Here is a 42,447-nt window from a genome sequence, read left to right on the forward strand (position 1 = left end):
GGCGTATTCGAAATCGGAAAAGCTCATCTGGCTCATAGGCGGCTCGGATCAGGTGGTCAGGCGTATTTCAGCACATTTGAAAACTTGTTCGGAGATTCCCTAAACGCGCGATTGCGTCGGCCCCATGGGTGGTTGTTTGGGTGTCTGTCTGAAGAACTTCGGTATCGTTCTGAATCGACTTAGATAGACTGATCTGCTCTTGGGTAAATTGAGCGATACCTGCGTTGAGCACATCGATCTGACGAACGGATTTAGCGATGACTTCAAGGGTATGAGTAGCCTCAACGGAACGCTCAATACTCGCTTCAGCTTTTTCCCCGTTGAGCGTCATGACGTTCAAAACACCATTTGCACTGAGTTGCAAACGCTGAATGATCGTTTGAATTTCTGCCGTTGAAATGGCTGTTTTTTGGGCCAAATTGCGCACCTCATCAGCCACCACGGCAAATCCACGACCCTGCTCGCCAGCCCGGGCAGCTTCGATAGCGGCGTTGAGCGCCAGCAAATTTGTTTGTTCAGCAATGCTGCGTATCACTGTTAGTACCGAGCCTACCTGCTGCGTCTCCTCTTCCAGCTGCTGCATCGCTTGCACCGATCCCAAAACACTACCGCCCAAGTCACTGATGCTGGAAGACAAATTATCTATATTCTGCCGTGCAGTTTCTGCTTGTTTGGAGGCAGCGGCCGCCACTTCTGAGGCTTGCTGAGAGCGGTGAGCCACTTCCTGAATGCTTTGCGTCATTGCAGAAATGTCGCGGCTGATAGAGTCGGTGTGGCCTTCTTGCGAGCGTGCGTTTTCTTCAGTGTCCTGGGTCAGGTGATACAAGTCTTTGGACATTTGCTCCAACGGACCGGCAGCATCAATGATTTGCCGCATGGTGACCTGCAACTTATCGAGGAAACTGTTGAAAAGCTTGATCATCACTCCTATTTCGTCGTGTGTTTCGACGTTGACGCGGCGAGTGAGGTCGCCGTCTCCGCTGGCAATAGATCGAAGGGATGTGATCACGCCATGAACGTTGCTCATGACTCGGTGAATCACCATTGCCGAACCAATGCTTACCAATAAAGCCAGGATTATGCTCAGACCATACCCCACTCGAGTGGTCGTAACGTTCTCGGTACGAGTTTTCGATAGGTTGGTATGGAAATCCTCATAGGCGTGGCTACGAAATAAATCCCCTGCTTTTTCCGCTTGATCCAAATCGCTTGCCATACGGTCCAGGCTTGGGCGCAGATCCTCAAAAGCTGCACCTTTTAACAATAGCTCGGTGGCCGAAAATGCATTTTCGGTATAGCGTTTTACGGCGGCAATCCATGCGATCAGTTCTTCATTTCGCGGAGGTTGCTCTTGGGTTAAATTTTGCAGTGCTCGCTGCTTAACACCAATCTCCGCCAGAACTTTTTGCGCATCGTTAAAGGTTCCCATTTCTCCAGCGGAGACCGCGTTATTAAGAAGGCCAGGCACGCGGGAAAATTGGAAAATCACCGCATCGGCATTTTCAAGAGTCGGATAGCTTCGTTCTTCCAGGGTCACGAGCCGGACATCATTATTATCAAGCTGGAGGGCCGTATAGGCTACGAACAGCAGCAAGCCAATAAGCGCCGCAGCTGGCGGCAAAGAGAGCTTAAACATTAACGATATATTTTTGAGCATTAATACAGTTCCCCTTCAGGACGCATCGCAGAGCAGAAGAACAATCAACTTATGTGATTGTTATTAACGCAAGATGGAAAATATGCACGCGTGCGCACCTACACCGCGGCAACACATGGGTGCCCCTTTATCGAGCACCAACAAATATTTTAATATCTCGCAAGCGACGCAGCGATGAGGCCCAGTATTCTGAATCAATACGCCACCGGCTACAGGCTATGGTATTTTTTATTGAGGTTATACACTCCATCCATCGTCTTGGCTCAATGGAGTACTCATCAACAAAAATAAACCCTCGACTCTTCGGCCGCTCTCAATCAAAACCAATAACACCCTTGGTAACCGAGACCAACAATATATATTTAAATGCAGGCACCGAAAACTATGCTTTTAAGCATGGCGACGCTATGTGCTTGGACATTCGGTCGCACGTAGTCATCCAAATGATGGCATACGACAAGGATTATCAGCTTTGATTGCCATCGGCAGCCATAGCTTGACATGCTCCTGTCGATAGCCCTGCATACGAATAAACGATACGGTACTCCATCGAACTATTGTGAACTTGGAAAAACGGCCACTACTTATGCTTTCTTATCAAGAAAACTGAAGCTCATTACTTGCTGCGCCACCAGTGCCAGCAAGTTGGCAGCCGAACCATCGGAACAACTCCCATCATCACTGAATCGAGACTCTAAGGTGTTAAAACCAGCGCCAAATGGTGTCGGCCAACCACGCAGAGCGTGAACGATGGTGCGCAGAGAAGCCAGGGTAGCGCCAGTTGCTTGCCAACCATACGCCGTCACAATCAGTCCTACCGGTCGGCCATGTAGATACGGACGTGTATCCTTAGACGTCTCTTCAAGCAGGTCGAGCGCGTTTTTCACCAAACCTGATACGCCGCCGTGGTAAGCAGGGCTAGCAATAATTAGTCCATCAGCACTACGTACAGCCTCGATCAACTCTCTTTCTGCGTCGCTACGTTCCGAAGCTGGGTCATACATGGAAAGGGAGGCAAGGAAAGGACCGTCAAAAAGTATCGTCCGCGCGCCCTGCTCCTCAGCTGCCTTTAATGCCATGCGCAACGCTCGCTCTGTCGACGAGCCTGGTCGGGTTGTACCGCCAATGCCAATTATCAATTGGGGCGACGCTTCACACATATAGCTATCCCCCGTCTTGGCCGCGTTAGCAGGATCCACATACAGGTTTTGTGTTGCCTCTCTAATTATTTTTTGCATTGTCATCATCCGCTTAGTTAAGATGTAGATATTTATTCAGAAATAGAATCACTCAAACCCGCTCCCCGCGTCAGGAGTAGCGTTACAAATGCTAATTTCATATGAGACAGGCCACTACAAGCAACAGCCACAAGCTCATCGACATTTCATAAGAGTCGTGAACACACGCCCGCAATTCCATTAAGCGCACTGACTGCCAATAAGCATATTTAATTCGCCTACAACAATCCCGCTCGTGACCATTGTTGCGCATACTGCTGAGGCACTTTTAAAATAAACTCAACAGCTTAGCGCTTCAGTCACTAGCAGGAAGCATTGCGATCATGTTTTCTGTTTGTAGTAGGTGTCTTTCTTGACGATAAGCCCGTCTTCAAACTCCCATAGATCGCAGCCGACTATATCGATGTTAGCGCCCCCCGGAGCAGTGCCACGAACACGCCACTCACTGAGTGCTTTGTTGCCAATAATCCAGTTTTTTCCTTCAGTCCACTGAATATCGGGAGAGTCTGCGAACCGTTTGGCGAGTGCAGCTCTGATCGTATCGCGACCACGCAAAGTCGTCCCGACATCCTATTCATTCACTCCTGGTGAAAAACTACGCATGAGAGTTCTGTTGCCTGGTGGCTATTTATTCCAAGCAGGAAACTTATTTTCTCAACAGGAATGCAAGCCTCTTGCCAACTCGGCAATGCGCGCAAAAAAAGGCTGATAAAGGGGAATTTCCGCTCTGCATATGTGAAAATCGTTTTCACTAGGGGAATAATCCTGTCGCAGATAGAGCAGCCATAAATCAAATCGCACATTCCTGGTGCGAATTTAATTTTATTGAACGGAAACCGTGCATACCCGATGAATACGCCCGTAGAACAACAACCGAAGTTGAAGCTTGAGCAATATCTGGGTATCCAAATCAAGCGTCAGCGGCAAGCGCAGGAATTGAAGCTGTCCGATGTTGCGCGCATCGCAGGAATCAGCCAGGGCATGTTGAGTAAAATCGAGAATGCTCAGGTCTCCACCAGTCTGGATAACCTGAGCCGCTTGTGCGACGTGCTTGGCATGCCCATGTCCAAGCTGTTCAGCCAGTACGACCAGCAAGGCAGTAGCGCCCTGCTTGTCAAGCATGACGAAGGACTGGAAGTAGTGCGACGCGGCACCGAGAAGGGCCACACCTACCACCTGCTCAACCACACCCGCGGGCCGAAGAAGAGTTTCGAGGCATACATGGTGACCATGGACGACGCCAGCGAAGAATTTCCGACCTTCTCTCACCCGGGCACGGAGTTCCTGCATCTGCTGGAAGGCGAACTGGTGTATCGCCACGGCAATCAGCTGTATCACATGGAAGCGGGCGACAGCCTGACCTTCGACGGCGACATCCCTCATGGGCCGGAAGAACTGGTGCAGGTGCCGATACGGTTGTTGTCGATCATGAATTACGGCGGTTCAGCGGAATAAAACCTTTCATCGCTACACACCCCATCCCCGGGCAGTCCTGCTTACCGACGATCGCGCCTTCATAATCGCTGTCGCTGGCAAGCCGGCTTGCTACAGCTCAGCGCCGCGCTCCCACAGAGCATAGCCAGTCAATAATTCCCACCAGTTAAAAATGTTTCCAGAAACCTCTGGACGGGTCATTTCCTTTCGCCTATAAAACAGTCTTTGAGAATATTTAATTCCTGATAGGAAATTTTATTCATCCACGAATTACCTGTTCACCCCTGAATTTCTCGCGCTGATCGTTAGCCATTTGCTGAACTGCCGCCATCTTCCAGAGGACATGCCATGCAACACGAAAAGAACCATTTCATTCTCAAGATCAGCTGTCCGGCGACCTCCGGCATCGTTGCGGCGGTCACCTCGTACCTGGCGGGCAACAGCTGCTACATCGGTGAAATGGCGCAGTTCGACGACGAATTCAGCGGCAAATTCTTCATGCGCGCGGTGTTCCGTTTCAACGACGGTCACGCCGGCGACATCGCCCAGCTCAAGGCCGGTTTCGAAGACGTGGCCAAGGCGTTCGATATGCAGTGGGAACTGCACGACACCCGCGCGCCCATGCGTGTGCTGCTCATGGTGAGCAAGTTCGATCACTGCCTCACCGACCTGCTCTACCGCTACCACAAGGGCGAGATGGACATGACCATCACCGCCATCGTTTCCAACCACCTCGACCTGCGCCCCATGGCCGAGCGCGAAGGCATTCGTTTCATCTACCTGCCGGTGACCAAGGACACCAAGGCCCAGCAGGAAGCAGCGCTGATGAGAGTGGTCGACGAGACCGACACCAATCTGGTGGTCCTCGCCCGCTACATGCAGATCCTCTCCGATGACCTCTGCAAGCAACTGTCAGGCCGGGCCATCAACATTCACCACTCGTTCCTCCCTGGTTTCAAAGGTGCCAAGCCTTACCACCAGGCTTACGAGCGCGGCGTGAAGCTGATCGGCGCCACCGCCCATTACGTCACCAGCGACTTGGACGAAGGCCCGATCATCGAACAGGAAGTGCAGCGCGTGGATCACGTGTATCTGCCGGATGATCTCGTCGCCACCGGTCGTGACACCGAAACCGTTGCCTTGTCGAAGGCGGTGAAATACCACCTGGAGCACCGGGTTTTCCTCAATAAGGACAGAACGGTGATCTTCCGGTGAGCACTTCCAAAATAATCGATGGCAAAGCCGCAGCCGCCCGCGTACTCGCCCACGTCAAAGCCGACGTGCAAAACCTGAAACTCGAAGGCATCGAGCCTGCGCTGGCAGTGATTCTGGTGGGTCAGGACCCGGCCAGTCAGGTCTACGTGCGCAACAAGATCCTGCGCGCTGAAGAGGCCGGGATCCGCTCGCTGGAGTACCGCCTGAGCACAGACACCTCCCAAGCGCAGCTGCTCAAGCTGATCGCCGAACTGAACGCAGACGACGGCGTCAACGGCATCCTCCTGCAGTTGCCGCTGCCTGCACACATCGAAGAAACCCGTGTCCTGCAGGCCATCGCGCCGGGCAAGGACGTCGACGGTTTTCACAGCGAAAACGTCGGCGGCCTGAGCCAGGGGCGCGATGTGCTGACGCCCTGCACGCCCAGCGGCTGCATGCGGTTGCTCGAAGACGCCTGCGGTGACCTGAGCGGCAAGCACGCAGTGGTCATCGGCCGCTCGAACATCGTCGGCAAACCCATGGCAGCCCTGCTGCTCAAGGCCCATTGCTCGGTGACCGTGGTGCATTCACGCAGTGTCGACGCCAAGGCTCTGTGTCGTCAGGCCGACATCGTCGTCGCCGCCGTCGGCCGTCCACGGATGATCGACGCCAGCTGGCTCAAGCCAGGTGCAGTGGTCATCGACGTCGGCATCAACCGTATTGAAGAAGACGGCCGCAGCCGCCTGGTGGGTGACGTCGATTTCGACAGCGCCCTGCCCCAGGTTTCGGCGATCACCCCGGTGCCGGGTGGCGTCGGGCCGATGACAATCGCCTTCCTGATGAAAAACACCGTGACCGCTGCCGTTCAGCAGTCCCAATTGCACAGCAGCCCCTTGGAGGCCGTATGCCTTTCAATCTCCTGAAATACGGGCTCAGCTCGGAATACCCGGTCGAGGTCGATCTGCCTGCGCCGAAAGAACTCAAATCCTCCTACGACGTGGTGATCATCGGTGGCGGCGGCCATGGCCTGGCCACCGCGTACTACCTGTCGAAATACCACGGCATCACCAACATCGCGGTGCTGGAAAAAGGCTATCTGGGTGGCGGCAACACGGCGCGAAACACCGCCGTGATCCGCTCCAATTACCTGACCAGCGAAGGCGTGCGTTTCTACGCCGAATCGGTGCGCATGTTCGAAGGCCTCTCCAACGAGTTCGACTTCAACATCATGTATTCGCACCGGGGCCAGCTGACCCTGGCCCACACCGACGCCACTGTGCGTTCGTTTCGTCAGCGCGCCGAGGTCAACAAACACTTCGGAGGTCGCACCGAGATGATCGACCGCCAGCAGATTCGCGAACTGGTGCCGTCGCTCAACCTTGATCCGGGGCACATCCCCGTACTTGCCGGCCTGTGGCACATCGACGGCGCCACGGCGCGGCACGATGCCGTGGCCTGGGGTTACGCCAAGCAGGCGGCCAAGCGTGGCGTGGAGATTCATCAGCTCACTGAAGTTCAGGAACTGGTCATCGAAAACGGCACCATCACGGCGGTTAAAACCAATCGCGGCACCATCAAGTGCGGCTGCGCGGTTCAGGCCGTCGCAGGCATGAGCTCGCAGCTGATGAAGAAGGCCGGGATTCGCTCGCCGATCCAGACCTTCCCGCTGCAAGCCATGGTCACCCAGCCGTTCAAGCCGTTCCTCGACCCGCTGGTGAGTTCGTCCGCCCTGCACTGCTACGTGCAACAGACCAGCCGTGGCGAAGTGGTGTTCGGCGGCGGCTCCGATCCCTACCCGCTGTTCAACACCCGCTCGACACTCGATCTGAAAGAAAGCCTGCTGGCCCACGCCATCGAAATGTTCCCGTTCCTGGCCAACGCCAAGCTGATGCGCCAGTGGGCCGGGATCACCGACATGACCCCGGATTACAGCCCGATCATGGGCCTGTCGCCGGTGAAGAATTACTACCTGGACGCTGGCTGGGGCACTTGGGGTTTCAAGGCCACGCCGATCTGCGGCAAGACTATGGCTGAGCTTGTATCCAGCGGCGGCAAGGTGCCGGAACTGATTAGACCGTTCGGTCTGGAGCGGTTTTCGACCTTCCAGCAAGTCAACGAAATGGGCGCGACAGCGGCCAGTCACTGACCGCCATTGAGTAAGGAGAGAGAGATGAAAATCATGACTTGCCCGCTCAACGGGCCGCGCAATATCAGCGAATTCACCTACGGCGGCGAGTTCAAGCAGATGCCCGATCCTCAGACCTGCAGCGACGCCGAGTGGGCCGATTACGTGTTCAACAGCGAAGACGTTCTGGGTGTGGTTCGCGAATGGTGGATTCACAACCCGTCCAGCTATTGGTTCCTGGCCGAGCGTCACACCGGCAGCGACGAAATCCTGCTCACCTTCGATCCCAAAGAGCTGTTCAGCCAGCGCGTCGAGTTCGTCGTCGCTGCCAAGGAGACCGCCCGATGAGCCGCCTTCCCGCCCCCATGGGTCTGTTAATCGACCGCAGTCAGCCGCTGGATTTCAGTTTCGATGGCAAGCCGTATCAGGGCTTTGCCGGCGACAGCATCGCCAGCGCCCTGCTTGCCAACGGCCGCTTTCTGCTGTCTCGCTCGTTCAAATACCACCGACCACGCGGCCCCCTGACCATGGCCGGGCAAGACGCCAACACGTTGGTGCAGTTGCCCAGCGAGCCCAACGTGCTGGCCGACAGTCACTTGTTGGAAAGCGGCGTGCAGGTCACCGGGCAGAACTTCAACGGCTCGCTGGACAACGACAAGGACGCTTACCTCGGCAAGTTCTCCAAGTTCATGCCGGTGGGCTTTTATTACCGCTCGTTCTACAAGCCGAAGGGCGCGTGGAAACTCTGGGAGCCGATCATTCGCAAGAAGGCCGGCCTGGGCGTGCTCGATCTGAAATTCCAGCCCGAGTATTACGACAAAGCCTATTTGTTCGCTGATCTGGCCGTGATCGGCGCAGGCCCTGCCGGTCTTCAGGCCGCACTGACTGCCGCCAACGCTGGCGCCAAAGTGCTGCTGATTGAGCAACAGCCGGTCCTCGGCGGCTCGCTGACTTACGCCCGCTTCGATCTCGAAGGCACTCGCGCCGAGACCGTGCGCCGTGAACTGGTCAGCGCCGTCGAAGGCCACGCCAACATTCGCGTGTTGAAAAAATCCACTTGCAACGCCTGGTTCACTGACAACTACCTGCCGGTGATTCAGGGCAAGCGCATGTACAAAGTGCGCGCCACGCAATGCCTGATCGCCAGTGGTTCGTTCGACCAGCCGGTGATTTTTCGTAACAACGATTTGCCTGGCGTGATGCTGACCAGTGCCGCGCAACGCCTGATGAAGCTCTACGCAGTCAAGCCGGGCAAGCGCGCTGTGGTGCTGACGGGCAACGATGACGGTTATCTGGCCGCGCTGGACCTGCACGATCAGGGCGTAGAAGTGGCTGCGCTGGTGGACATGCGCAGGAACCCCGCCGACCGCGCACTGCTGCTGGCGCTGGAAAAGCGCGGCATCACCTGCCATCTCGGCAGCACGGTTTTTGAGGCGCTGCACGAAAAAAGCATGCATCACGTCAGCGGCGCCGACATCCGCACGATCACCGGGCAAGGTCAGGTCGCCGGCAGCGGGTTGGTTGTCGATTGCGATCTGCTGTGCATGTCCGGCGGCTACATGCCGGTCTATCAGCTGCTGTGTCAGGCCGGTGGTAAGCTGGCCTACGACGACCAACTGGCGGAGTTCAACCTCAGCGGTCTGCCGAAAAACCTCAGCGTTGCGGGCTCGGCCCACGGCTATCACGCGCTGGACAACGTGCTGGCCGACGCCATTCATGCCGCTGCCGATATCGTCATGGCGCTTGATCTGGATCTGGCCGCCAAGCCGCTGGCGATGCGCCCTGAAGCGCAGGTCAACTTCCCGTGGCCGATCTTCCCGCACCCCAAAGGCAAGGATTTCGTCGATTTCGATGAAGACCTGCAAGTGCGCGACATCATCAACGCCACCAAAATCGGCTACCGCGACGTGCAACTGGTCAAGCGCTACTCCACTGTAGGAATGGGCCCATCCCAGGGGCGTCATTCGGCATTGCCGACAGCGCGACTGGTTGCTGCTTCGACCCAGCGCAGCATCAGCGAAACCGGCGTCACCACAGCTCGTCCGCCCTTTGAGGCCGAGAAGCTGGCCCACGTCGCAGGGCGTGCGTTTGACCCCTACCGGCAGACGCCAATGCACAAACGGCATGTGGAGGCTGGCGCGAAAATGATGCCCGCCGGCATCTGGCAGCGTCCGGCTTATTACGGCAAGACCACCGAGCGTGAGGCATGCATGCAGGCCGAAGCGCTGCGCGTGCGCAACAAGGTCGGCATCATCGACGTATCGACCTTGGGCGGTCTGGACGTGCGCGGTCCGGACGCCGCCGAATTGCTCAACCGCATGTATACCTTCGCCTTCCTCAAGCAGCCGATTGGTCGCTCCCGTTATGCGCTGATGACCAACGAGCACGGCGTGGTCATTGACGATGGCGTGTGCGCACGCTTCGGCGAGCACCATTTTTACGTCACCGCCACCACCAGCGGCGTTGATCGCATCTATCAGCAAATGCTCAAGTGGAACGCACAGTGGCGCCTGAATGTGGACATCGCCAACGTCACGGCGGCGATTTCGGCGGTCAACGTGGCAGGACCGGATTCACGCAAAGTGCTGGAAAAGGTCTGCCAGGATCTGGATCTTTCGGCTGAAGGTTTTCCTTATCTGGGTGTGCGTCAGGGCACTGTGGCGGGGATCAAGGCGCGCTTGCTGCGGGTCGGTTTCGTCGGCGAACTGGGCTATGAAATCCACGTTCCCGCTCGTCACGCATTGAAGCTGTGGGACGCATTGATGGAAGCCGGCAAAGCCTTCGATATCCGCCCGTTCGGCGTCGAAACCCAACGCCTGCTGCGTCTGGAGAAGGGCCACGTGATCATCAGTCAGGACACCGACGGCATGACCCATCCGGGCGAGATCGACATGGGTTGGGCGGTGAGCCGTACCAAGCCGTTCTTCGTAGGCCGCCGCTCGGTGGACATCCTCGAAGCCCAGCCGCAGAAACGCAAACTGGTGGGTTTCACGCTGCCCAAGGCCAGTCCGCAACCGCTGGAAGGCCATCTGGTGCTCAGCGGTCGGGACATCAGCGGCAACGTGACGTCCTGCGAGTACTCGCAATCCCTGGACAAGATCATCGGTCTGGCCTACGCCGCGTTCGATCAAAGCCAGCCAGGGCAGCAGATTTCGATTCGTGTCGAGGACGGCGTGATAGTCCAGGCCACCGTGGTGAAACTGCCTTTCTTCGATCCTGAAAACCAGCGCCAGGAGCTCTGACATGTCGAGCCTCAACACAGAAAGCTACATCGAACCCGCTCCACTTCAGCTCGGCGCTCTACAACAATGTGTGCTGGTCGACCTGACCGAAGTGCCGAGGGTTGGCTTTCGCGGTCAGCAGAGCGCCGATTACTTGCAGGCCCGGGGCTTCAGCCTGCCGGATGCGCCGAACCGGGCGATCACTCAGGCCGATGGCAGCTATGTGGCGCGTCTGTCACAGACTGAATACCTGATCCTCGGCAGTCTTCAGGACCGTGGCGAACGCATCGCCGATGAGGAAGCGCGCTGGGAGCTGGATCACAGCGCCAACTATCTGCTGCCCCGGGAGGACAGCCATGCCTGGCTTCACTTGAGCGGCGTGTCCATCGCCGAGGTCATGGCCAAGCTCTGCGGCGTCGACCTGCGTCCTGCCGCGTTCCCGCCAGGCGCCGTTGCGCAGACCTCTGCAGCGCGCATCAACGTGATCGTGATCAACCTTGGATCGATAGGGCAGCCGGCGTTCCAGATCCTCTTCGACCGCGCGTCGCTTGCGTACTTCAAAGGCGCTGTACTGGATGCCATGGCCGAATTCGATGGGCAGGAGCTGAAGATAGAGACACTTCAGTGAGCTCTATCCCTGCAGCAACTCCGTTTGCCGGCAGTGGCGATTTCAATGATGTGACCGCCTGCAAACCATGGAGCCACAGATAGTAGAAAGGTCGTTATCAAGGAGTATCCATGAACATAGCGGAAGTGTCCGCCAAGGAAGCCGACTACAGCGTCCCCGCCCTCGCCCGCGGGCTCAGCGTACTGGGCATGTTCAACGCCCACACACGCAACCTGAGCCTGCAGGATATCGCCGAGCGTCTGGGCGTTAGTAACTCGGCGGTTTACCGCATTCTGTTCACGTTAACCAGCATGGGTTACCTGAACAAGCAGAACACCCAGTACGAACTCGGCGCACGGGTAATAAGCGATGGCTTCAGTTATCTGGCCAGTCGCGACCTAGTCGAAGTAGCGATGCCGCACCTGAACGAACTGCGTGATCGCACCTCTTTGTCCTGCCACCTGAGCATTCGCGAGCAGACCGATAGCCTGTACCTGTATCGGGCGTTTGCCGCGCAAAGGCTTTCCGTAAACATCCCAGTGGGTACGCGCATCGCCTGTCATTGCACGGCCATGGGCCGCATGCTCCTTACCTCATTGAGTGAAATAGAGCTAGGGCAGTTATACCAGCTTGTCCGGCTGGACGATTATCCAGCACCCGCACCGCGTACGTTGCTTGAACTACAAAATTTGATTAGCGAAGACCGAGACAGGGGCTGGGTATTGCACCGATCCGATTACTCAACCGCAATTGCCGCGCCGATCAGAGATCATAACGGACACGTCGTGGCCGCCATCAATCTTTCCGGCCCTGATGCTGTGATGGATTCTGAGGACGTTAAAGAGCAATTTCGAGCATTACTACTGGCAAGCAGTGTGAGCATTAGTAACGAACTAGGTTATTCCAATCCATTGGGCTAGATGAAAATAGCTACTGTTTGGCGCCCCGTTAATACCTGCGCTCCACTCTCATCCCAGACATCTAAGCTTTGAAAAGAGTAACCGTTACCGGCTTTTAGGCTAAATGTACGTATCAAAAACCAATCACCTACAGTTGAAGGGTTTGGTAAATCGAACGCCCAAGAAACAGTGCTAAACAACGCGGGCGTATCAAAACAAGCACTAACACCCGGCGGCACGCAGTCAGCGAGTGCAATCAACGCGACAGTGGCGTCGACGCCTTCGGCGTCAACATGTCTAGCCCAGACAATTAACTCTGGTATCGCTGCACCTGAAAACGGTAACGCACCGCCTGCCGGACGAAATTCAAAATTGTGAGCGCAAGGAGGAGCATTATGGTCCAACACTAAAACTGGGTAGATATGCGGACCGCCTACATCAGGCATTCGCGTAAAATCGTGGATAATCTTACTCACTCGGGGGCGAGCAAACTGCATGACCATATGTAGAATATGTCTATCTTCAGAAACAGTGTCTGCCGCCATTGAGATCAGCGACTTCCCCTCATACAAGTGTTTCGCGCTGAACGTCTGAGATGCAGAGCAAGGACTCAAAAAGGACACATGCGCAGATACCAGTGCGGGCAGCTGCGCTGGAGCCTCTAACATCGCTATGTGCAATGAAAGCGCGGCGGACAAGCCACCATAAACCGTTCGTCCTTGAAGCCAGTCTGATGGGGGAGGAAACGGTTCGGTTGCTTTAAACTGCTGAAAAATCTGGGTTAACGAACTCATTGCATTCCCCGATCAGATATATTGGGAATTTGAAGGATTGACCTTCAAAATTTACAAAGACCATCAAGCCTAAAGCGTTAAGCTTATTAGGACTCTGAGAGATTGCTGTGGCTATGTGACCGGTTGATTACACGAGCAAACAAGAGTGCAGTTGGACGACAGGCGGTATTTACTGCGGTATGTTAGGCTTACCATCGGCGTGCAATCCACGGCGACGGAAGCTGGCCATTATGATGATCGCGATCGGATTTCAGAAAAGTACAAAAACTACCTGGCACACCTCACCGAACATAAAAGTTATCTAATTTTTTTACAATCGGCGCTGACCCAGTTCAGGCCAGCACCATACTATCTATACAATCCCCTTATTACGAGCTCCCTCGCCCCCTCACTTAATCACGACAGGGTTCACCGGAGCCCCGCTTCCGTCTACAACTTTTAAAAGTGCTGCTGTATACAAAAACGTCCATTGCACATCACGCGCATAATCTCCAGCGAATGCATCCAGCGCGATGATCTCGCTGAATGTCACGCCTAGGTTTCGCATAAGTGCATTATGCAGAGGTAATTGGACGCCGCTCACCGGATCGACAGTAACTTCGCTGGCTATTGTATCGGTTACAAGGTTAGGAATTTCCATTTCATGAAACCAATGGACCAGCTCTGGGCTGAAGCTGAGGCCAGGTTCTAAAAAATCTTCATAAAACTCTTCCGCTGAAACTTTATAAAACCTACCAATCCATCCAGTCCGGATAAGAAAAATATCGTGCTTCTGGATCTCAACCCCCTGAGCCTTGGCGGCAGCTATGAGATCAATATGGTTGAATATTTCACCTCGGTCCATATTCCTTGACGCGGAGTCTGCCCATATCGATCAAAATACCACGGCCAACATCAACTGCCGAGCGAGCGGAAATTGTTCGAACAGTTCTCCGTTTGCCGAGCTGTGGTGCGTGAAGCGCTGTCGCAACTCAAATTTGAAGACCTGATTACAATGCAACGGGGCAAAGGTGCCTTTGTCGCCAAGCGTGGAGAGCGGCACGCTTTTAGGCTGAGCGAGGTCTCGTTGGGCGAAGAAAACTCGCTCCTGCACATCTTGGAGTTTTTGATCACCCATCGACGTAGCCGCCACTCGTCTAGCGGCAACACGTCACACCGTCGAGGACCTCAAAGGATTCGCCAAGCCCTGATTGGGATGGAATATGCGATTGTCAATGATCGCCTGGGCGACGAGTAGGACTATGCGTGTCACCAGGCCATCTTTGCAGCGCCCCCCCACTTTAAAGCGCTGAATGAGTATCTGGATCATAGTGTCCGTCGTCTTATACGCGAGGCACGAAGCAACAATGCCACAAACTACCATGAGCTTGTCGAGGACGTACAAAACGAACGCCATGCAATTTTTTGGCGATTCAAGCTCGATACTCAGCGAAGGTAGGCGAGCCGGCAGAGCGGCATCTGCGTAATGCAGGTAAACGAATGAACATGTACATCGAAGAATGGCACTTGAGTCTTCTGTTCACCCCATCCTCTATCGGGCGGCTTGACACCCGAGCGCAAGACGAAGGCCAGCGCTTATAATCGAAGCAGATATACACACTGGAGCGCAACGAACGCCAACTAGGCGGCGCAAGCAGCTGATCAATACCACACCATACAGCCTCTCTCGCGCCCGTTACCTCATACCTCCGATAGAGGGCCGGGCATTTATTGCAAGGGTCTGCCCAACGGAGACAAAAACTGCGTTGCTTCTACGGAAAATCTAGCAGCAAGTGTCAACGCGTGTGAACTTCGACTGTAATTGCCGAAAAACTCTTTTATTCCACCTGAGTCTGCCCACAGCAGCATCGCCTTCTGCTGGCCGGTCACCCCATCCACTGCTTCCAACTCAACAGCTAAAGCGCCGTTGAGTAATGGACCAATAGCGAGGGAGGTGAGCGTGTTCAGCACCGGAGAGGCTTCCGTGATACGCGTAATGCGTACTTTGACATGTAGGATAGGTTCAGTAACCCCCTCCCCGCCTGACAGGTAGAACTGTTTCTGCATTTCACTATTGAGCTTGTCCTGCAACACACCGAGAACTTCTGCGCCTACGTCAGGGGAAATTTCTTCTGATACGGCTGGAGAAATCAGAACCGGCTCAATTATCGCAAACCTATATCGGCCAAAGTCCCCAGGTTGGGGAGGGATCGACATGACATTTTCCCCGCTTGACACCAACCCCTGATAGGACTGCGCCTGATCAGACCTAACTGGGGTATGCGATGCACACCCACTTATGCTGCCAATGACGACCGCTAACACAACACTAAACCGCAACTGACAGGCTGCCATCGAAGGGCGGCTTGGCGGCACAAAAATTGTCCTATTAAAAAACTTCATTCCAGACACCAGCATAATCTTCGCTTCCTTTTGCACGCATGGGAGTGCCCATGCTAGGGCTAACTTTGATTAGTCAATAACGTCAGTGACGGCCTTTCATGATGAAGTCAACTATATTAAACTCAGAAATTTTCTGAGCAGTTGAACATAGAAGAGTCATCCGACAAGAATAGTTAAATCAAGTGGACGATGACGCGGAAGAACATCAGATCAAATTACGCCCTTACTTTCCAATATCAAAAAGAAAACTCAAAAATGATTGCCGCCGATGCCTATCGCTAAAAAGCGTGACTATAAAAAAGTGAAAATGATTCAATTCCGTCATTCGGCTCTTTGATACCTGCGTTTGAGTAATGAATAACCCGGGCACCCACTCGCTGTGTGTCCCCTATCTTCAATCCTGCGCCTAACCGGTCCTCGAAATTGAAAGCGGATCCAAGCTCTCTGTCACCGGCACTGCCGCCGGAAAAAACCGCAACTCCCACGCCCAACTCTATGAAGGGCTTAACATATGAAGCGCCAAACTCGTAGACAAAAACGGGAGCAAAAGAGAGCGAATGTCGCGCGCCGGCTTTTTTGCCAGACTCCCAATAGGTATACCCGTAGTCCCAATACCCCGTCAGCTTACCCGTCGAGCTTTGGAACCACGACTTATCCCAAGCCATCCCCACGCCTGCTCGAGCGGTTAGGCCACCCTGACTGGTCGATCCAATGGCAGAAGAAAACTCAATCGCTTGAGCGCCAAAAGATAAGGGTAAGAGTGCAAGAGCACCCAAGATGATTTTTTTCATATAAATACCTGCTCGTAATCAACATTATGAGTGAGCGTTGCGAAAGGCCCAACTGTTAGAAAATAGGAATGACTCTAACAAGCGGCCTTAGGGGAGCAATCCCGCTCCATGACACTCCCCACGAGATGAACTAACAGCTTTTGCAGATCAATCAGCTGGCGTGCTGCGCTCCGAGTTCGATTAACAACACTCCGCCGACGATGAAGATAATCCCTAACCCCATTAGCTTCGTCAGTGGATCCTTGAAAAGTAGCTTTGCAACAATTGCCGTCAGCGCCACGCCGCTTGCAGACCAGACTCCGTAGGCCACCCCAATACTCACCCCCTCAGCGAGGGTTAAGCTCAGCAACGAAAAGGCAATCAGATAGGATGCCGCGACGGGCAAAATCCAGATTTTGCGGCGAAAACCATCCGAAGCACGCATGGACAGTGTTCCGCAGACTTCAAACAAAATCGCGCCGATCAAATAGACCCAACTCATCGTGTCTGCTCCATTTTCCCATGCGCCGCACCTGCGCCTATTTCGACCAACCATACGCCCGCAATGATGCAAGCGATCCCCAGGCCCATGATCCAACTCAGGGAATCATCGAAAATAACGTGTGCCATTACCGCTGTAAGCGCAACGCCACAAGCCGCCCAAATGCCGTAGGCCACTCCAATAGCCATGCCCTTACGTAGAACCATCGATAGCGATACGAAGGCGCCCACGTACCCGCAGACGACGACAACGAACCATTGAGGGTTATCCATAGCGGCTCGAAGTGAGAGCGTCGCCACGACTTCGAGCCCTATGGCTGCGAAAAGCCAAATCCACTTTTTCATTAGGTTTCCTCTTAAGTGCCTAAGTATTAGTCTGCCCCAGCCAGAGCTGCTAGAGAGGCATTGATTTGACAACCAGCATTCGAGTCCGCCATCCAATGCGTCGCCGTACCCACGATACGACTGCCGAGTTCTTTAACTATTCGTTGGTGAGCCAGCACTAAGGCCTCTATTCCAGTACCGGCGCCCCGACGAATCACCGAGCCGCAGGTCAGGCTTCGATGAGCACCATCAATGCCAGTGCGTCTTAGGCTCCAGGCGGCCTCAACCAATGAGTAACGACCCGGGACCGACTCAAAACGGCGTACGTCAACCTGGAGAGAAACATGGGGCAAGCCAGGCTCGCGCGCAAGCCCTGCCCCGTCGACGCGGCCCATTTGCAGCCTTAACTCATGACTTAACGCCACTCTCACCTCATCTGCCAAGGGCGCGGCCCAGTGCTCCGTTTCAAGTATCCGCATACTGCTCTCACCTTGACGAACAACGATCTGAGGCTGATCAACCTGAACGGGTACATTGACCGTCGTAAGTGAATATTGAAATGGCACGGCGGCGTTGGCGTTGGCGGAATCTGTAGCAGGAAGCAAGGTGTAATAGCGAGTGGGCGCAGAACTGCAAGCGGCCAATACCAGAAACGCCGCGAACCAACAGAAACGTATGTTCACTTGGAAGACTCCGCCGGTTGAGCTGATGAGGCAGACGTACTCGAACGAAAGCTATCGGGTTCGCCTTCCTTTACTCTGCCGCGAATCAGCGCTTCGGGGTGTCGGCTCAAAAGATCACTGAGTACGCGCACTGATCGAGCGGAACGCTGGACTTCATCCATGACTTGGCCAAATTGCTGGCGCTGTGGTGAGTCTTCAGCAAAACTTTCATTGACTACCGACAGTGTCTTTTGAGTCTGCCCCAAAGCATCCCGCATTTGCGGAAGGACTTGCCCGTTAACTTGCTGCAACGTCTTACGCATTTCGACCAAGTTGGCATTGAGGTTATCCGCAATACGTTCGACCGGAATTTTGCTCAATTTTTCCACAATCCGCTGCACCTGATCCTGCAACTTGTCTAAACTCCCGGGGATCGTAGGCATTTCCATAGGTCTGGCCGCAAGGTTAAAAGGTACAGGTTGGGCATGAGGGACGAAATCAAAAGAGACATAAAGCTGCCCCGTCAGCAAGTTTGCCGTTTTGACCTGAGCGCGCAGCCCCTCTTTGACAAAGATCGATATCAGCTGGGCTGATTTTTTACCATCTTCATCATGACCAGCATCATAGGCTGTCAGTATTTGTTCATAGGCCTGGCCCAAGCGCTGGGGATAAATGACCGCACCGACCACGACTGCAAAGTTATTAGTCGAACGGTTGAAGTCCAAATCGGTTGACACCACCTTGCCGATATTTACCCCTAGAAACTCCACCGGGGCATTGATCGCCAAGCCGCGCATTGACTGATCAAAATGCATACGAATGAAAAACGGTTCACCATCAGGCGGTGCCAAAGCTGTCGCCTGATCTTTAAAGAGTGGAAACGCGCCGCGCTCGTCTGCTGCCTTCGCATCATTCCCATAGGGCGGCTCCATAAACGCAATGCCGCCCGACACGATCGAGGCGACTGACTGAGTATTAACCTTCAGCCCATCCGCTCCAAAGCTGACGTCCACACCGCTGGCGTTCCAGAAACGAGTGCCTGTGGTGATAAAGGCATCATTCGGAGCAGTCACGAAAATTTCGATTTCTACGCCCTTACCGTCGGCGGATAACTGATATGAAACGACCTGTCCAACTTCGATGCGACGGTAATAGACAGGCGAACCAACATCCAATGAGCCAAGGTCATCTGCACTCAATGTATAGCGCTTGCCTTTCTGTCCATAGGTAATTGGCGGTGGACTTTCCAAACCCTTAAAAACGATTCTAGTGTCATGGGACTCGCCAGGGTCAGCTCCGATGAAGGCGCCAGACAAAAGCGTATCCACGCCTGAAATACCTTGCGCGCCGATTCGAGGGCGAACCACCCAAAAACGTGAATCCTGAGCCGTAAACGCCTTGGCGGCTTGGTCTAACTGAATAGTTGCCACCGCGTGGTCACGATCGTCGCTCAAGGTAATGTCGGAGACTTGCCCAATTACAACATTTTTGTATTTGACCTGTGTTTTTCCAGCAACCAAGCCTTCAGCACTGAGAAAGGTCACTTTTATTTCAGGCCCCTTTGACAGGATGCTGTGCGCCGCCATCGATAAGCCAATTAATGCCGCCACTATGGGTAGTAACCAAACCAACGAGACCCCCTTACTTCGATCCTTTACACCCGGCGCTTCAGGCTTTCGTTGAGTTTTGACATTAAATTGATCAGACATCTTCAACCTCAGCATCCCAGATAAGACGGGGATCGAAACTCATAGAGGCCATCATGGTGAAGACCACGACAAGGCCGAAAAAAACAATCCCAATTCGTGGCTCGATATTGCTCAGCATTTGAAACTGCACCAGTGCGGCAAGCAAAGCGACGACCAGCACGTCAAGCATCGACCAGTAGCCAATGCGCTCTACGACGCGATAGAGACGAGCGCGCTCCAAGGTGCGCCATCGGCTACGTCGTTGGGTGCTCATGAGTAACACGAACATAATCAGAAACTTCATACAGGGCACTACAACGCTGGCTATAAAAATGAGCGCCGCGATGTCCCATGCCCCGCCCTTCCAAAGTTCGAGCACACCACTCATGATCGTACTCTCGCGGCCATTACCGACAATATCGGTGCGCATCACCGGCAACAAATTGGCGGGCACATAACATAGCAAGCCCGTTATAAGAAGTGACCAGGTTCTAACAAGGCTATTGGGTTTGCGTCTATGCAATGTCGCGCCACAGCGCGAACAAATTAATGCATCACTGGAACTTGCCTTCTTACAGGTGTGACAGAGAACCAGTTGCAACTCTGAAGCAATTGGCGGACGTTGAATCGTCATACGTCCTTTGCCTCATCCCATAGCCGTTGCATACTTTTGCTGGTGACAATGATGCTCACAATACAGAGTAATACTAATGCAACCAGACCCATACCTGGGCGCACATCTAACAGCCCGCTTAGTTTAATGATGGCGACCAAAATACCGAGCAGACATACTTCCAGCATGCTCCAGGGCTTCAACTTCACTAAAAGCCGCATACACCCCTTAAACCCCGGTGCACGCCTACCCTGGTAGGCAAATCCAAGTAACCAGCACAAGAGACCAATTTGCAGCCCTGGGGCTAGTATGATGCATACACCTGCTACGAAGGCAATTGGCGTAATATCTCCTCGTGCAAGCGCCCATACGGATGACCACAATGTTGCTTGATTACCCGCACCCTGAAAACTTATATCGATTACGGGAAAAACATTAGCAAATACGAACAAAAGCGCGCTGGCTATCGAGATTGCAAACAACTGCTCAATCGTCAGCGCTGAACCTTGCTGGAGCACACCATCGCAACGCGTGCAAATGGATGTCTGACCTGGCTTCAGCGGCAAGGATTCGAAGACTGAATCGCAGTGCTCACAGATAATCCAGTCATCACACTGATGCATAAGAGTGTTCCTAAACGTTGTTCCGGCAGTCAGTTCGATTAATACGCAAGCGCAGAAAGCGGACTTAGACATGCTCACTGACTTGAATAAAAAGTGCACACCAACATAAACCACGCCGGCACACCATTAAGCATTCGGAACAAGGCTACACGCTGTTTTTCAATAAACGATTTGGAAAATATCAAGATTTGATCAAGATGCTATTCGGACGTTAATCGGATCCTGATTTCGTCGCTTCGAGTACGCTTTGCCGGCCAAGGACCGAGAATCCTGCTACCCACCTTCAGCGCTGTCAGGACGCACTCGAGAGCCGCGCTTATACTCGTCACAGCCTCAATAATTCACCGAGCAGGAAGGTTAGGCAATCTCAAGCATGCTATTGGCACATTGCTGTTGCTTGATTAATCGCTGATCCAAGCAGTGAGCAAGCGACATGCTCTTCCTCCTGAATCAGCCATAGGGAATTGACATGCGAATGGCTAGCCCACCCCCTTCACGGTTGTATGCGCTGATAGAACCGCCGTGAGCGTCACAAATAGCGGAAGCAATTGACAAGCCCAACCCAGTCCCTCCCAAAGGACGGGCGCGAGAACTTTCCGCTCGCCAGAAACGGTCGAATATACGCGTCAACTGGTCATCCTCCACCCCAGGTCCCCGATCGGCAACAATCAGGTGAAGCGCACTTTCACATTGACTGACCTTTATTTCTAAGCACTGACCCTGTGCGGCGTAGCGGATCAAATTATCGATCAAAATGGAAAGGACTTGGCCAAGCCGATCTCTGTCAGCCAGCAACATTAACTCAGGCCCAACATCGACCTGGGTGATGACATTAGCCACAGCAAGTTGAGGTGATGCCCACTCAAGTCGCTCCGACACCAGCGAACTCACCGAAAATAGACTTTTCTCCATCGCTAGCTGACCCGCGCGGGCTAGAGACAATAGATGCAGGTCACCCACCAGCCGATTCAACTGATCAAGTTGGCCCTTGACAAGCATCAACTGTTGCGGATCACTGGGAAAGACCTCATCCAGCATGCCTTGCACACGCCCTGCCGCTGCATTAAGAGGTGTCCTTAACTCGTGGGCAAGTACGGCACTGGATACCCGGATCTCACGCTCGTATTGCTCGAGCTTGGCAGTCATTCTATTGAAGTCTTTCGCCAGTTTTATAATCTCGGCAGGGGCACCTGGGACGCTCGGCGCACGTACCGAAAAATCGCCCTGCGCTACCCTTCGAGCGGCACGGGCCACATCTGAAAACTGCCGAGACAGAGGGCGAGAGGCTAATAACCCGCCTAAAATAACCACGGGAATTGAGATCATGATGAATGAGGCAAGCCACAGCCAATCACGGCTCGCGATACCGGGGAGAAAGTCACGTACATCGTAATAACGTTGGAATAGCTCCCATAAGCGAGCCTCATTGTGATGCGGATCTGCGCGAAGCTCCTCGAGTTCGGGTCGTATCGTCGCGGGGATCTGCTGGGTCGTGCTGTAATCCCAAATTGCAAATCGTAGCCACATTCCAAAGGCGATACTGAAGATGACACCTAGTGCGAGCGCACTCATCCGCAAGCAGACCCAGTACCAGAGTGTCGAGCGATGTTTACGCGAAAACGGTAATTTCACTGCGCCCCCCGGAACCGGTAGCCGACGGCCCGCACGGTAACCAAAACATTGGCGACACCATTGGTCTCCAGCTTGCGACGAAGATTATGGATATGCGCGTCGATGACTCGATCTAAAGCTCCGCTCTCTGGTAAGCACGCCTCCAACAGTTCACCACGGGTAAATGCTTTGAAGGGAGCTCTCAGCAACGTCGCCAATATATTAAATTCCGTAGGCGTAAGGTCCAACACAACACTGCCCTGCTCCGGACCTTCAACATGCGCGGTAAATGTTTGAAGATCCACCAACAGCGCACCATCGCGTAGTTGATCTTTTGATATAAGACGACTGGAGTCTGTTCGGCGCAGCACAGCGACCACTCTGGCGATAACTTCTTTCGGGTTGTAAGGCTTGACTATGTAGTCATCCGCCCCATAGCGAAGTGCACCTAACTTATCAGGCTCATCACCGATTGCGGTCACCATAATGACCGGCGTGTCACCCAAACGGCGAATAGCGGAAAGAACTTCCGTGCCGCTCAACTTGGGCAGCATGACATCCAGCAACACCAGATCCGGTTTCCAGCGTGAGTGCATTTCAACACCCCGAAGACCGTCCTCAGCAATAGCCACTTCAAAACCGTCTCGGCGAAGGTAGGCCTCAAGCGTACTTGCACTCAAGGCGTCATCCTCAACCACCAGTATTCTTTTACCTACCATACGAGCCTCTTAATAAAACCTTGATAATTTCCGCAACGATTCTTGAAAGTCTGCTGCCACCATCTCACTCCAAGATAACAGCGAATGGTTGAGTTGATGGCTACTTTCTTACCAACAGAGAATCAGACCGGTTTCTTCCGACGCAGTGTGATACTGGTATTCGGGGTGCTGCTCCCTGTAGTCATCAGTCTATCTGCTTGTTCACTGGCACCAACGTACCAGCGACCTGAAGCACCGATTCCAGCACGATTTGACAGCTCGACTGTTCCCACTTCGAAGGTTCCGGAAGGACGATCGGAGCCGCTCTCTCCCCAGGAACACCTTTTTCTTACGGCGTTTTCGACAAGCGATGATCTTGTCCCGCTCGTCGAACGTGCTTTGGCTAACAATCGTGACTTTAAAGTCGCAACGCTCCAGGTCGAACAAGCACGCGCGCTAAATCGAATTGATCGTGCACAGCAGTTACCCAGCGTGAACGCCTCAGTCCAACGCTTCCGGCAGAAATTCAATGATCCCAGCCTCGACGCTCGCTACGGACAGAAATTGAGTGCTGCGACCATTGGTACATCGGATTTCGAGCTGGATTTCTTTGGCAGGGTTCGCAGTCTTTCCGACGCATCCAGGCATCGGTATCTGGCCAGTGCTCAAGGACAACGCGCGTTTCGCGGTGCTCTGATTTCAGAAGTTCTACGTGCCTATGTCATTGACCGCGCAGCAGCGGCTCAAGCGCAACAACTGCAAAACGCATATCTCGATACGCTGACCCTGCTCAATCTGGCCAAACGCCAACAAGACGTTGGGACATTATCTGAAGATGAAGTGAACCTGCAACGCAGCGACACCGAACACTCACACACAACCATGCAGCAGGCTCAAACCGACGCGGCTGCCGCACGAAATGCGCTGCAGTTGCTGACTGGCTACGCCGGCGCGTCCCCTGCGGGCAAGGTCGAAGAATTGGCCAACCCGAATGAGTCGCTCGACTGGTTGAATTCTTTGCCCTCTGAGGTACTGCTTGAACGTCCCGACATCCTTCAGGCAGAGGAGCAGCTACGGGCCTCCAATGCTGACATCGGCGCAGCCAGAGCCGCGTTCTTTCCATCAGTTACGTTGAGTACCTCATTGGGTACTGCCAGCGATGGTCTGGGAAACCTATTCGATGCAGGTGGCCGCGTTTGGACCTTCATTCCTCAAATCACGCTGCCCATTTTCAATCATGGCCGTAACAGCGCCAATCTCGATCTGGCACAGCTACGTAAACAGGCGGCTGTGGCCGACTACGAAAGAACCGTGCAATCAGCGTTCCGAGAAGTATCCGATGTGCTCACAGCCCGCAACGCGCTGATTGAACGAGTGCGCAGCGAGCGTGGACTGGGGATCATAGAGGATGAACGTGTTCGGCGAGCGACTGCGCGCTTCGACGCAGGATGGGAGGACCAACCGCGGCTGTTGTCGGCACGCCTGCGGCTCCACCGAACCCGCATCGACGGTATTTTCGCGCAACGGGACTTAGCCCTCAATCGTATCGCCCTTTTCCACGCCTTCTATGGCGTAAGCATGAACGCTCCAGCAACGTTAGGAAAAAAATCATGAAAAAACTTTCTGCATACGCATTACGACGCTCTGTTGCCCAAGTGTTCTACGGTTCGGTGATGTCCTTGCCGCTGGCTCTTCAGGCGCAGGCTGAAACAGCTGCAATCACCGACAGCATCTTTGGGGGCGAAACTCAAGCCAGCGTCGGTGTCGGTGTTGCTGGTGGGCCCCGCTACATGGGCTCAAAGGATTACCGGAGTGTACCGGTTCCGGTTCTCTCGCTAAGCCGTGGCATTTTTTTTGTTGATACCTATCGAGGGCTAGGCTTGCAATGGCAGTCGCCTTCCGGCTTCTACATCAGTCAGTCATTTTTCTACGACGCTGGCAGGGATGATCGCAATAGCGACTTCAGACCTGGGGCTAACCGACTCTCAGGCATGGGCGAGGTCGACAGCACAGCCACCAGTATTCTGTATCTAAGTCAGCAATTGACGCCGTGGCTCTCGGTCAATGGCGAAGCTGAATTTGCGCTGGATGGCGGAGAAAGGGGCACACGCTATCGCGCCGGGCTCGAAGCGACGGTATTGAACCAGTCAAGAGACATCATTGTGCTTGGGCTTGACGTCCGAGCTGCTGATCATCGCTACAACCAGGCCTACTTCGGCGTAACTGGTCAGCAATCTCAGCAATCGAGGTTTACCTCATTTACCCCTGGAGGCGGCCTGAATCAGTACTCTCTGAACGCGAACTGGACTCATAAATTTGACGAAAACTGGTCAACGTATGTGCTGGTAACCGCATCGGAATTGGGCGGAAAAGTTGAGGACAGCCCTCTGATCGAACGCAAAGGCGCACTGAGCGCCGTTACCTCCATCAGTTATACGTTCTGACCCCGCTAGACGGCGGTCGCTTAACTATCAAACATCGGGAATACATGTCGTGATCCATGCCCCTCGCGCGCCTTTTGTACCGTTACTAATGATGTTAAGTCTAATTGCGGGATGCGGCAGTTCAACGCCGCCCCCACAAACCCCACCCCGTTCGGTGAAGGTTGAAACCGTACGTGATAGCCAGGGCAATCGCCTTCCTATCACGGGCAGGATTCGGATTGAACAACGCGCTGATCTGAGCTTTGAAGGTTCAGGCCGTATAGCCTCCATTGCCGTGGATGTCGGCGATACGGTTCGGCGCGGACAAACACTTGCACGGCTTGATCCAGAGCCTGCACAACTCAAACTACAACAGGCGCGTGCGGACGTGAGCGCCGCCAACGCGCAAAAAGCCGAACGAGAGCTGAATTTCCGCCAGCAACAAGCATTGTTTGATGATCGGGTGATCTCACCCGCGACCCTCGCCGCTGCTCGCGCAGCCTACCTGAGTGCCAAAGAGCAGTTGGACAGCGCAAAGGCTACAGAAGCGCTGGCCAGTCGAGCCGTGCGCACCAGCGCCATTGTGTCGCCATTTAATGGACGCATCGTCGCTCGTTCAGTTCAACCTTTCGTAGATGTGACAGCAGGACAAAGCGTGCTTCAGATTGAGGGCGCCGAGAAGGCTGAAGTCGTCGGCATGCTTCCTGCGGCGTTGGTCACTACACTCAAGCCAGGAGATGTCGCATCGGCCTATACAAACGCAAACCCTGCGCACGCCATCTCCATCCGATTGGAAAGCCTGTCCAGCCGCCTGGAGAATGGCGCGCTGGTTCAAGCCATATTCCGTCCAGTCGAACCAAGCAGCGAACTGCGCAGCGGCGAGACGGTGCTAATTACGTTGCCAATAACGCAAGCGCGTGCGCCTTCTGTGCCGGTGACAGCACTTATCCCGCAAACAAATAGCAAACAAGCAAGTGTCTTTGTGTACGACGCAGGCACTGGCAAGGTCAGCCGTCGCGAGATCACCCCCGAAACGGTGGAAAACGGTCGAATACTCGTACATGACGGCATTGCCGTCGGCGAAACCGTCGTGGTCGCAGGCGCTGCATTCCTGGTTGATGGTCAGGCGGTACGTCTGTATCAACCCGCCACACACATTGGCCGAGACAAAGCCTTATGAACCTGACTCGAAGCGCACTCGGCGCGAGCCGGCTGACCTTATTTACCGCACTGCTAATTTTGATAGGCGGGGTATTGACGTTTCTGCGGTTTCCCTCCCAAGAAGAGCCAACGATCACCATTCGTGACGCGCTCGTTGCAATTTATTTTCCGGGTATGCCGGCAGAGCGCATAGAAAATTTGCTCGCCAGACCGACCGAAGAAAAGTTACGTGAACTGGCGGGCATCAAAAAGATCATCACAACCGTGCGCCCCGGAAGCGCGATGATTCAGATCACTGCCTACGACCAGGTCAAAGACCTTAGTGCGCTATGGCAGCGTGTACGCGCTAAGGCGAACGAGGCAGCTGCAGGGTACCCGCAGGGCAGCCTGGGGCCGTTTGTTGATGATGATTTCGGCCGCGTGGCCGTGGCGTCCGTCGCAGTTACCGCGCCCGGCTTCAGCATGAGCGAAATACGCGAGCAACTTAAAAATACTCGTGAGCAGCTCTACGCATTGCCAGGCGTTGAACGTGTCTCTATATACGGCTTGCAAGAAGAACGCATCTACCTGGAATTTGACCGCCAGCGCCTGGCTGGCCTCGGGCTGAGTCCCAATGCTGTACTGGAGCAACTGCGTACTCAAAACGTTGTGACGCCTGGAGGACTGCCCTCTGTTTCCGGATCAGCTTTCACCGTGATGACTACCGGTGAGATGCGAACTCAGGACGACCTGCGTCGCTTTCTGATCTCCGCACCGAGGGGCAATGACACAACAGTTGTGGCGTTGGGTGAATTGGCAGACGTTCGTTTGATGCCAGCCGATCCGCCGGAAACGGCGGCAATTTATGAGGGGCAACCGGCCGTCGTACTTGCCGTTTCGATGGCATCCGGCCAGAACATCGCAGCTTTCGGCCTCCAATTACGCCAACGATTGAACGAAATCGCCAAACAACTACCGGCCGGTTTTTCCCAACACGTCGTGACCTTCCAGGCCGACGTGGTTCAGCGTGAAATGGGCAAGATGAATAGCGTGATGGCCGAGACGGTCATTATCGTGATGGCTGTGGTGATGTTGTTTCTGGGCTGGCGCACCGGGCTTGTGGTGGGGGCAATCGTGCCGCTAACCATTCTCGGGTCATTAATTGTCATGAGCGCGCTGAAGGTCGAACTGCAAACGGTGTCCATCGCAGCGATCATCATCGCCCTGGGACTTCTGGTGGATAATGGCATTGTGATTGCCGAAGACATCGAACGACGTCTTCAGGCCGGAGAGGAACGTCGCTCTGCTTGCATAGAGGCAGGGCGTACGCTAGCGATTCCCCTATTGACTTCATCTTTGGTTATTGTGTTGGCGTTTTCACCTTTTTTCCTAGGGCAGACCAGCACAAATGAGTACTTGAGATCACTTCCGATAGTGCTCGCTGTAACGCTGCTGGGGTCGTGGGTATTGAGCCTGACGGTGACACCCTTGTTATGCCTTTACTTTGCCAAAGCTCACGCCCCAGCAGACAATAATCAGGCAGCCTACGATTCAAAACTGTATCGGGGCTATCGACGCGTTATCCAAGCGCTTATGCTCCATAAACTGATGTTCATTGCCGTGATGCTGGTTATGCTGACTGGAGCCGTTGCGGTACTCGCGTCCCTCCCCTACAGTTTTTTGCCTGAATCAGATCGGCTGCAATTTCAGATGCCATTGACGCTAGAACCGGGTACCGATTCTCGTCAGACACTGCAGACCGTCAAGGACATCAGCAACTGGCTAGCGAATGACCAGGAAAATCCAGAAATTGTCGACAGCATCGGCTACGTCTCAGACGGTGGCCCACGCATCGTACTGGGATTAAATCCACCGCTGCCTGCGACGAACGCCGGCTACTTCACCATCAGTGTGCGCCAAGGCAGCGACATGGATGCGGTGATCGCTCGTGTGCGCAACCATATGCTTGAGGCGTACCCGCAAGTGCGTGCTGAGCCAAAACGATTTTCGCTGGGCACCACCGAGTCTGGAAAAGCGGTCTATCGTATCAGCGGACCGGACGAGACCGTATTACGTGCAGCGGCCGACCATATAGCTAAGGCTTTGCATGGTCTGCCAGGCACGGTCAACGTGCAGGACGATTGGGATGCTCGAATCTCACGTTACGAAGTGGTGGTTGACCAGGTGCGCGCCCGACGCGCTGGCGTGACTAGCGCCGATGTCGCTCAAGCGTTACAGACTCGATACTCAGGCGCACAGGTGTCTCAGATCCATGACGATGACACGACAGTGCCTATCATGCTGCGTGGGTCGATGACTGAGCGTGACCAAGCTGAAGACGTGGGTAGCACATTGATCTACCCGCAAGCGAACGGCTCGCCGGTTCCGCTGGCGGCTGTAGCGCAGGTGACACTCAGTTCGGAGCCCTCTGCGATTCAGCGTCGGAACTTAAACCGGACCATTACCATCTCAGGCCGTAATCCCGAACTGACGGCGGCGACCCTAGTCGCGCAGATTGCACCTAAGGTGGCAGAGTTTAAACTTCCACCTGGGTATCATATGGAAATCGGCGGGGAGATGGAGGAGTCCGCTGAGGCCAATGAGTCGTTAGTGCAATATATGCCAGTTGCCGTATTGTCGATGTTGTTACTGTTCGTCTGGCAATTCAACTCGTTCCGAAAACTGCTGATCATCGTTGCCAGTATCCCATTTGTACTGATTGGCGCCGCGCTGGCATTGGTGGTGACCGGCTATCCGTTTGGATTTATGGCCACATTTGGATTGCTGTCCTTGGCAGGGATCATTGTGAATAACGCGGTGCTGCTGCTTGAGCGAATCGAGGTGGGTGTCGCCGAAGGCCAATCCCGTCACGATGCTGTCCTGACGGCAGCAGTAGAACGGCTAAGGCCTATCTTGATGACCAAACTGACCTGCATTGTCGGACTGATCCCGTTGATGATGTTTGCCGGCCCTTTGTGGACAGGCATGGCGATCACGCTAATTGGTGGTTTGGCACTCGGCACCTTAGTTACATTAGGGTTGATCCCAGTGTTGTATGACCTGCTTTTCGCGGGCGCCATCGGGGAGCGGATCACCAACAAGGAGAAAGAACAGCACGTTTAGACATGGAAGCGTCCGACTGAGGACGCCTTCCCGGCGCTGGGCGATACCGGGCGTCGGTCGCAACCATTTTTCGATGTGACCGATGTCTCGCCGACGGGCCCAGCCTTGAGCGAGAGTACGGATGATTACCATTGGAAGTAATGCTCCGACGAAACGCCGGCGCTATTGCAACCGATCGGACGCTCTTCACGCCACTTCAGCGCAGATTGAACTGCATGAGCGGCGCTAGACGAGCTTTCCCCTCTGTCGTAGCGTTGCGTTCCATTGGGCAAAGACTGTGAAGGGAGAAATCACATGAGCACCACAAGAAAATTCGTGATGGTTTTGTCTGCCGTGGGCATTTAGGGCGGATGCGCCGTAACAACTCTGACACTCTCGCTCGCAAACCCATGAGCACGCTTGAGCAGGATCGGCAATTGGTCACCATGGGGATTTTTCGGCCATCTGTTTTGGAAACTGATGCCGAATTGGAGAAGATTTCGCCTAACAGTCCTAGAGCCCTACAACCGCTGAGACAAAAGCTTGCGGCCACTCAGCTACAGCAGAATAGACTTCAAGCAGAGGAAGCCTTACACCCGCCAGCTACAGCCACTTCGCAACCGGAAGACCAACAACAGCGCATGTGTTCTTTGAATAATAGGGCCGCCGTATATTTAGTGCCTTGCTAAAGCATTCTGCGCACAGTTCCTGCGAACGCGGGTTAGAGTGACTCACGCTGGTACGCCCTGCTAAGGCCCGAAGCCTGACCAAGTAAGTGTAGAGCTTAAACAGCTACAGTGTGTCCTACAACTCCCCACATCGCTCCAGGGCTGGATCAGGCCGATGCCGATCAATTCGCGGAGTCGAGATACTGAGTGTGGATTACCCGCTGCATTCGGATCCGATGCACGTTGACTTGTCTATCTCCGACCTGATGGCGGGCCTCTGCGACAAAAAGGCCTATCCAGCGAGACCTAGGATGTTCACCTTGCTCAGAACGATGAGCTCAAAACCGGGCGCTAATCACAGATTAATCAATATCTATTGCCTTTAGGCGATCTATTACGTTGATCAACTGCTCCACCTCGACCATAAGCTTCACGGCATCATGGGGATGGCCTGAGCGTTTAAGATTGAACGCTAGCTCAGCAAGCCGCTCGGCATACAATTCAAGCTTGCTGAGGATAAGCGAGCGCTCGAACGTGGACGTTTGGGCCATCACAGCACCTTTTTTATTATCATGGCCTCTCAAATTAGGCCGAGCCCATTAATAAACGGTCGAGTTATTGTGAATTTTTCGTTAAGACGTCAATTTTTATAAAAAAAATACTGTTCTCGCCAAAAAACACTCCAACCAATTGATTCATAATGATATATCAAAAATAGACCGAAGCAGCCGTACTAATAACTGTTGCGGCGGCATGGCGAATGGCTGCGCTGGAGCAACAGCTCTCAGGCTCAGAGAGCTGTGGATAGCCTCCACGCTATTCGAATATAGATTTCGCCTAATGAGACTGGGGTACATGCTTAAGGTCCCAGTCCGTGTCAAGCAACTAAGTGCAGACATAACGGCCAGCGATCAGTAGTCCAAGTCTTATCTGCCAAAGGGTCGCATTTGAATATCACTACAGATTGATCGACCACTCATCATCTAAGTCTCTGAATATCCGGCCATTGATAAGAAATTGATAGACTCTTCATACAATCTTGATAAATAGATGACAAGCTAGAGGCACAAGTAGTAAAAAACCGTTTTAGCGGCCACTTGCCTAATAAATAGGAGTAATCCTATTTATTAGGCAAGTGGCCGTCCGCCATAGACATTTTCTCCTTTGGGGCTATGGCGTTTTTCTCCTGCAGTTGTCGCCTTAGGCCTGGGCTGCCAAGCCCTGTCGGCAACTTTAGTGCTGGATCGTAGATTTCATGACCTAGCTAGCACCTATCAGAAGAAGGATCTTCACCTAACCCCCATTGAACGCCAGTACCGTCTACGGGCCACTCACTAGCCATGCTAGGCAGTACATCAAGCGAGCGGGTTCGTTTAAGTCAGTTGTTAGCAGGAAGCGCGTATCTTCTAAAACGAATGTGAGACCTAACGATGCATACCCGTCTACCATCCAAAAAAAAGGCCTTGGGCACGGAGATAAAGCGATGTCAGAAACGCATAGTGGTGATAGTGATACGCAGCTGCAGATCACGGCTGCGCTCTAAGCTACATAGATGGCGAGGTCCGCATTATCGTCAGTTTTCCGTTCCAGGCAGGTAGCAACGGGAAGGAGGTCGATTTATGTATGAGTCCCTACAAGTCATCGCCGCCATCGCGGCCGCCAACCAGTTTTTTGATGACTTGTGCCAGTTGGTGGACGATAGAGAAGAGCTGCCCCTTTTACGACCTCAGGTCGAAGCATATCGCTGGAAGGCCCTCAATCATGCGGGAGCGGTGAACACATATCATCAAATGCGAGGGTTCCTGTGTGGTCTGATGGTCTCCGAAATATTGGACGTTGAACAAGGCCGGCACCTGCATCAGCGCCTCGAAAATAGTTATGACGGTGGATGGAGTTGATGAGGGCTCCAGCCAGCAGGAGAGACAGCTGAGAGGTAAAAATAGTTGCGATATCGTGTCCATCCTTAGTTTTGTTTTGCGATGTCCTAACCGTCCTGTGAGGGGAACGGCTCGGCATTCTTAGAATAGCCACCCCTCACATACCGCCTGAAAAAACGCATCAGGACGACAGAAATTGTGACTTATCAGGGAATATAGGACAGCAACCGCATGGAAGCCTAGATCAAATGTTGGATCTTTAGACGTTACCTAGCGGGTCTGCCCTTTGATAACAGGGCTACCTCTATGTACGATCTCAATAGCTTCCGCTCGATTGAAAAGCTGTTCTATAGTCCCATCGAAGCAGCAATACGCTGGTGCGATCTTATTGCTCATGAGGCTCAGATTCTGGAGTCAACATGGGACAGCCCAGGGCAAATTATCCACGGTTTTCCACAATGGCCATGCTTGCACATCAACACAGAAAAAATTCTGGATGCCATTCGAAACCACGAACTACCTTACGGAGCTCTGGGAACTACGGTTGCACCAGGTACTCCCGTCGATATTAAATTACTGACTGTCAGGCATTCGGATTTAAAGCGGTGGATGTTTCACTACCATCCAGATCAGCGCCCCACCTTCCTTTTCAGCCCAGTTGCCGCCGATCAGGTTGCGATCCATTACAGCACCTACTTGATATTACAAGCAGATCGGGACGCCTTACAGGTGCAGTTAAAGGCAACCGAGAAACACCTCCAAACGCTGATCGATGAGCTCAAAGCAGCTGGGCTGGAGCGCGAGAATCTGCGCGTGCTTGCCGAAAACAAAGAGCAGGTCAGTAACCAAAGCAAAGCGAGCTACCTGAATGTAATTGGAGCGCTGGTAAATACCATACTGGGATCGTCCTCAACAGGAAGAAAGCACTCTATATTCGATAGCCAGGCTTCCATCGTCGACTCCATAACCGCGTATTACGACGGAGTACCAGGGCTGAGCAAGCGATCGTTGGATGAGAAATTTGCGGCCGCAAAACGTAGTCTCGCCCAAGCCAAAAGATGAGGGTTGCACCGCAATCACCGACGTTGCATTGCAATGACCGGCAGTGTTTTTTGGTATTGAATCCAGGTCACTTCCCACCCAACGCCATCTGGCTCTAGGAGTGACCACCATGTCCCATCAATCCTCCCCCACCGTTGCTGCGACGCCAAAACAAATCGAACGTCATATCATGCGGCGCGACGAGGTAGAGCGTAAAACCGGTTTCAAGCGTGCCCACATCTACAACTTGATGAAGGAAGGTAAATTTCCTCAGGCTAGACGCATTGGCATGCGTGCGGTCGGCTGGGACTCGCTGGAGATTGAGCAGTGGGTCGTTGAACGCTTAGATAAACTGGCCTGATGCCATGCGTGTGATTTCGGTGGTCTCCACCAAAGGTGGGGTAGGCAAAACCACAATAGCCGCCAACCTTGGCGGTCTATTGGCAGATGCGGGTCTGCGTGTTCTGCTACTCGATCTGGATAGCCAACCCACCCTCTCCAGCTATTACGCCTTGAGTCAGAAGGCTGATGTGGGTGCGTACGAGTTCATCGCATTCAACTTAACAACCCCTGCGCAGTTCATTTCCAAGACAGTGATTACAGGACTTGACCTGATCCTATCCAACGATGACCAAGGCCGACTTGGCTCACTGTTAATACACGCCCCGGATGGACGGCTGCGGCTGCGCAATCTGTTAAGTATATTGCGCCCCCATTATGACCTGCTGTTGATCGACACGCAGGGTGCACGCAGCGTCCTGCTGGAGGTGGCCCTATTAGCCTCCGATCTCGCCCTTTCCCCTATCACTCCGGAAATGCTCGCGGCCCGCGAACTGCGCCGCGGTACCTTGAAGCTGCTCAGTGAGCTCGAACCGTTTAGTCACCTGGGCATTTCGCCGCCACCCTTGCGGCTATTGCTTAACCAAGTGAACGCCAATCGGGTAGACAGCCGGATGATCATCAATGGCCTGCGTGAAAGCTTCGCTAAGGTGACCAACATCTCAGTTCTAGACACCGTAGTTCCAGACCGAGTGGCTTATCTCAATGCCGCCTCCCTTGGTCTACCAGCCCACCGTATCGAGACTCGCCAGTCACGTGAACGACGCTCGTCCTCAGCATTGGAAACCATGCAAGCGCTGGCTATTGAGTTGTTTCCGGAATGGCGCGAAGCGATTTCTAGGTTGAGTAGATACGCAGAGGTTCGATAAGGCGAATTCCGAAGACGGTATTTTGTTTGTTCAACCTTGAGGCCAACAGCGTTTGGCGAGGAGTCTTTGGATGTTGGATCAGTTTCCCATCATCGTTCAGCCATCCATTCGGCAAGATCATCCACCTAGTGAAGAGTACTGCACTGTGGTCTTTCGCCTGCAGCGTGGGCGCTCGGCCATGGGTTGGTTTCTCGCGAAACTGTCTCGGTATTTCGAAGGTTCGGGAACAGCCGAGATCGTTAAGTTTGAGGTCGGTGACCATTTGCGTAACCGGCGTTAACTGAGGCTGTTCAAATGAAGAAGCTCAGTCAGGAGGAGATCACCGACAAACTGCACCAGGACCATTTTCCTCGGGGTCCAGAACTGGAGCGACTATCCGATCCAGTCATCGACACCCCTATGCTGGTCACGCTGGAGCAGTTGCGGCCCTACGAGCACAACCCACGCTTCATCCGCAATCCGCTTTATGACGATATAAAAGCCTCGATCCGTGAACGCGGGCTGGATCAACCACCGCCGATTACCCGCCGCCCGGGTGAAACCTATTTCATCATCCGCAACGGCGGTAATACGCGATTGGCGATTCTCGGCGAGCTGTGGCAGGAAACCCGCGACGAGCGCTTCTTTCGCATTCATTGCCTGTTCCGGCCCTGGAGCAATGAAGTCACCACCCTACTCGGCCATCTGGCCGAAAGCGATCTGCACGGCCAACTCACTTTCATCGAACGTGCTCTGGCAGTAGCCAAACTCAAAACCATGCTCGAATCAGATGGAGCAACGCTCTCGCAACGCGAGCTGGCGCGACGTCTTGCCGCTGGGGGCTACCCCATTTCACAGTCACACATCAGCCGGATGCTCGACACCCTCGAATACCTACTGCCCGCCATCCCACATACCCTGTATGCCGGATTGGGTAAACCCAAAATTGAACGCGTGATCGCTCTGCGTAGCCAGGCTGAACAAACCTGGAATCGTTATCCGACTGACGCCATTGCGTTCCCCGAGTTTTGGCTCGACACCCTGGGCCAATTTGATGCCGACCCCGAGTCCTTTGATCTTGAGCGAGTCCAAGATGAACTGCTCGAACGCATGAGCCGCTTACTCGGACAGTCCCTAAATCGTAAATCGCTGGTCGGTTGCCTCTTTGCCGTCGGCTTGATGGGTGGACTCTCGTCCGTGGCGCTGGCAGTCGAAGATAGTAGTGTTCATTCACCTGCTACTCCTGCGGAAGCAACGAGCAAGCCTGCAACTGCGACAAACGAATCAAAGCCCGATCACGGATCAATGGATCACAGCAAGATGAGCCATGAGTCGATGGATCATGACCAAAAAACCAAAAAGGCAGATTGAGATCATGACCAGTAAGTTTTTATGCCCAACGTTGATAGCACTGGCAGTCTCTACCAGTCCTGCTTTCTTTGTCGTGGTTCACGCCGCTGAAGAGATGGATCACTCCAAGATGGACCACGGCTCAATGGGAGCTATGGACCATAGCAAGATGGCGGCAATGGATCACAGCAAGATGAATATGGATGACGGGCAAATGGACGGAATGGAAAGTATGGATGGAGGGGCGACTGCGACCAGTCGAACCCCAGTCCCCGTACTTACCGACGCCGACCGTGCAGCCGCCTTTCCAGATGTCGCTGGTCATGGTGTCCACGACAAAAAACTCAACTCCTTCATGCTACTGGATAAATTTGAGTACCAGGATGCTGACAACGGTAGTGCATTGGCCTGGGATGCAAAAGGATGGATCGGCGGTGACGTTGATCGACTGTGGTTGCGCTCGGAAGGCGAACGTACCAATGGCGTGACGGAGAGCGCTGAATTATCCGCGCTCTGGGGGCACTCCATCGGACCATGGTGGGACGTCGTCACCGGTGTACGACAAGATTTCAAACCAGGGTCTCCTCAAACCTGGGCCGCACTTGGCATTCAGGGCATGGCCCTCTATAACTTCGAGGCCGAAGCGACTGCCTACATCGGTGAGAACGGTCAAACCGCTGCTCGATTGGAAGGCGACTATGACATTCTGCTGACCAATCGCCTGATCTTGCAGCCGACGGCCGAAGCCAATTTTTACGGAAAAAATGATCCTCAGCGCGGCATTGGGTCTGGATTGGCAAACACCGAAGTAGGGCTCCGATTGCGTTATGAGATTGTTCGCCAATTTGCCCCTTACATCGGGGTTAGCTGGAGCCGCTCCTACGGCAATACGGCAGACCTGGCCAGCGATGAAGGGGAGGATGCGAACGAGGCGCGATTTGTCGCCGGTATTCGGATGTGGTTTTAAGAGCCTGACATGAAAAGAACATTGAAAACATTGACTGCTGCCGGGGTGGTTGCCGCAATAACAGGTGCCGGCGTGGTTTATTTTGGTGTGATCAATGTTGGGGCGGATGAACCACATTCCGATCCCGTTTTAGCCCTACTTTCCACCGCTCGGGACCGCTCGATCGAAGTGCGCTCACGCGACATTAAAGTCCCCGACCTGAGCGAAGAAGCTCTCATCCGCGCAGGTGCTGGCAACTACAACTCTATGTGCATCGGTTGCCATCTGGCTCCGGGTATTGCAGGAACCGAGTTAAGCAATAGCCTTTACCCTGCACCTCCAAATCTTTCAAAACTGGGCGTTGATGGAAACCCTGCCGCAGCTTTCTGGATCATCAAGCATGGAATCAAATCCACAGGCATGCCCGCTTGGGGTAAAAGCATGGCCGATCCCTACATATGGGGAATGGTCGCTTTTCTCCAGCAATTGCCTTCATTGGATGCAGAGCAATACAAAGCTCTAGCAACCAGCAGCGGTGGTCATCAACACGGTGGCGGCGAGAGCAAAATGCATAACCATGAAGGCCAGCATGAGGGCCAAAAAGGGGCTATCGCGGGGCATCATGATGCGGGTGCAGCCGAAGAGATAGCCGAGGCAGGCGACCATCATGGCGAGAAAAACAGCGCTCATGCCCATGAGGCGGCCGCAGCGCCTTCTCAGGATGAAAGTACCGAACACGCCCATCCTCAAGCTGTGGAGGCTTCACATGACGCCCCTGCAACTCCGGCCACTCAGCCAAAAACTCATACCCACGCTGATGGGAAGGAACATACCCATGCGAAATAACTTTCTTCGTCCCGGTCGGGCACTTCGCCTCGCTGCATTTGCGGCTCTGTTTATCAGTTCAACTGGTCATGCAGCAGAGTCGTTGACGATCGACGTCCATCGTGACGCTAACTGTGGATGCTGCAAGAAGTGGATCAAGCACCTTGAAGCTAACGGCTTCACCGTCGTTGATCATGTAGAAACCAACATGAGCGCGGTCAAGCAGGATCTCGGTGTTGCTCCACGACTCTCGTCCTGCCACACAGCAATGATCAATGGAAAGTTTGTTGAAGGTCACGTGCCCGCCGAGCAAATCATTGCGATAAGCAAACGTGATGACCTGCTTGGGATTGCCGTTCCAGGCATGCCGGCCGGCTCCCCAGGAATGGAAGTGGACGGGAAACATGACGCTTATAAGGTCATCGGCTTGTCCAAAGCAGGCGCAGACCAGGTCATTGCTGAATACCCCGGAAAATAATCTAGCCCCTCAATCCTGTCCCTGCATGGTTAGCGACATAGCCATGCAGCGGGACAATACTGTCCATTTCGCGCTCAGCAACACGCCAAGACAATGAGCTACTGTTGGCCGCCTCTCCTGCTGTTCCCCTCAGCCCCACGCTATAACGCCCTCAACTAAACGATGCGCACGCAGTCGAAGTGAACATCGACGATGACTCTGCACCTTCAGTCTCAGTTATGAATGGAGTTGCCTGTCAACGGATCAAAAGATCCTAGATGGCAGGTTTAGCGGGGCGAACACAGGTACTGACAACAGAACGTCCCGCCCTTATGTCAATCCACATAAAAAAAGGCGCCACTAGGGCGCCTAAGCCGCCTCCCAAACCAAAGGAGAAACAAGGAGACGGGGTGTACCTGGTAGTCGAACAATTGGTGCCGCAGGTTATTGCTCGTTAAAGTAGTTGCAGTGGGTACTCGACAATCAGTCGGACCTCGTCCAAATCAGATTCGAAATCGGTAGCACGTGTGGTTGCTTGGCGAACACGCAGTGACATGTCCTTCAGAGAGCCTGACTGGATGATGTACTTAGCCTCAATGTCTCGCTCCCACCGCTTTTGGTCTTGCAAGGGCGCTCCATCTGCTCCGCGACGCATGTACACGCTGTTCGCGTTGGAATAATCAGCGTCCCACCCCTTCGCGTAGCGAGTCATGAAGCTTAGGCCCGGAATGCCAAAAGCTTGCATATCCAGGTCATAGCGTAGCTGCAAGGATTGCTCTTTCGGTGAGTTGAAGTCGCTGTACTGGATGGAGTTATCCAGAAAAATCGAGTCCGATTGGCGCAGGTAATCAAAGTCGTCATTGCCGTTGCTGCGCTGATAGCCAACGGTCACCGTGTGGACGCCGAATTTGACCCCGGCTTTGCCACTCCAGATATTGTTATCAAAGCTGTCTAGGAGTTTTTTACCCTCGTCGACCGCGCGGTAATAATTAAATCCACCGATCAACGCGACGCTCTCTGAGAGCGGGTAGCTCAAGGAAGTGCCTGCGTAATACTGATTCCAAACATCCTTAAATTGGCTGGCGTAAAGACTCACACCAACATGCTCATTAACGGTGTAATCGCCCCCAAGGTAAGCAATCCACGGAGCATCAACAGCACCGGCATAGAAAGTCGAAAAGCCGTCACGCATGCTGCTCGAATTGGGTTGGCTCATCGCATGCAGCCGGCCCCCCTGAATGGTCAGGTCTTTAATGCTGGTATTGGTGAACGTTGCCCCCCTAAAGCTCTCTGGCAGCAGTCGAGAATCGCCATACGCCACGACAGGTGTGGATGGAAATACGTCTCCTACTTTGACCACCGTATCCATAAAGCGAGCCTTCGCGGCTCCGCCTACTTTTGAGTAAGAGTCTTCAGGTTGGCCTTTGCTGTTGTAGGGCATGACATCCACTGAGCTTCGAGTCCCCGAGCGCCCATCACCCGAATCAAGCTTGAGTCCTACCATTGCAAATGCATCAATGCCGAATCCGACGGTGCCTTGGGTAAAGCCCGAATCAAAACGTCCAATAATCCCATGAGCCCATTCTTCAGCGTAGCCATTGCCTGTAGGACTTGACTGGCCCTTTCGATAGTCACGATTGAAATAGAGATTACGATTGAGAAGGCTAAAGGTGCTTCCCTCAATGAATCCCTCAGGTTTTGGCTCAACAGCCACTGCAACTTGCCCCATGCTCATGCCAAGGGCAATGAGAGAAAGACCATAAAAGCTTTTATTGTTCATTTAACACTCCAGGCTTTAGCTTGGCAGAGTTTCTTTATGAAATATTTTTATCATTATAAAAAGCCACCGGCACATAGGAATTCCCTCTACGTGCCGGCAGACATAATTTCATACAAAAGATAACTCCAGCGTGACCTGAAAATTACTTCTATGTCAGCGACCAGCAAGCATGCTTAAAAAGCGTAAATGAATGATCTGATGTAGACATGACCTTAAGGGGCTAACTTCCATGTGGGCAGTCGGTACCCATAATCTTGTATTCCACGGTATTAAGCTTGCCCGCCGAATCTTCATAGGTCATGCGCGAAGGCGCAACACTACAGTTTTTGTTGGCCTGTGTGACACTGACCACCTTCTGAATATCGAGGTTCATACCATATTCATAATGAACAACTTCAGGGACGGCCTTACCATTTCTTAAGGCATATTGCTCCATCGCCTGTTGGTTTTCTTGCATCATCCGACCATACACGCGGTCACCGCCTCCTTCAGCCATGGCTAATGAAGATAAGGTCAAAATCGAAGCGGCGCAAAACGCTTTCACTGCTGTCATTGCTTTCATGATTTTCTCCTAAGCTCAATTTTCTGAGTTAAAGAGTAACAAGTGAAAGCTTTCAGAAAGCTGCCGCGAAGGTTACTAATGTGAAAGGTGAACCCTACTCCGCGTTTACGCTTTCAAGCCAGATGGCATTTTTGTTATCACCAAAGGATGGCAGACGCTGACGGAACACAGATGACCTCAAAAGCTTATTGGAACCGGTGGCCCCTCCCAATTCCTCGATACGCCGGTAGATCTGAGCAAGGCCTCCGCGTCGACTCCGGTTTTTTCCAGGCTTGTCAGATCCCACTCGAAGAAACTGGAAAATACCAGGAAAACCTTGCTTGCTACCGCTGAAGTCAATCTTACCGTCGAGTAATTCACCGGGAGCTTCATCCGGATGAGTTCAGAGACAGTCCATACCAAAGTTCTTAGACGGAAATGCCATACTGACTCTTGATGAATCTTTATCTGTTGATAAGTAAGGGGGAACCTCTGCTTGCGTAGATCCAGCTCATGAGGTAACGAACCTGGGAGTAGCGATTGCAAATTCCGAATGTTCACTCTCTTCGGATCTTTCGTAACTTTATATAGCTCATCTACGCCCGCTTCGATAAGGGCCGCATACGCGCCGTCTCTTGAGTCGACAGACTTTTCGACCGTAACTGCAACTTTTTTAGGTGCACGGAGTTTTGCCATTAACCATGCGTTATCATGCTCTAGAATCCATTGCGTAGGTTTGTACGCCTTCTTCCAGAGGTACTCGACATCGGCGTCGTTACGTAGCGCTAAAAGCAACTCAATTTTTTGGCGATACCTAGTTTTTTGGCTAGGATGCGATTCTTCGACTTTGGACGCTCGCGGAGAAACAGAGGCACTCAGCAGAATAGACTCATTCTTCAGAGCCTCTTCAAAGTCATCTGCACTGGAAAACAAATGAAGAGCAATGATCAAATGTCGCGCGAGCGGCATATTTAGCTGACCTTTGTCTGATTTTAGCCGGATCCATTGCTCATGCTTACCGGTGTTATAGGCTGGATCAATCTGCGACAAAAGCTCATCGCCGTAAGCGCTTTGGATGCTGTCGAATAGTTTTGCGATACCTGCATTTTTTCCGAAAATATATCCGCGTTTCTTGCATTGGCGGACGTAGCAAGAACTTAATACCGTACTGCCTATCGGAGGAATATTGCGTTGCAAGATATCGTGTGCGAACAGGGCGACTTTCTGTTCCAATTTTGAGCCCTTGCGAGTCGCTGCGCTGTTTAAGAGGCTCCAACCGCATGCGCATGGCTCAGTCAGATTGGGAAGTAGCTTCAATTTTCGGTAGAACGGGCGAGAGCACTCGGGGCAGGCATGGATCAATGCGTCGCCATGACGCCAACAGACGGCAACACCGGGTATTTGGTGAGATCGATGCCAGTAGGCAGAACCCCGATCAATCAAATCCTCCTGAACGCAGGTAGGACAAATCTTAGCCTTGCCATGGGTGGACTCTTCTCTGCGGGGCACCCGTACCACCCCGTCATAACCCAGCGGTCCTACGTTGTTCTCCGGACCCTGCTTAACCCCAAGAAAAGGTCGGTAAGCAGGAAAAGTGGTATTGCTACTGATCAGCTCTGCGAGATTGCTCTCCGATTGCCCCGGCAGTCTGTGGGCGAGCCTCTCGATCTGATTGGGTACGATGCCACCAATGCAAAAGGGTTTCGATGCGAACAAATCGCGGTAGGTTTCTGTCGCGGTTCTGTTGCCTGACAGATAGTGATATCGGGTGAGACGAGAGTGCAGCATTTCATCCGGCATCGACACGGGGAAAAACAATAGATCAGACATCATTTACCGATTAAAGGTAGGGCTCGAAGAGAATATGCATCCGGGGGCAGTATATATGCAACCCGTCAAATTCTGTATCCGGTATCGATTTGCAAATGATACCCAGCCGCTCAACTTTTAATCGTAGTGAATTCATCTAAGGAATCTCCGAACAAGTTTTCAAATGTGCTGAAATACGCCTGACCACCTGATCCGAGCCGCCTATGAGCCAGATGAGCTTTTCCGATTTCGAATACGCC

General features: G+C 53.4%; 39 protein-coding genes and 2 pseudogenes. 22 read left to right on the forward strand and 19 right to left on the reverse strand.

Annotated features, from left to right (window positions below; translation table 11 throughout):
* Positions 1 to 67: 67 nt before the first annotated feature.
* The 3 genes from ACZRMS_RS23595 to ACZRMS_RS23605 all read right to left on the reverse strand — a co-directional run bounded on the left by ACZRMS_RS23595 (position 68) and on the right by ACZRMS_RS23605 (position 3,450).
* A complete protein-coding gene (locus ACZRMS_RS23595) occupies positions 68 to 1,657 on the reverse strand; it encodes a methyl-accepting chemotaxis protein (RefSeq protein WP_326427865.1) in 1,590 nt (529 codons plus the stop codon).
* Between the two features lie 584 nt (positions 1,658 to 2,241).
* Positions 2,242 to 2,895, reverse strand: coding sequence for an NADPH-dependent FMN reductase (locus tag ACZRMS_RS23600; protein ID WP_229752097.1), 654 nt, complete (start codon positions 2,893 to 2,895; stop codon positions 2,242 to 2,244).
* 321 nt (positions 2,896 to 3,216) lie between these two features.
* Positions 3,217 to 3,450, reverse strand: a complete 234-nt coding sequence (locus ACZRMS_RS23605) for a nuclear transport factor 2 family protein (protein ID WP_096143102.1) — start codon at positions 3,448 to 3,450, stop codon at positions 3,217 to 3,219.
* A 294-nt stretch (positions 3,451 to 3,744) separates the two neighbouring features.
* Between ACZRMS_RS23605 and ACZRMS_RS23610 the strand changes: the two genes are divergently transcribed.
* From ACZRMS_RS23610 to ACZRMS_RS23645, 8 genes are all read left to right on the forward strand, one after another.
* The gene (locus tag ACZRMS_RS23610; RefSeq protein WP_096143101.1) at positions 3,745 to 4,350 is read left to right on the forward strand and encodes a helix-turn-helix domain-containing protein; all 606 of its coding nucleotides are present in this window, start codon (positions 3,745 to 3,747) and stop codon (positions 4,348 to 4,350) included.
* Between the two features lie 327 nt (positions 4,351 to 4,677).
* Positions 4,678 to 5,544, forward strand: coding sequence for a formyltetrahydrofolate deformylase (gene purU / locus ACZRMS_RS23615; RefSeq protein WP_096143100.1), 867 nt, complete (start codon positions 4,678 to 4,680; stop codon positions 5,542 to 5,544).
* Positions 5,541 to 6,446, forward strand: a complete 906-nt coding sequence (folD, locus tag ACZRMS_RS23620; RefSeq protein WP_096143099.1) for a bifunctional methylenetetrahydrofolate dehydrogenase/methenyltetrahydrofolate cyclohydrolase FolD — start codon at positions 5,541 to 5,543, stop codon at positions 6,444 to 6,446. The genes purU and folD overlap by 4 nt, the downstream gene beginning before the upstream one ends.
* Positions 6,428 to 7,669: an FAD-dependent oxidoreductase gene (locus ACZRMS_RS23625; RefSeq protein ID WP_096143098.1), complete on the forward strand. Its 1,242-nt coding sequence runs from the start codon at positions 6,428 to 6,430 to the stop codon at positions 7,667 to 7,669. The genes folD and ACZRMS_RS23625 overlap by 19 nt, the downstream gene beginning before the upstream one ends.
* A gap of 24 nt (positions 7,670 to 7,693) precedes the next feature.
* Positions 7,694 to 7,996 (forward strand): sarcosine oxidase subunit delta, encoded by a 303-nt coding sequence (locus ACZRMS_RS23630; RefSeq protein ID WP_096143097.1) that lies wholly within the window; start codon positions 7,694 to 7,696, stop codon positions 7,994 to 7,996.
* Positions 7,993 to 10,890, forward strand: a complete 2,898-nt coding sequence (locus ACZRMS_RS23635; RefSeq protein ID WP_096143096.1) for a 2Fe-2S iron-sulfur cluster-binding protein — start codon at positions 7,993 to 7,995, stop codon at positions 10,888 to 10,890. Before ACZRMS_RS23630 ends, ACZRMS_RS23635 begins: the two co-directional genes overlap by 4 nt.
* 1 nt (position 10,891) lies before the next feature.
* Complete coding sequence (locus ACZRMS_RS23640; RefSeq protein ID WP_096143095.1) at positions 10,892 to 11,497, forward strand: sarcosine oxidase subunit gamma; 606 nt, start codon at positions 10,892 to 10,894, stop codon at positions 11,495 to 11,497.
* A gap of 110 nt (positions 11,498 to 11,607) precedes the next feature.
* Positions 11,608 to 12,396 (forward strand): IclR family transcriptional regulator, encoded by a 789-nt coding sequence (locus tag ACZRMS_RS23645; protein ID WP_096143094.1) that lies wholly within the window; start codon positions 11,608 to 11,610, stop codon positions 12,394 to 12,396.
* Here the strand turns inward: ACZRMS_RS23645 and ACZRMS_RS23650 are convergent.
* Positions 12,393 to 13,169, reverse strand: coding sequence for an acyl-CoA thioesterase (locus ACZRMS_RS23650; protein WP_096143093.1), 777 nt, complete (start codon positions 13,167 to 13,169; stop codon positions 12,393 to 12,395). The genes ACZRMS_RS23645 and ACZRMS_RS23650 overlap by 4 nt on opposite strands.
* A gap of 388 nt (positions 13,170 to 13,557) precedes the next feature.
* Positions 13,558 to 14,062 (reverse strand): annotated as a pseudogene (locus ACZRMS_RS23655) (cyclase family protein); the annotation flags it as partial.
* A gap of 56 nt (positions 14,063 to 14,118) precedes the next feature.
* Between ACZRMS_RS23655 and ACZRMS_RS23660 the strand changes: the two are divergent.
* The gene (locus ACZRMS_RS23660; protein ID WP_369682858.1) at positions 14,119 to 14,406 is read left to right on the forward strand and encodes a hypothetical protein; all 288 of its coding nucleotides are present in this window, start codon (positions 14,119 to 14,121) and stop codon (positions 14,404 to 14,406) included.
* A 470-nt stretch (positions 14,407 to 14,876) separates the two neighbouring features.
* Here the strand turns inward: ACZRMS_RS23660 and ACZRMS_RS23665 are convergent, their stop codons facing one another.
* The 10 genes from ACZRMS_RS23665 to ACZRMS_RS23710 all read right to left on the reverse strand — a co-directional run bounded on the left by ACZRMS_RS23665 (position 14,877) and on the right by ACZRMS_RS23710 (position 23,062).
* Positions 14,877 to 15,566 (reverse strand): DUF3313 family protein, encoded by a 690-nt coding sequence (locus ACZRMS_RS23665; protein WP_096143092.1) that lies wholly within the window; start codon positions 15,564 to 15,566, stop codon positions 14,877 to 14,879.
* A gap of 263 nt (positions 15,567 to 15,829) precedes the next feature.
* On the reverse strand, positions 15,830 to 16,342 hold the full coding sequence (locus ACZRMS_RS23670; protein ID WP_096143091.1) for an acyloxyacyl hydrolase: 513 nt from the start codon (positions 16,340 to 16,342) through the stop codon (positions 15,830 to 15,832).
* A 151-nt stretch (positions 16,343 to 16,493) separates the two neighbouring features.
* Positions 16,494 to 16,823: a DMT family transporter gene (locus ACZRMS_RS23675; protein WP_096143090.1), complete on the reverse strand. Its 330-nt coding sequence runs from the start codon at positions 16,821 to 16,823 to the stop codon at positions 16,494 to 16,496.
* A complete protein-coding gene (locus ACZRMS_RS23680) occupies positions 16,820 to 17,167 on the reverse strand; it encodes a DMT family transporter (protein ID WP_096143089.1) in 348 nt (115 codons plus the stop codon). The genes ACZRMS_RS23675 and ACZRMS_RS23680 overlap by 4 nt, the downstream gene beginning before the upstream one ends.
* Before the next feature lie 26 nt (positions 17,168 to 17,193).
* Positions 17,194 to 17,829: a PqiC family protein gene (locus ACZRMS_RS23685; protein WP_096143088.1), complete on the reverse strand. Its 636-nt coding sequence runs from the start codon at positions 17,827 to 17,829 to the stop codon at positions 17,194 to 17,196.
* On the reverse strand, positions 17,826 to 19,517 hold the full coding sequence (locus ACZRMS_RS23690; protein WP_096143124.1) for a PqiB family protein: 1,692 nt from the start codon (positions 19,515 to 19,517) through the stop codon (positions 17,826 to 17,828). The genes ACZRMS_RS23685 and ACZRMS_RS23690 overlap by 4 nt, the downstream gene beginning before the upstream one ends.
* Positions 19,510 to 20,130 carry a paraquat-inducible protein A gene (locus tag ACZRMS_RS23695; protein ID WP_153332630.1) on the reverse strand — a complete coding sequence of 207 codons (621 nt, stop codon included), beginning with the start codon at positions 20,128 to 20,130 and terminating at the stop codon, positions 19,510 to 19,512. Before ACZRMS_RS23695 ends, ACZRMS_RS23690 begins: the two co-directional genes overlap by 8 nt.
* Complete coding sequence (locus ACZRMS_RS23700) at positions 20,127 to 20,732, reverse strand: paraquat-inducible protein A (RefSeq protein WP_096143087.1); 606 nt, start codon at positions 20,730 to 20,732, stop codon at positions 20,127 to 20,129. The genes ACZRMS_RS23695 and ACZRMS_RS23700 overlap by 4 nt, the downstream gene beginning before the upstream one ends.
* Positions 20,733 to 21,182: 450 nt before the next feature.
* Positions 21,183 to 22,304 carry an ATP-binding protein gene (locus ACZRMS_RS23705; protein ID WP_096143086.1) on the reverse strand — a complete coding sequence of 374 codons (1,122 nt, stop codon included), beginning with the start codon at positions 22,302 to 22,304 and terminating at the stop codon, positions 21,183 to 21,185.
* Between the two features lie 56 nt (positions 22,305 to 22,360).
* Positions 22,361 to 23,062: a response regulator gene (locus ACZRMS_RS23710; RefSeq protein ID WP_463997320.1), complete on the reverse strand. Its 702-nt coding sequence runs from the start codon at positions 23,060 to 23,062 to the stop codon at positions 22,361 to 22,363.
* Positions 23,063 to 23,146: 84 nt separating this feature from the next.
* Here ACZRMS_RS23710 and ACZRMS_RS23715 point away from each other — a divergent pair, with 84 nt between their 5' ends.
* Genes ACZRMS_RS23715 through ACZRMS_RS23730 form a run of 4 tightly spaced genes read left to right on the forward strand, consistent with a single transcriptional unit; the run spans position 23,147 to position 29,727 of the window.
* On the forward strand, positions 23,147 to 24,655 hold the full coding sequence (locus ACZRMS_RS23715) for an efflux transporter outer membrane subunit (protein WP_200583633.1): 1,509 nt from the start codon (positions 23,147 to 23,149) through the stop codon (positions 24,653 to 24,655).
* Positions 24,652 to 25,485: a MipA/OmpV family protein gene (locus tag ACZRMS_RS23720; protein ID WP_096143084.1), complete on the forward strand. Its 834-nt coding sequence runs from the start codon at positions 24,652 to 24,654 to the stop codon at positions 25,483 to 25,485. Before ACZRMS_RS23715 ends, ACZRMS_RS23720 begins: the two co-directional genes overlap by 4 nt.
* Before the next feature lie 49 nt (positions 25,486 to 25,534).
* Positions 25,535 to 26,644 carry an efflux RND transporter periplasmic adaptor subunit gene (locus ACZRMS_RS23725; RefSeq protein ID WP_143129371.1) on the forward strand — a complete coding sequence of 370 codons (1,110 nt, stop codon included), beginning with the start codon at positions 25,535 to 25,537 and terminating at the stop codon, positions 26,642 to 26,644.
* The gene (locus ACZRMS_RS23730) at positions 26,641 to 29,727 is read left to right on the forward strand and encodes an efflux RND transporter permease subunit (protein ID WP_096143082.1); all 3,087 of its coding nucleotides are present in this window, start codon (positions 26,641 to 26,643) and stop codon (positions 29,725 to 29,727) included. Before ACZRMS_RS23725 ends, ACZRMS_RS23730 begins: the two co-directional genes overlap by 4 nt.
* Positions 29,728 to 30,736: 1,009 nt before the next feature.
* Here ACZRMS_RS23730 and ACZRMS_RS23735 read toward each other — a convergent pair.
* A complete protein-coding gene (locus ACZRMS_RS23735; RefSeq protein WP_096143081.1) occupies positions 30,737 to 30,925 on the reverse strand; it encodes a hypothetical protein in 189 nt (62 codons plus the stop codon).
* A gap of 1,068 nt (positions 30,926 to 31,993) precedes the next feature.
* Here ACZRMS_RS23735 and ACZRMS_RS23740 point away from each other — a divergent pair.
* The 9 genes and pseudogenes from ACZRMS_RS23740 to ACZRMS_RS23780 all read left to right on the forward strand — a co-directional run bounded on the left by ACZRMS_RS23740 (position 31,994) and on the right by ACZRMS_RS23780 (position 38,078).
* Positions 31,994 to 32,272, forward strand: coding sequence for a hypothetical protein (locus tag ACZRMS_RS23740; RefSeq protein WP_096143080.1), 279 nt, complete (start codon positions 31,994 to 31,996; stop codon positions 32,270 to 32,272).
* 285 nt (positions 32,273 to 32,557) lie between these two features.
* Positions 32,558 to 33,313, forward strand: a complete 756-nt coding sequence (locus ACZRMS_RS23745) for a coiled-coil domain-containing protein (protein ID WP_169990187.1) — start codon at positions 32,558 to 32,560, stop codon at positions 33,311 to 33,313.
* A gap of 109 nt (positions 33,314 to 33,422) precedes the next feature.
* Positions 33,423 to 33,653 (forward strand): AlpA family transcriptional regulator, encoded by a 231-nt coding sequence (locus ACZRMS_RS23750; protein ID WP_070411909.1) that lies wholly within the window; start codon positions 33,423 to 33,425, stop codon positions 33,651 to 33,653.
* A gap of 4 nt (positions 33,654 to 33,657) precedes the next feature.
* Complete coding sequence (locus tag ACZRMS_RS23755) at positions 33,658 to 34,500, forward strand: ParA family protein (protein WP_096143079.1); 843 nt, start codon at positions 33,658 to 33,660, stop codon at positions 34,498 to 34,500.
* A 70-nt stretch (positions 34,501 to 34,570) separates the two neighbouring features.
* Positions 34,571 to 34,780: a hypothetical protein gene (locus ACZRMS_RS23760; RefSeq protein ID WP_096143078.1), complete on the forward strand. Its 210-nt coding sequence runs from the start codon at positions 34,571 to 34,573 to the stop codon at positions 34,778 to 34,780.
* Positions 34,781 to 34,794: 14 nt separating this feature from the next.
* A pseudogene (locus tag ACZRMS_RS23765) lies at positions 34,795 to 35,631 on the forward strand (ParB family protein); the annotation flags it as partial.
* A gap of 190 nt (positions 35,632 to 35,821) precedes the next feature.
* Positions 35,822 to 36,796 (forward strand): copper resistance protein B, encoded by a 975-nt coding sequence (locus ACZRMS_RS23770; RefSeq protein WP_047303452.1) that lies wholly within the window; start codon positions 35,822 to 35,824, stop codon positions 36,794 to 36,796.
* 9 nt (positions 36,797 to 36,805) lie between these two features.
* Entirely contained in the window at positions 36,806 to 37,621 is an 816-nt protein-coding gene (locus ACZRMS_RS23775; protein WP_080963950.1) for a c-type cytochrome, read from the forward strand.
* Positions 37,611 to 38,078, forward strand: coding sequence for a DUF411 domain-containing protein (locus tag ACZRMS_RS23780; RefSeq protein ID WP_326427862.1), 468 nt, complete (start codon positions 37,611 to 37,613; stop codon positions 38,076 to 38,078). The genes ACZRMS_RS23775 and ACZRMS_RS23780 overlap by 11 nt, the downstream gene beginning before the upstream one ends.
* Positions 38,079 to 38,511: 433 nt before the next feature.
* Here the strand turns inward: ACZRMS_RS23780 and ACZRMS_RS23785 are convergent, their stop codons facing one another.
* The 3 genes from ACZRMS_RS23785 to ACZRMS_RS23795 form a co-directional block, all read right to left on the reverse strand.
* A complete protein-coding gene (locus ACZRMS_RS23785; protein WP_047303454.1) occupies positions 38,512 to 39,837 on the reverse strand; it encodes an OprD family porin in 1,326 nt (441 codons plus the stop codon).
* Between the two features lie 220 nt (positions 39,838 to 40,057).
* Complete coding sequence (locus ACZRMS_RS23790) at positions 40,058 to 40,390, reverse strand: DUF2790 domain-containing protein (RefSeq protein WP_326427927.1); 333 nt, start codon at positions 40,388 to 40,390, stop codon at positions 40,058 to 40,060.
* 186 nt (positions 40,391 to 40,576) lie between these two features.
* A complete protein-coding gene (locus tag ACZRMS_RS23795) occupies positions 40,577 to 42,208 on the reverse strand; it encodes a TnsD family Tn7-like transposition protein (protein WP_230679714.1) in 1,632 nt (543 codons plus the stop codon).
* Between the last annotated feature and the right edge of the window lie 239 nt (positions 42,209 to 42,447).

The sequence above is a fragment of the Pseudomonas sp. B424 genome, from assembly GCF_055408345.1.

Coding starts and splice junctions, on each gene's coding strand:
- ACZRMS_RS23675 (WP_096143090.1), bottom strand. CDS start 16,823: ATGAGTTGGGTCTATTTGATCGGCGCGATTTTGTTTGAAGTCTGCGGA.
- ACZRMS_RS23770 (WP_047303452.1), top strand. CDS start 35,822: ATGACCAAAAAACCAAAAAGGCAGATTGAGATCATGACCAGTAAGTTT.
- ACZRMS_RS23690 (WP_096143124.1), bottom strand. CDS start 19,517: ATGTCTGATCAATTTAATGTCAAAACTCAACGAAAGCCTGAAGCGCCG.
- ACZRMS_RS23715 (WP_200583633.1), top strand. CDS start 23,147: ATGGTTGAGTTGATGGCTACTTTCTTACCAACAGAGAATCAGACCGGT.
- ACZRMS_RS23710 (WP_463997320.1), bottom strand. CDS start 23,062: ATGGTAGGTAAAAGAATACTGGTGGTTGAGGATGACGCCTTGAGTGCA.
- ACZRMS_RS23610 (WP_096143101.1), top strand. CDS start 3,745: ATGAATACGCCCGTAGAACAACAACCGAAGTTGAAGCTTGAGCAATAT.
- ACZRMS_RS23640 (WP_096143095.1), top strand. CDS start 10,892: ATGTCGAGCCTCAACACAGAAAGCTACATCGAACCCGCTCCACTTCAG.
- ACZRMS_RS23600 (WP_229752097.1), bottom strand. CDS start 2,895: ATGCAAAAAATAATTAGAGAGGCAACACAAAACCTGTATGTGGATCCT.
- purU (WP_096143100.1), top strand. CDS start 4,678: ATGCAACACGAAAAGAACCATTTCATTCTCAAGATCAGCTGTCCGGCG.
- ACZRMS_RS23705 (WP_096143086.1), bottom strand. CDS start 22,304: ATGAGTGCGCTCGCACTAGGTGTCATCTTCAGTATCGCCTTTGGAATG.
- ACZRMS_RS23740 (WP_096143080.1), top strand. CDS start 31,994: ATGTATGAGTCCCTACAAGTCATCGCCGCCATCGCGGCCGCCAACCAG.
- ACZRMS_RS23760 (WP_096143078.1), top strand. CDS start 34,571: ATGTTGGATCAGTTTCCCATCATCGTTCAGCCATCCATTCGGCAAGAT.
- ACZRMS_RS23795 (WP_230679714.1), bottom strand. CDS start 42,208: ATGTCTGATCTATTGTTTTTCCCCGTGTCGATGCCGGATGAAATGCTG.
- ACZRMS_RS23630 (WP_096143097.1), top strand. CDS start 7,694: ATGAAAATCATGACTTGCCCGCTCAACGGGCCGCGCAATATCAGCGAA.
- ACZRMS_RS23775 (WP_080963950.1), top strand. CDS start 36,806: ATGAAAAGAACATTGAAAACATTGACTGCTGCCGGGGTGGTTGCCGCA.
- ACZRMS_RS23680 (WP_096143089.1), bottom strand. CDS start 17,167: ATGAAAAAGTGGATTTGGCTTTTCGCAGCCATAGGGCTCGAAGTCGTG.
- ACZRMS_RS23695 (WP_153332630.1), bottom strand. CDS start 20,130: ATGACGATTCAACGTCCGCCAATTGCTTCAGAGTTGCAACTGGTTCTC.
- ACZRMS_RS23665 (WP_096143092.1), bottom strand. CDS start 15,566: ATGCTGGTGTCTGGAATGAAGTTTTTTAATAGGACAATTTTTGTGCCG.
- ACZRMS_RS23635 (WP_096143096.1), top strand. CDS start 7,993: ATGAGCCGCCTTCCCGCCCCCATGGGTCTGTTAATCGACCGCAGTCAG.
- ACZRMS_RS23595 (WP_326427865.1), bottom strand. CDS start 1,657: ATGCTCAAAAATATATCGTTAATGTTTAAGCTCTCTTTGCCGCCAGCT.
- ACZRMS_RS23720 (WP_096143084.1), top strand. CDS start 24,652: ATGAAAAAACTTTCTGCATACGCATTACGACGCTCTGTTGCCCAAGTG.
- ACZRMS_RS23755 (WP_096143079.1), top strand. CDS start 33,658: ATGCGTGTGATTTCGGTGGTCTCCACCAAAGGTGGGGTAGGCAAAACC.
- ACZRMS_RS23700 (WP_096143087.1), bottom strand. CDS start 20,732: ATGCATCAGTGTGATGACTGGATTATCTGTGAGCACTGCGATTCAGTC.
- ACZRMS_RS23790 (WP_326427927.1), bottom strand. CDS start 40,390: ATGACAGCAGTGAAAGCGTTTTGCGCCGCTTCGATTTTGACCTTATCT.
- ACZRMS_RS23735 (WP_096143081.1), bottom strand. CDS start 30,925: ATGGCCCAAACGTCCACGTTCGAGCGCTCGCTTATCCTCAGCAAGCTT.
- ACZRMS_RS23650 (WP_096143093.1), bottom strand. CDS start 13,169: ATGAGTTCGTTAACCCAGATTTTTCAGCAGTTTAAAGCAACCGAACCG.
- ACZRMS_RS23625 (WP_096143098.1), top strand. CDS start 6,428: ATGCCTTTCAATCTCCTGAAATACGGGCTCAGCTCGGAATACCCGGTC.
- ACZRMS_RS23780 (WP_326427862.1), top strand. CDS start 37,611: ATGCGAAATAACTTTCTTCGTCCCGGTCGGGCACTTCGCCTCGCTGCA.
- ACZRMS_RS23670 (WP_096143091.1), bottom strand. CDS start 16,342: ATGAAAAAAATCATCTTGGGTGCTCTTGCACTCTTACCCTTATCTTTT.
- ACZRMS_RS23745 (WP_169990187.1), top strand. CDS start 32,558: ATGTACGATCTCAATAGCTTCCGCTCGATTGAAAAGCTGTTCTATAGT.
- ACZRMS_RS23785 (WP_047303454.1), bottom strand. CDS start 39,837: ATGAACAATAAAAGCTTTTATGGTCTTTCTCTCATTGCCCTTGGCATG.
- ACZRMS_RS23645 (WP_096143094.1), top strand. CDS start 11,608: ATGAACATAGCGGAAGTGTCCGCCAAGGAAGCCGACTACAGCGTCCCC.
- ACZRMS_RS23750 (WP_070411909.1), top strand. CDS start 33,423: ATGTCCCATCAATCCTCCCCCACCGTTGCTGCGACGCCAAAACAAATC.
- ACZRMS_RS23730 (WP_096143082.1), top strand. CDS start 26,641: ATGAACCTGACTCGAAGCGCACTCGGCGCGAGCCGGCTGACCTTATTT.